Consider the following 57,521-nt stretch of genomic DNA (forward strand, 5'->3'; position numbering starts at 1 on the left):
GCTGAGACGGGGCGGCGACTTGATCCTGCGGCTGTTCATCCTGAATGGGTTCTGGCTCAACCGGCGCGACCTGACCCGGATCGTTAGACGGGGTCACAAGCTGCGTCTGCATCGGCTGTGCGTCAGGCTGCGGCCGCGTCTGCGACTGGATGTCCAGTTGGGCATTGCGGGTGACGGGCGCGGTATCGACATCATCGCCCCCGGAAGGAAGCAGGAAGCCCACGATCACCATTAGCGCGCCAATGATGATCCCTCTGCGATGCAGAGGAGGCAGCGGGTCCATGATGCGAAAATTGTCCGGCGCCTGCCAGATTTTCGCCAGGGTAGGTTTCAGTTCAAATCGCCCGGGCATGGCACTCCTCCTGCTCCGCGTATTTTTTATCCTGTGCCCCGAAGTATAGTTTGCTAACTGCCTGAACGGCGTAGTAAACCCGACATCCGTGACATCAGTTCGGGATTAATCCTGGTTATCTCTATTGTTTCTGTTTCGTCGCGGTTTGTCACCTTAACTTCAGACAAAGTTTTACCCATAAGGGCATGGCTGATATGCTGCCCGCTACTTTAAATGTGATGGAAGGAAAACCCATGACCACCCCGACTTTTGACACTATCGAAGCGCAGGCAAGTTACGGTATCGGCTTGCAGGTAGGACAGCAGCTGAGCGAATCCGGCCTGGAAGGTCTGTTACCAGAAGCGCTGGTGGCGGGTATCGCTGACGCGCTGGAAGGCAAACAGCCTGCCGTTCCGGTTGACGTCGTGCACCGTGCGCTGCGTGAAATCCACGAACGTGCTGACGCCGTGCGTCGCGCGCGCTTCGAAGAGATGGCGGCCGAAGGTGTGAAATATCTGGAAGAGAACCGCGAGCGTGAAGGCGTGAACAGCACCGAGTCTGGTCTGCAGTTCCGCGTGATCAATCAGGGCGACGGCGCAATCCCGGCACGTACCGACCACGTTCGCGTACACTACACCGGTAAGCTGATTGACGGTACCGTCTTCGACAGCTCCGTGGCGCGCGGCGAACCGGCTGAATTCCCGGTCAACGGCGTGATCGCAGGCTGGATCGAAGCGCTGACCCTGATGCCGGTCGGTTCCAAATGGGAACTGACTATCCCGCATAACCTGGCCTACGGCGAGCGCGGCGCTGGCGCGTCCATCCCGCCATTCAGCACCCTGGTCTTTGAAGTCGAGCTGCTGGAAATTCTGTAATCGAATTTTCTTATTTCCTCTCCCCGGTTGGGGAGAGGAAAATAGTGTAAAAACCTATAGTTACGGTGCTATCAACATTTTATCTTGCAAACGAAACTGTTGCGTGTATTTTTGTGAGCTGTTTCGCGCTGTATGAGTGATATGACACTCACTTTCAACATATTATTAACATAATATCTAAATCATAGTATTCATCCCGCCGATTCTTACCTAATATCGATTAGCCCTTACAAGGGAACGTCATCTTTTGACGTATTTAAAGGCCAGAAGAGCCTTAACAACACAGACAGGCATAAACAGGAAAATATCACATGGTAGATCAGGTCAAAGTCGTCGCCGACGAAGAGGCGTCGTCTGAACAGTCGCTACGGCGCAATCTCACAAACCGTCATATTCAGCTCATTGCGATTGGGGGTGCCATCGGTACCGGGCTGTTTATGGGATCGGGCAAAACCATCAGTCTCGCCGGACCGTCAATCATATTCGTTTATATGATCATCGGTTTTATGCTGTTCTTCGTGATGCGTGCAATGGGTGAATTGCTGCTCTCGAACCTCGAATACAAATCCTTTAGCGACTTCGCTTCTGACCTGCTCGGGCCGTGGGCGGGCTATTTCACCGGCTGGACCTACTGGTTCTGCTGGGTCGTCACCGGTATGGCGGACGTCGTGGCGATTACCGCCTACGCACAGTTCTGGTTCCCGGGGCTGTCTGACTGGGTCGCCTCGCTGGCGGTCATTGTCCTGCTGCTGAGCCTCAACCTCGCTACCGTTAAAATGTTCGGTGAGATGGAGTTCTGGTTCGCGATGATCAAGATCGTGGCGATTGTCGGGCTTATCGTCGTGGGTCTGGTGATGGTACTCACCCACTTCCAGTCGCCAACGGGCGTTCAGGCGTCGTTTACCCATCTGTGGAATGACGGCGGCTGGTTCCCGAAAGGCATCAGCGGCTTCTTTGCCGGCTTCCAGATCGCGGTATTTGCTTTCGTAGGGATTGAGCTGGTGGGCACCACGGCGGCGGAGACCAAAGATCCCGAGAAGTCTCTCCCGCGCGCCATTAACTCTATTCCAGTTCGTATCATCATGTTCTACGTCTTCGCGCTGGTCATCATTATGTCCGTGACGCCGTGGAGCTCCGTGGTGCCAACCAAGAGCCCGTTCGTTGAGCTGTTCGTGCTGGTAGGCCTGCCTGCTGCCGCGAGCCTGATTAACTTCGTGGTGCTGACCTCGGCTGCGTCTTCCGCGAACAGCGGCGTGTTCTCCACCAGCCGTATGCTGTTTGGCCTGGCGCAGGAGGGAGTGGCGCCGAGCGCGTTCGCCAAGCTGTCGAAGCGTGCGGTACCGGCAAAAGGGTTGACCTTCTCCTGCATGTGCCTGCTGGGCGGCGTGGTGATGCTCTACGTGAACCCTAGCGTGATTGGCGCATTCACCATGATTACCACGGTCTCTGCGATCCTGTTTATGTTCGTCTGGACCATTATCCTCTGTTCATATCTGGTGTACCGCAAGCAGCGCCCACACCTGCATGAAAAATCGATCTACAAGATGCCGCTGGGCAAGCTGATGTGCTGGGTGTGCATGGCGTTCTTCGTCTTCGTGCTGGTTCTGCTGACGCTGGAAGATGATACCCGTCAGGCGCTCATCGTCACGCCGCTGTGGTTTATCGCGCTGGGGCTGGGCTGGGTGTTTATCGGTAAGAAACGTATGGCAGGCATGCGCTAAACATGTTGCCGGGTGGCGCTGACGCTTACCCGGCCTACGTTCGAGGACGTTGTAGGCCCGGTAAGCGCTAGCGCCACCGGGCTTTTTTATTTATCAGCTAATGCCCGCGGGAACAAAACGTTGTTCTCAAGACTGATGTGTTCCATCAGGTCGTCAATCAACTCGTTAATGCCGTTGCACATCGCTTTCCACGTTGTGCACGCTTCTGGCGGCGGTGTGACGTTGTGGGTGGTGTGTTTGATCACTTCCAGCAGTTCACCCGCGTCATCGTGCTCGCTTTCCATCACGCTGATAGGCCCCATCGCCTGGTTTCCCATTCCCTGCTTAATCATCGGGAAGAGGATCTGCTCTTCTTTCATCATATGGCTGGAAAGCTCTTCATGCAGCAGGGTCAGATACTTCGCCAGACCGCGCGGTACGGAAGGTTTGTCGGCATGTACGCGCTCGACTTTGGTCGCCTGCAGGATCAGTTCCGGCAGCTGTTCACGGTGACGGTCATGGTAACGCACGATGATATGGTCGATGATTTCAGCGAGCGGGGCAGTTCGCCAGTCTTTGTCGACGGGCTGCTCGGCCAGCAGCGCCAGCTCTGCTTCAATCACCTCAACGTCCAGCTCTTTGCGCGAGGCCGCACGCGCCAGGGTTTGCTTACCGCCGCAGCAGTAATCCATATCGTATTTACGAAACAGCGCAGAAGCGCGAGGAATGGAGAGCGCCAGCTCGCCAAGGGGTTGGTCGCGAAAGGCCATAGCAGTTACCTCGTCATCAATAATATAAGGTGCATATTAAATGCAACTTTAAGGCGGCGCTATAACCCTTTAGAGGGAAGGGGGGAAATGAGATGCAGATCACAAAAAAATACCCCGTTTAACTCTCTGAATGGACTTAGGAAAGTGGTTTAGAAACTTTTTAAAGGTGTAGAAACAGTAAACAACCCGCCGCGCCTGCCGATATATCCACGTCAGACAAACCTGCATATAACAAAGGCAACGCATGTTTAAACGTATAAAAGTCATTACCCTTCTGATTTCGGTGCTGCTTGTGCTCGGCATCATGCAAGTGATTTCCGCCGGTATCTTTATCAACGCGCTGAACAACGATAAAGACAACTTCACCGTGTCGCAGCTCTCCAGCCAGAACGTGGCGGAGTTTACCGATGCGTGGATCAGTCTGAACCAGGCACGCGTCACCCTGAACCGCGGGATGTTGCGCCTGCAAAGCAGCATGGCCTCGCAAATTAACGGCGGTCAGCTGAATGAGCTGGTGACGACGGCGAAAAATCTGCTGACTGAAGCGCAGGTCCATTACGATAAATACTATGCCCTGCCGAATACGCCAGGTCTGGACGAGAACCTGGCTAACCGGCTCGAAGAGCAGTACCGCATTTACTCTGCCACGCTGACGCAAATGAACGTCTTGCTGAGCCAGGGCAATCTGGAAGATATGTTCAAGCAGAATGCAGAACAAAAGCAAAACGCGATGCAGACGGTTTACCGTGAATGGCGTGAAGCGCAGGCTGCGCTCACCGATAAAGGCATTCAGGATAATGAAAGTGATTACAAGCACATCCTGTGGATCTTCTCTGCGGTCATGCTGCTGGTGATTGTGGTGATTATTTCCAGCTGGGTAGCCATGCGCCGCGTGCTGCTGCTGCCTCTGGAAGAGGTGATTAACCATATTCGCGCCATTGCGGCAGGGGATTTAACCCAGCCGATTCAGGCTGACGGTAAAAATGAGATGGCTATCCTGGCGCGCAACGTTCAGGAGATGCAGACCTCGCTGGCGAACACCGTGGGCGTGGTGCGTGAAGGTGCGGATACCATCTACACCGGTGCAGGCGAAATCTCTGCCGGCAGTAACGATCTCTCTTCCCGTACCGAGCAGCAGGCCGCGTCTCTGGAAGAAACGGCAGCCAGCATGGAACAGCTGACGGCAACCGTGAAGCAGAACGCCGATAACGCGCGTCAGGCGTCCCGTCTGGCGCTGGACGCTTCCTCAACGGCGAAGAAGGGCGGTAACGTGGTGGAAGGCGTGGTGCGTACCATGGACGAAATCGCCACCAGCTCCAGTAAAATCGCGCAAATTACTAACGTGATCGACGGTATTGCCTTCCAGACTAACATCCTGGCGCTGAACGCGGCGGTGGAAGCGGCGCGCGCGGGCGAGCAGGGCCGTGGTTTTGCGGTGGTGGCAGGGGAAGTCCGTACTCTCGCCCAGCGCAGCGCCCAGGCGGCGAAAGAGATCAAAGCGCTGATCGATGATTCCGGCGAGCGCGTGAACGCGGGCTCCCAGCTGGTTAACGAAGCCGGGGAGACGATGGCAGAGATCGTCAATGCGGTCACCCGCGTCACCGACATCATGGGTGAAATTGCCTCGGCCTCTGACGAGCAGAGCCGCGGTATCGACCAGGTGGGTCAGGCAGTAGCCGAGATGGACCGCGTGACCCAGCAGAACGCCTCGCTGGTAGAGGAGTCTGCGGCCGCGGCGGCGGCGCTGGAAGATCAGGCTGCACGCCTGAACGAAGCGGTGGCGGTGTTCAAAATCACCCGCAACCAGGCGGTCAAAGCGGCGCCGGTGAAAACCTATGTGCCTAAGGCGCAGCCCGCAGCGGCGGCGTCTGAAGGGAACTGGGAAACTTTTTAACATCATGCCGGGTGGCGCTGGCGCTTACCCGGCCTACAAAACGGCCCCTTGTAGGCCGGGTAAGGCTGAGCCGCCACCCGGCAAAAATTACACCTCCGACGCCGGAACGACCCTCGGTTTTTCCGGCTTCGCCCTTACCGCCATCACCACCCCCACCACCAGCAGCGCGATCCCGCAGGCCGTAAATAGCGGCGGCACGCTCTGGCGCATCAGGAAGGTATAAAGCAGTCCGGCCAGGGTTTCGAAGACAATCAGCGGCCCTAAAATCACCGTCGGCAGCTTCTGGCTGGCAATGTTCCAGCACAGCGCGCCCACCCATGAGCACAGCACCGCAATCGCCACCATCAGGCCGATAAACACCCACGGTCTTGGCCCGAAGGGCTGGGCGAAGTCTGGCTGTTGATGGCCTAACCAGATGCACGCGCCGGCATAGCCCACCAGCGAGACGGGCAGCGTGACCAGCGCCTGCGCCGTCGCCCACATCATCGGGTGCTTGTCCGGGTTCTCCCGCAGCCAGCGCGCGTTGCGCAGGGCATACCATGCCCAGCACGCCACGGAAATGAACGCCAGCACAATGCCAGAGCCGTAACGCCACAGGTCAACTTCCGCCTGCCCGTGACGAAGCTCGGCAATATTGACGCATACCAGCCCCACGGCGGTGCATACCAGCGCCGGTGTCATTTTCGACCAGGCCAGTTTGCCATCGCGGTGGCTGTAGAGCAGGTTCGCAAAGACGGGAATGACGACCGGCAGCGTGCCGATAATCATGGTAGATACCGGCGCACCGGTGCGCTGAATGGCACTCGCGAGGCAAACGTAGTAGATAAGATTGCCCATCATGGTCAGCGCCAGCGCGGTGCCCCAGTCCTGACGGCTGAGCTGACGCAGGCGCGCGCGTCCCAGCCACGCCAGAGGCAGGGCAATCAGCCCGAGCGCCAGATAACGTCCGGTCGACTGCAGTATTGCCGGATACTCGGGCACGATCAGCGGGCCGACAAAAATCAGCCCCCACATCATCCCGGCCAGCAGGGCATACAACACTCCACTAATCATTTTTCCATCCACAGGTATTTACGCTGTATGCAGTGTAGGAGGGGAAAATGCGCGCGTATTGTATGAGGTTGCGCATTAGCGCCGGGTGACCTGCTTCTGGTAGCGCACGGGCGTAATGCCGTAGCGGTGGGTAAACGCGCGGGTTAAATGGGACTGGTCGGTCAGCCCGGTTGCGGCGGCGACCTCTGCCGCAGGCATGCCGTGAGTGAGGAACGCTTTGGCGCGCCAGAGGCGAATGGCCATAAGCATCTGGTGCGGCGTAACGTGAAAATGGGCTTTGAACTGGCGCTGGAAATGGTACGGGCTGAGCGAAACGACGCTGGCCAGCTCGTCCAGCGTCAGGGCGCGCATATAGTTGTCGTGCAGATACTCGCGCACGCGTTCGAAGCGGTGCGCGCCTTCCTGAATCACCGGCGCGTGATGGGCCAGCGGCCGGAAGGTCTCAATCAGGTCCAGCAGCAATCCTTTTTGCGCAAGCGGATCGTCAGTGTGCCACAGGCCGTAAATGAGCCTGCCGATTTGCTGCGAGCGCAGCGGGTCATGACGCGTGACATCGCTAAACCACCAGTGCCGGAGTCCGGTCACCTCTTCCAGCAGATTGGGTTCGATATAGACCATCCGGTAGCGCCAGCCGCCTTCGGTGGCGGATTCGCCGGTATGGATCTCGTCCGGGTTCATGGTGACGACGGACTTTTCCGCCGCGAGATGCTGGGTGCCGCGATAGCGAAAGCGTTCGGCGCCGGTTTCAATCGTGCCGATCCCGAAGGCTTCATGGGTGTGAGGCTCAAAGGCGTAGTCAGAAATATGCGCGTGATAAAGCTCCAGGCCCGGCAGCTGCGCCAGATGGCGAAAGCGCGCGCTGTCTCTTTCATCATTAAACTGTTCTGGTACGCCTTGCACGTTGAGCCTCCTCGTGGTCATCTTTTCATTATCAGAGATGACTGCAGTTTATGCACTAAACATCTTTGCCCGGACGGTCTTACGGTAATCCCCCGGTGAAACCGTTGTTTTATGCTTAAACTGGCGATTAAAGTGCGCAATATCCTGATATCCAACCGCATTTGCAATCTCCTGAATACACAGATTGGTGGATTGCAGCATTGTCATGGCGGATTCAATTCTGGCGGTTAATAAATACTGAAGTGGGGACATGTCGGTGGCATTTTTAAAGCGGCGATTAAAGTTGCGCAAACTCATGCCGGCCATATCTGCAAGACTTTGCATGGATATATCCGAAGCGCAGTTAGCTTTTATCCAGATTTGAATTTGAATAATATCTTCATCCGGATGGGGCTTGTTTTCTTCACTGTAACATTGACGTTCAAACTGGCTACGAATTTCATGGAAAAATGTCCGTTGAGTATGTGTGGCAACACGTTTCCCGTATATCGTTTCTATAAAATGGATCGTCAGATCTGACAGGGCCTTAACGCTTGCGGCGCAGTAAATATTATCGGCCTGAGTGAGGAAATGTTTTGTTTGTAATTTTACGCTGGGGTAGTCGCGCGAGAATTGTTTGAAGTAGTGCCAGTGGGTGGTGGCGGGTTTCTCGTCGAGCAGTCCCGACTCCGCGAGAAAGCAGCAGCCCGTTCCGACGGCGGCAATGCGGGTTCCTCGCGCGGCCTGCCCGGTCAGCCATTCCAGGAGTTCAGGCTGTTGTCTGACCACCGCGCGAGGATTGCGCCACAGGGCAGGAAGATAGATCACGTCATAGTGCCTGTCTGCGGCAAGGGTGGTATCGGCGGTAATGCTAAAGCCACTGTGCGTCAGGATGGGCTCGCTGTTTATGCCAATGGTATTCACCTTCAGAATATTCTCCGGGCGACAGAGCCTGAAGGGCGACTTCTCCGGTTTATGCGTGCCTGCGTGGGATGTTGTTTTTTGCTCAGCTAAATAGCTACTGGCTGCCGCTTTCCACATTTCAATCGGAAGACTGAGACCGGAACTTAGCATGCGTTCACATAACACAAATCCTATTTGTGTATTTGTCATTTTTGATTAATACCTGTTTTGGCTATTATTTTTGGTAGCTCATCGTTGCCGTGGCCAAAAAAGTCAGCATTTTGGCTGGATTTTCATATTAGCTATTGTTGGTGATTTGTAAACTAATATCTGAAATTATCGCACTTACTTAATAAAATAAATCCACGACCACGAGAGGATGAATTATGGTGAAATTACCCGTAATAACGGCTTTTGGCGGCTATGGTCCAGCTGGTCGTAGTTCTTCACATCATGCATTTCGTCGCACGATTATTGAGTCATTATCGGAAAAGGAAAGGCAGGAAACATTATTATCGTTAGCCATTCTGATGGGCGTGCTTAAATATGATGAAGGTGGATATTGCGATATTTCCGGTAAAAGATTTACGCCTGCTCAGGCCGCCGCGAGGATAAAAGACGAGGCGCTTGAGGGAACCCTTATCAGAAAAATTACGCGCGACTATTTTGATGTTGATGCTATTGTCAGCCATGCAAAATTGAATATGGCTTCAGGCGAAGAGGGATTCAGTTTTAATATATCTGCCAGACAATTACCTCAACCCTTACCGCCGGGATGGCACGTTGAGGAATTAGCGGAGCGGCGCGTCCGTATTACCGTTCAGGGAGAGATGGACTGTAGAATTGAGGCGTTGCTGCGCACGGAGGTTCAGGCTGCAGGGCTGTTGCCGCAGGGATTCCGCCCGGGCGACCACTACAATTCGCAGTTCCATCCGCGGGCGTTACAGATGGCGATTGTCGGGGCGTCAGACGCCATCAACGCCTTGGGGATCCCGTGGCGAGAGGTGCAGGCCAAAATCACGCCGGATCAGCTCGGCGTCTATTCGGGCAATATCATGGGGCAGCTCGACGATTATGGCTTTGGCGGAATGCTGCAGTCGCGCCTGAAAGGCCATCGCGTCAGCGCCAAACAGTGCCCGCTGGGCCTGAACAGCATGTGCGCCGATTTCCTCAATGCCTATGTGCTGGGTAGCGTCGGTCATACCAGCGCCACGCTGGGGGCGTGCGCCACGTTTCTGTATAACCTGAATGCGGCAGTCGAAGATATCAAAACGGGGCGCATTCGCGTGGCCGTCGTTGGCAGCGCCGAAGCGCCGGTTACCTCAGAAGTGATTGAAGGCTTCGATGCCATGGGCGCTCTGGCAACGGAGAGCAAGCTTAAGCACATTGATGAAACGGAAACGGCCGACTGGCGCAACAGCAGCCGCCCGTTTGGCAACAGCTGCGGTTTTGTTATCGCAGAATCCAGCCAGTATGTTGTGTTAATGGACGACGAGCTGGCGCTGCAGCTTGGCGCGGAGATCCACGGTTCGGTGGGGAATGTCTTCATCAACGCTGACGGCTTTAAACGTTCTATTGCGTCGCCGGGGCCGGGGAACTACATCACCATGGCGAAAGCCGTAGCCTCTGCGGTATCGATGGCCGGGATGGAGACGGTGCAGAAGGGATCGTTTATTCAGGCGCACGGATCAAGCACGCCGAAGAATTGCGTCTCCGAGGCGGATATTTTTGACCGCGTTGCGCAAGCCTTTTCGATTCGCGACTGGCCGGTGACGGCGGTGAAATCGTATCTCGGCCACTCCCTGGGCCCCGCCAGCGGCGACCAGCTGATAAGCTGCCTCGGCGTCTTCCGCTACGGTATTTTGCCGGGCATTAAAAGCGTGTCGCACATTTCGCCGCAGGTGAACAACGCACGCTTAACCATTCCTCTTCAGGACTGCAAATTAGAGGAGGGCCAGGGACAAATCGCCTTTATAAATTCAAAAGGCTTTGGCGGGAATAATGCTACGGGGGTGGTTTACTCGCCAAAGCTTACCCATCAATGGTTGCGCAAACGCTATGGCGACGCGGTGTTTGCGGAATATCAGCAGCGTAACCGCCAGGTGCGAAGTCAGGCTAACGCGTACGACGAGGCGGCGTCGCAGGGTGAACTCAATATCATTTATCTTTTCGGCCAGCAGAGGATAAATGAGGAAGATATTAAGATTGATATGAATGGCATCACCATTCCTGGATTTGAAAAACCGATAACGTACGCGACGGATAAAGAATATCCGGACTTTTAATCGTTATATCTGTTTTTATTATTAATCAATATGAGTGGGCCGGGTAAGGGAAATCACCCGGCCGCAGGAAAGAACGGTGACACCGTTAAAGAATGGCTTTAATGCTCTGCGCCAGCGGCGTAGTCGCACGCCCGATCAGTTTGCTCAGCGTATGGCTATCGTCAAAAAGTCCCCCCTTGGATGCACCCACATCAGAGTCCGCCAGCATATCAGCCAGCCCGGCAGGCAGGCCGACGCTTTTCAGCGCGGCGGCAAAATCCGCTTCACTGAGGTTCTGATAGGTTACCGGCTTCCCGCTCTGCTTGCTGAGTTCAGCCGCCAGTTCGCTCAGCGTCCAGCCGTGGTCGCCCGCCAGTTCATAGACCTTGCCAGCATGGCCTTCTTCAGCGATCACTTTGGCTGCCGCCGCGGCATAGTCAGCACGGGTCGCAGCGGCAATTTTGCCTTCGCCTGCCGCACCAATAAACACGCCGTGCTCCAGGGCAGGCGGCGCGCTCGCCAGGTAGTTTTCGGTATACCAGCCATTGCGCAGCAGGGCATAAGGAATGCCGGACGCCGCCAGCGCTTTTTCAGTGGCAACGTGTTCAACGTGCAGACCCAGCGGTGATTTGTCCGCATGCAGCAGGCTGGTGTAGGCGATAAATTTCACGCCTGCCGTTTTGGCGGCGTTAATCACGTTCTGGTGCTGGGCTGCGCGCTGGCCGACTTCGCTGGAAGAGATCAGCAGCAGCTTATCAACGCCGCTCAGCGCGGCGGTGAATGCGGCTTCATCCGTGTAGTCCGCCTGACGAACCACAATTCCCTGCTGGCTTAAGGCCTGCGCTTTCGCCGGGTTACGTACGATGGCCACAATCTGGCTGGCCGGTACGGTTTTCAGCAGCTGTTCGATAACGAGATGGCCAAGCTGGCCGGTAGCGCCGGTAATCGCGATCATGATGAATCTCCTTCGTGTTTGTCTGGTGTTGTGGCACACTAGCACCATAGCTAACTTTTAGTAAGTACATACAAAAAGGTAAGTATGAAAACAACGATACCGACGCTCAGCGAACAAATGCGCGATGGCAATCTTTTCGCGGAACAGTGTCCTTCACGCGAGGTGCTCAAACACGTGACCAGCCGCTGGGGTGTTCTGATTCTGCTGGCCCTGCGCCAGGGAACGCATCGCTTTAGCGATCTGCGCCGTAAAATGGGCGGGGTGAGCGAAAAGATGCTGTCCCAGTCACTCCAGGCGCTGGAGCTGGACGGGTTTGTCGATCGCGTGTCGTATCCGGTGGTGCCGCCGCACGTAGAGTATAGCCTGACGCCGCTGGGCGTTGAGGTGAGCGAGAAGGTTGCCGCGCTGGCGGACTGGATTGAGGTGAATACGCCGAAGGTGATGGCGAACAGGGACGATCGTGCGGCGTAAAAGCCGGGTATGTGCGGCCTGATGCCCTCACCCTGACCCTCTCCCACAGGGAGAGGGAACAAACACTAAAAACGGCAACGTGCGTTGCCGTTTTGCTTTTACCTGCTCAAATCCACCTGATAAATCGCGAACCCGATATCATCCGTTGCGACCTGTTTCATCGGATACTGCGCCTTGTCCTTAATGAACGCGGCTGCCTTATCGGACGGCGACGTTTCAAAGCGGATATCCAGTTTCGTATCGCTGTGGATCGGCGCGAGACGCCAGTTGTTGTCCACCGCCGGATGAATTTCGCCCGCCTTCTTCGACTCCGCGCTGATCCACGCCGCCAGCACCGAGCGGTTCTCGTCCGGCGAGGCAAAGGCGATGTGGCTATCCCCCGTACCGGCAAACTTGCCGCCGTAGGCACGGTAGTTATTGGTCACGACCAGGAAGGTGGCATTCGGGTCGATCGCCTTGCCGTTGAAGGTCAGGTTTTTGATGCGCTCCGCCTGCGGGTTAATCGCCTGACACTCGCCGTCATATTTCGCCGGCTGGGTGACGTCAATCTGATAGTTCACGCCGTCGATCACGTCGAAGTTATAGGTACGGAAGCCGTCCCAGTTAATCAGCGGCTGCGGCTTACTGCTGTGCGGGTCAATCTGATTAAACTGTCCGGCAGAGCACTCCAGCCACTCTTTCACCTCCTGGCCCGTCGCTTTTACCACCACCAGCGTGTTCGGGTAGAGGTAGAGATCGGCAGCGTTACGGAAGGTCAGCTGGCCCTTTTCGACTTCAACATAGCTTGCCGGGTCATTCTTACGCCCGCCCACCTTGAATGGCGCAGCGGCTGACAGAACCGGCAGTTTTGCCAGATCCGGATCGCCCTGCACAAAGTGTTCGGCATAGGCTTTCTGCGCCATGTTGACGACCTGAACGGTCGGGTCATCCTGCACCAGCGCCAGGAAGCTGTACATGTTGTCGGCGGATTTGCCGATCGGCTTGCTGACGAATTCGCGCGTGGCGTCGTGATCGTGCTTCAGCACGTCGACCAGTTTTTTATCTTCCGCCGCCAGAGATTTTTTAGCCGCAGCGTCGTAAATCGGGCGCGCTTCGGCTTTTGACTGCGTCACCTTCCAGCTGCCGCCGTCGTTGTTCAGCACCAGATCCACCACGCCAAGATGGTCGCCCCACATGCCCGGCATCACCGACGGCACGCCGTTGAGCGTCCCTTTCTCAATGTCCGCGCCTTTGATGCTGGCGAAATCTTTGCCCGGAAAGACCGCATGGGCGTGGCCGAACAGGATCGCGTCGACGCCCGGGACTTCACTCAGATAGTAAACGGAGTTTTCTGCCATGGCCTGATAAGGATCGGCTGAGAGGCCCGAGTGGGCGACAACGACCACCAGATCGGCGCCTTTTTCGCGCATTTCCGGCACGTATTTGCGCGCGGTTTCGGTGATGTCGTTAACGGTCACTTTAACGTCGAGGTTGGCTTTATCCCACGTCATGATCTGAGGCGGCACAAAGCCGATATAGCCGATTTTCAGCGTCTGTTTTTTACCGTCCTGGTCGACGACGCTTGTCTCTTTAATGAGGTAAGGGGTAAAGAGCGGCTTTTGCGTTTTAACGTCGATGATATTGGCGTTAACGTACGGGAATTTCGCACCGGCGAGCGCATCGTGCAGGTATGTCAGACCGTAGTTAAATTCGTGGTTACCGAGGTTGCCGACGGTGTAATCCAGGGTGTTCATCGCTTTATAAACAGGATGGATCTCGCCTTTTTTCAGTCCCCTGGTCGCCATGTAGTCCCCGAGCGGGCTGCCCTGAATGAGATCGCCATTGTCGACCAGCACGCTATTTTTCACTTCGCCACGCGCCGCATCGATCAGGCTTGCCGTGCGTACCAGGCCGAATTTTTCCGTTGGGGTATCTTTGTAGTAGTCGAAGTCCATCATGTTGCTGTGCAGATCGGTCGTTTCCAGAATACGCAGATCTACCGTCGCCGCCTGTACGCTTGCTGCAATCAGCGTCGCCAGAAGCGTTGCACTAAACTTAATCATCAGAGGAGTCCTTTTTTCGATGAAGACCACAAAAGAGTATGTATCTATAGCTTGTTGCTTACAGAAATGTGAATCCTGACAGAAAAAAGTAACCTGAAACCGGAATTGCTTCACAGATAGCGGAATTGTTCACATTACGATATAACTAAAACAAAGAGTTAACCTCACTGCGTTAACAAAGAGGTGGAAAATGCTAGATAAAATTTGTCAGCTCGCACGGGATGCGGGAGATGCCATCATGCAGGTGTATGACGGCAGTAAACCTATGGAGGTGGTCAGCAAGGCCGACGACTCTCCGGTCACGGCGGCGGATATCGCGGCGCATAAGGTGATCCTGGAAGGGTTACAGGCCTTAACGCCGGACATCCCCGTTCTGTCAGAAGAAGCGCCGCAAAGCTGGGACGAGCGCCAGCACTGGCAGCGCTACTGGCTGGTCGATCCGCTGGACGGGACAAAAGAGTTCATCAAGCGCAACGGTGAATTCACCGTCAATATCGCCCTGATTGAGAAGGGCAAAGCGGTGCTGGGCGTGGTCTACGCGCCGGTAATGAAGGTGATGTACAGCGCTGCAGAAGGGAAGGCGTGGAAGGAAGAGTGCGGCGTGCGCAAGCAGATCCAGGTGCGCGATGCGCGTCCACCGCTGGTGGTGATTAGCCGCTCGCACAGCGACAGCGAACTGCAGGAGTACCTGCAGCAGCTGGGTGAACACCAGACCACCTCGATTGGCTCATCGCTGAAATTCTGCCTGGTGGCGGAAGGCCACGCGCAGCTCTACCCTCGCTTTGGGCCAACCAACGTCTGGGATACCGCGGCAGGTCATGCCGTTGCTGCGGCCGCCGGGGCGCACGTTCATGACTGGCAGGGCAAGCCGCTGGACTATACCCCGCGCGAATCCTTCCTCAACCCCGGCTTCCGCGTCTCTATTTACTGAGCCAGCAGCTTATGCAGCAGGTCGACAACCTGCTGCACCTCTTCCTGGGTTAACGCGCCGTCTTTCGCCCACTGTACGCGACCTTCCTTATCCAGCACGATAATCGCGGAGCTCTCTTCCTCCAGCTGCCAGGCCTTACGGGTTACGCCATTGCTGTCGACGATAAACTGCGACCACGGATAGAGCTTTTTATTACTCTCAAGGCTGGAGCGCACAAACATTCCGGAGCCCGGAATGGCGTCATCGGTGTTAACAATGGTGGTCGTCTGGTAGCGGTCGTGAGGGAATTTTGCGGCCTTGATCGCTTCCACCAGGTTGGCATTTTTCTCTTTTGCGGATGTACGACCGGCAATATGTTGTACAACTCTCACTTTGCCCGCGAGCTGCGCGCTATTCCAGGGTTTGTAGCTAAACTTATCATTGTCGAGAATCAATTCTCCCCGGTCAGCAATGCCGACTGGCGGTACACGTTGTCCTTTTTCAATGTTGTGAGCGGAAGCCCACAGGGGCAGCAGCAGGCAGGCTGCTGCAAGGATATTACGTAGGGTCATGGCGTTTCCTTATTGTTTGCAGGTGATCCGACCACTTGGTCTTGCGCTTTTAATCATAAGTGCGATCAATGTGGTTTTCCCGCAATCCCGATGCCAGTTTGCGGGCGAACGCACATATCCATGAAAAAACGACGGCTTATACTGCGCCCGGTCACGCTTTGCAAAGATTATTCTGAATAATTGTAATCAAACGGTAAATAAACTTATGCACACTGGGTAACACCGTAGTTCTGGTCTATAGTCATTGGGCATTAAAATTTGCGCTCAGGACAGTCGGGCCGATTGTGGCACCGCAAGAGCGTATGATTCGCAGGAGATACAAGAATGAAAATTTTCCAACGCTACAACCCGCTTCAGGTGGCGAAGTACGTGAAGATCCTGTTCCGTGGACGGTTGTACATCAAGGATGTTGGCGCTTTTGAGTTTGATAAGGGCAAGATCCTTGTCCCAAAAGTGAAGGACAAACAGCACCTGTCTGTGATGTCCGAAGTCAACCGTCAGGTTATGCGTCTGCAGACTGAGATGGCTTAACCAACGTGCTATGCAGTAGTTAAAAAAAACGGCTCCCAATGGGAGCCGTTGATGTATGTGGGGCAGGGAGTTTACGCCGACACCTTCTCTTCCGCGTCCGGCAGCTTCGGTACCAGTACGGTTGGTTTGTTGTCGATGCGCGTCACCAGCAGCTGGTCGATGCGGTAGTTATCAATATCCACCACCTCAAACTTGTAGCCGGAGAACTTCACCGAGTCGGTACGTTTCGGGATCTTACGCAGCATAAACATCATAAAGCCGCCGATGGTCTCGTAGTTACCGGACTGCGGGAACTCGTCGATATCCAGCACGCGCATCACGTCTTCAATCGGTGTGCCGCCATCAATCAGCCATGAATTATCGTCACGCTGAACAATCTGCTCTTCCAGCCCCTGGCCAACCAGGTCGCCCATCAGCGTGGTCATCACGTCGTTCAGGGTGATAATACCCACCACCAGCGCGTATTCGTTCATGATAACCGCGAAGTCTTCCCCGGCGGTTTTGAAACTTTCCAGCGCTTCTGAGAGCGTCAGGGTGTCCGGCACAATCAGGGTATTGCGGATCTGCACGCCGCTGTTGAGCGCCAGGCTCTGGTTTGCCAGCACGCGGTTCAGCAGGTCTTTGGAGTCGACGTAACCGATGATGTGGTCAATATCTTCATTACAGACCAGGAACTTAGAGTGCGGATGCTGCGCCACTTTGTTCTTCAGGCTCTGCTCATCTTCATGTAAATCGAACCAGATAATGTTCTCACGGCCGGTCATGGAAGACGGCACGGTACGGGATTCCAGTTCGAATACGTTCTCAATCAGCTCGTGCTCCTGCTTGCGCAGCACCCCGGCCAGCGCGCCGGCTTCCACGACCGCATAAATGTCGTCAGAGGTGATGTCGTCTTTACGCACCATTGGCAGCTTAAAGATGCGGAAAATCACGTTCGCCAGACCGTTGAAGAACCATACCAGCGGACGAAACACGTAAAGACAGAAGCGCATCGGGTTGATGATACGCAAAGCCACAGCTTCTGGCGCAATCATACCGATGCGTTTCGGGGTCAGGTCTGCAAAGAGGATGAACAGGCCGGTTACCAGCGAGAAGGAGAGGATAAAGCTCAGCTGTTCGGCCAGTTCAACGGACATGTACTTCACAAACAGACTATAAAACGCCGGGGAAAACGCCGCATCGCCCACGATACCGCCAAGAATGGCGACCGCGTTGAGGCCAATCTGCACCACGGTGAAGAACATGCCGGGGTTTTCCTGCATTTTCAGGATGCGGGTAGCATTGATGTTGCCTTCATCGGCAAGCAGCTTCAGTTTGATTTTACGGGACGCGGCCAGCGAGATCTCGGATATCGAGAAAAATGCGCTGACGGCAATCAGACAAAGTATTACTAAAATACTGTTTAACATAGTTTATCCGGCTTCTCGCCAGATCCTCAGAAGGGGAGTTGATACCATTTGTGTGAAAACACATTGAAAATCAGCTCGTAGCGTTGAGCCGATTATTTCAGCGGGTAGTATAGCGTAAAGAGATGTAAATCTGCCAGAGGTCACAATTTGGCATAAAAAAGACCGGACAGCGTGGCGCTGTCCGGTACGGGCGACGATTTAACGGCTGATAATCAGGCCAGCTGTGGCGGCAGGCAGACGCCGATGCCCCCGATACCGCAGTAGCCGTACGGGTTTTTATGCAGATACTGCTGGTGATCGTCCTCGGCATAGTAGAACGGTTTCGCGGTGGTGATTTCCGTCGTCACCTCGCGCGTATCGCCCGCTTCACGCATGGCCTGCTGGAAACGCTCAAGGCTGGCGCGCGCGGCGGCGTCCTGCTCAGGCGTGAGCGGATAAATGGCCGAACGGTACTGTGTGCCGTGGTCGTTGCCCTGACGCATGCCCTGCGCCGGGTCGTGGTTTTCCCAGAAGACCTGCAGGAGCTGCTCGTAGCTAATGACTGCAGGGTCATAGACCACGCGTACCGCTTCCGCATGCCCGGTTTCGCCGGAGCAGACTTCGCGATAGGTCGGATTCGGCGTGTAGCCGCCCGTGTAGCCCGCCGCCGTGCTGTAAACGCCGGGCAGCTGCCAGAAGAGGCGCTCAACGCCCCAGAAGCAGCCCATGGCGAACAGGGCGATTTCCATTCCCTCCGGCACGTTGGTCATGGAATGGTTATTGACGGCGTGTAAGGTCGCCACAGGCATAGGGGTGTTGCGTCCCGGTAATGCATCGGTTTGTGAAACCAGATGCTTTTTGTCGAATAAACTCACGATGGGGCCTCCCGGGGTGCGATGTTTCAGTTAAGGTTGTCACGAAGCGTTTAATTGAACACAATAAATGCGCTGAATGAGTCTAGATTTAATCATAAGAAATATTTGGGTGTTACACCCATTTTCAACCCGCGATTCGGGTTTTTGGCCAACAGGCCGTGTTTTGCCGCGGAGCGGCACTTCATTTGCTTCCAGGGTGGAAACAGGGATATTCAGGAGAAAACGTGACAAAAATCCGCCAGTTATGTTTAGTCAGTGTGTTGCTGACAAGCGGGATTGCCAGCGCGGCGAATGTCCGTTTGCAGGTTGAGGGGTTATCCGGGGCGCTGGAAAAAAACGTACGTGCGCAGCTATCGACCATCCAGAGTGATGAGGTGACGCCGGACCGGCGTTTTCGCGCGCGCGTGGATGACGCCATCCGTGAAGGGCTGAAAGCGCTAGGGTATTACGAACCCACCATTGATTTCGATCTCCGTCCGCCGCCAAAGAAGGGGCGCCAGGTCCTTATTGCCCGCGTTTCGCCGGGTGAGCCGGTACTGATTGGCGGCACGAACGTCATCCTGCGCGGCGGGGCGCGTACCGACCGGGATTACCTGGACCTGCTCAGCACGCGGCCGAAAGTCGGTACAGTGCTTAACCACGGCGACTACGACCATTTCAAAAAAGAGCTGACGAGCGTTTCCCTGCGTAAGGGCTACTTCGACAGCCAGTTCAATAAAAGCCAGCTGGGGATTGCGCTGGATCGGCGTCAGGCCTTCTGGGATATCGACTACGACAGCGGGGAACGCTACCGCTTTGGCGATGTGACGTTTGAGGGTTCGCAGATTCGTGAAGAGTACCTGCAAAACCTCGTGCCGTTCAAAAAAGGGGATTACTACCAGTCGAGGGACCTGGCGGAACTGAACCGTCGTCTTTCCGCTACCGGCTGGTTTAACTCCGTGGTTGTCGCACCGGAATTTGATAAGTCTCGCAAAACGAAGGTGTTGCCGCTGCACGGCGTTGTCTCGCCGCGCACCGAGAACACCATTGAGACCGGTGTTGGCTACTCGACGGATGTTGGACCACGCGTGAGAACCTCGTGGAAAAAACCGTGGATGAACTCGTACGGTCACAGCCTGACCACCAGCCTGAGCCTCTCTGCGCCCGAGCAGCAGCTGGATTTCAGCTACAAAATGCCGCTGCTGAAAAACCCGCTTGAGCAATATTACCTTGTGCAGGGCGGTTTTAAGCGCACCGACTTGAACGACACCAAGCAGGACTCTACGACCCTTGCGGTCTCCCGCTTCTGGGATCTCTCCAGCGGCTGGCAGCGCGCCATTAACCTGCGCTGGAGCCTGGACCACTTTACCCAGGCCAACGTCACCAATACCACCATGCTGCTTTATCCGGGCGTGATGATCAGCCGTACCCGCTCGCGCGGGGGCCTGATGCCGACCTGGGGCGACTCGCAGCGCTACTCCATTGATTATTCCAACTCCGCCTGGGGCTCCGACGTGGACTTCTCCGTCATGCAGGCGCAAAACGTCTGGATCCGCACGCTGTACGACAAACACCGCTTTGTGATGCGCGGCAATCTCGGCTGGATTGAAACGGGAGACTTCGAGCGTGTTCCGCCGGATCTGCGCTTCTTCGCCGGGGGCGACCGCAGCATTCGTGGATATAAGTACAAATCGATCTCACCTGAGAACGAAAAGGGCCAGCTGACCGGTGCGTCAAAACTGGCAACCGGATCGCTGGAGTATCAGTACAACGTCAGCGGAAAGTGGTGGGGCGCCATGTTTGTTGACGGCGGTGAGGCGGTGAACGATATCCGCCGCAGCGACTTCAAAACCGGCGCGGGCGTGGGGGTACGCTGGCAGTCACCCGTCGGGCCCATCAAGCTCGACTTCGCCGTGCCTGTCGGCGACAAAGAAGAGCACGGATTACAGTTTTACATCGGTCTGGGGCCTGAATTATGAGTTTATGGAAGAAAATAAGCCTCGGGGTGCTGATTTTTATCGTGCTGCTGCTCGGTACGGTGGCGTTTCTGGTGGGAACGACGACCGGGCTGCATCTGCTGTTTAACGCCGCGAACCGCTGGGTGCCGGGGCTGGAGATTGGCCAGGTAACGGGCGGCTGGCGCGATCTGCGTCTGAAGAACATCCGCTACGAGCAGCCGGGCGTGGCGGTGAACGCCGGGGAGTTCCATCTCGCGGTGAAGCTGGGCTGCCTGCGCGACAGCAAGCTCTGCGTCAACGATCTGTCCCTTAAAGACGTCAACGTGGCGATAGATTCGAAAAAAATGCCGAAGTCTGCGCCGGTCGAGGAAGAGGACAGCGGCCCGCTGAATCTCTCCACGCCGTACCCGATCGCGCTCTATCGGGTCGCGCTCGATAACGTCAATATCAAAATCGACGACACTACCGTGTCCGTGATGGATTTCACCTCCGGCCTGCGCTGGCAGGAGAAAAACCTCACCCTGACGCCGACGTCCCTGCAGGGCTTGCTGATCGCGCTGCCGAAGGTGGCCGACGTGGCGCAGGAAGAGATCGTCGAGCCGAAGATCCAGAATCCGCAGCCGGAAGAAAAACCGCTGGGCGAAACGCTGAAAGACCTCTTCTCGAAGCCTGTGCTGCCGGAAATGACCGACGTTCATTTGCCGCTGAACCTCAACATCGAGGAGTTCAAAGGCGAGCAGCTGCGCCTGACCGGCGATACCGATCTGACGGTCTATAACATGCTGCTGAAAGTCAGCAGCATTGACGGCAACATGAAGCTCGACGCGTTGGATATCGACACCAACCAGGGCTCGGTGAATGCGTCAGGGAATGCCCTGCTGCGCGACAACTGGCCGGTGGACATCACGCTTAACAGCGCTCTCAACATCGATCCGCTGAAAGGCGAAAAGGTGAAGGTCAAAGTGGGCGGGGCGCTGCGCGACAAGCTGGATGTCGGGGTGAATCTCTCCGGCCCGGTGGACATGGTCCTGCGCGCGCAAACGCAGCTGGCGGAAGCCGGGCTGCCGCTCAATCTTGAGGTTGTCAGCAAGCAGCTTTCCTGGCCGTTCACCGGCGAAAAACAGTTCCAGGCCGATGACCTGAAGCTGAAGCTGAGCGGCAAGATGACCGACTACACGCTCTCATTCCGCACCGCGGTGAAGGGGCAGGGCGTGCCGCCCGCGAACATCACGCTGGATGCGAAGGGCAACGAACAGCAGGTCAACCTCGACAAGCTGACCGTCGCGGCGCTGGAAGGCAAAACCGAGCTGACCGCGCTGCTCGACTGGCAGCAGGCGATCAGCTGGCGCGGCGAGCTGAAGCTGACGGGCATTAACACCGCCAAAGAGGTGCCGGACTGGCCGTCGAAACTGGATGGCCTGATCAAAACGCGCGGCAGCCTGTACGGCGGTACGTGGCAGATGGACGTGCCGGAGATCAAGCTCACCGGGAACGTGAAGCAGAACAAGGTTAACGTTGAAGGCTCGGTGAAAGGCAACAGCTATCTGCAGTGGGTTATCCCGGGGCTTCACGTGGCGCTGGGCCGCAACACGGCGGTTATCAAAGGCGAGCTGGGGGTGAAGGATCTCAATCTGGATGCCACCATCGATGCGCCGAATCTCGACAACGCCCTGCCGGGTCTGGGCGGCACGGCGAAGGGTCTCGTGAAAGTGCGCGGTACGGTGGAGGCGCCGCAGCTGCTGGCGGACATTACCGCCAATAACCTGCGCTGGCAGGAGCTGAGCGTTGCCCGCGTCCGCGTGGAAGGGGATGTGAAATCCACCGATCAGATCGGCGGTAACCTCAACCTGCGCGTGGAGCGCATTTCTCAGCCGGACGTGAACATTAACCTGGTCACCCTGGACGCCAAAGGGAACGAGAAGCAGCACGACCTTCAGCTGCGCGTGCAGGGCGAGCCGGTCTCCGGCCAGCTTCACCTCACCGGCAGCTTCGACCGCAAGGAAGAACGCTGGAAAGGGACGCTGGATAACACGCGTTTCAATACACCGGTCGGGCCGCTGGCGCTCTCGCGATCCATTGCCCTCGACTACCGCAACGCCGAGCAGAAGATCAGCATTGGGCCGCACTGCTGGACCAACCCGAATGCGGAGCTGTGCGTGCCGCAGACCATCGATGCGGGAGCGGAAGGGCGCGCGCAGATCAACCTCAACCGCTTCGATCTGGCGATGCTGAAGCCGTTTATGCCGGACACAACCCAGGCCAGCGGCGTCTTCAGCGGGAAGGCCGATGTGGCCTGGGACACCACCAAAGAGGGGCTGCCGCAGGGCAGCGTCACGCTGTCCGGGCGTAACGTGAAGGTGACGCAGGAGGTCAACGACGCGCCGCTGCCGGTGGCGTTCGACACCCTGAACCTGAGTGCCGATCTGCATAACAATCGCGCACAGCTGGGGTGGACGATCCGCCTGACAAATAACGGTCAGCTGGACGGGCAGGTCCAGATTACCGATCCGCAGGGACGGCGTAATCTGGGCGGCAACGTCAACGTCCGTAACTTCAACCTGGCGATGGTGAACCCGATTTTCGCGCGCGGGGAAAAAGCGGAGGGCATGCTGAACGCTAACCTGCGCCTGGCCGGTAACGTGCAAAGCCCGCAGCTGTTCGGCCAGCTGCGGCTCAGCGGCGTGGATATCGACGGTAACTTCATGCCGTTCGACATGCAGCCCAGCCAGATCGCGATGAACTTCAACGGCATGAGCTCGACGCTGAGCGGCTCGGTGCTCACCCAGCAGGGGCAAATCAACCTGAGCGGCGACGCGGACTGGAGCCAGATCGATAACTGGCGCGCCCGCATCGCGGCGAAGGGGAGCCGGGTACGCATCACCGTACCGCCGATGGTGCGCCTGGACGTTTCGCCTGATGTGGTCTTTGAAGCCACGCCAAGCCTCTTTACGCTTGACGGGCGCGTCGACGTGCCGTGGGCGCGCATCGTTGTTCACGACGTGCCGGAAAGCGCGGTCGGCGTCTCAAGTGATGAAGTTATGCTCAATGAAAATCTGAAACCTATAGAACAGAAGAGCGCGGGCATACCGATTAATAGTAACCTTATCGTGCACGTGGGGAATAACGTGCGGTTGGATGCGTTTGGGCTGAAGGCGAGGCTCACGGGCGACCTGAAGGTGGCGCAGGATAAACAAGGGCTTGGCCTGAACGGGCAGATCACTATTCCTGAAGGGCGTTTCCACGCCTATGGTCAGGATCTGATTGTGCGCAAAGGCGAGCTGCTGTTCTCCGGTCCACCGGATCAGCCCCTGTTGAACATCGAAGCGATTCGTAACCCGGAAGCGACGGAAGACGACGTCATTGCTGGCGTTCGCGTCACCGGTTCCGCCGACGAACCGAAGGCGGAGATCTTCTCTGACCCGGCGATGTCGCAGCAGGAAGCTCTCTCTTATCTGCTGCGTGGACAAGGTCTGAACAGTGGACAAAGCGACAGTGCGGCGATGACCTCGATGTTAGTGGGTCTGGGGGTTGCACAAAGTGGGCAGGTTGTGGGTAAAATCGGCGAGACGTTCGGCGTAAGCAATCTGGCGCTGGACACCCAGGGCGTGGGTGACTCCTCGCAGGTGGTGGTCAGCGGCTATGTACTGCCGGGTCTGCAGGTAAAATATGGTGTGGGGATCTTTGACTCACTGGCAACTCTCACGTTACGCTATCGCCTGATGCCCAAGCTATATCTGGAAGCAGTGTCCGGCGTAGACCAGGCACTTGATCTGCTCTATCAGTTTGAGTTTTAGCAATGCGAATATTTGTCTACGGCAGTTTACGAACCAAGCAAGGCAACAGTCACTGGATGACCAATGCCCTGCTGCTGGGGAATTACAATATCGAGAACTACCAGTTGTACAGCCTGGGCCACTATCCAGGCGCGGTTCCGGGCGAAGGAACAGTACAGGGTGAAGTCTATCGTATTGATAACGCGACGCTTGCCGAACTTGATGCCTTGCGCACCAGGGGCGGTGAATACGCACGCCAGTTGATCCAGACGCCGTACGGAAGTGCGTGGATGTACGTCTACCAGCGTCCGGTCGAAGGGTTAACGCGGATTGTAAGCGGTAACTGGTTAGACAGAGACCAGTACTGAAAAAAAACAACGCCACCGTGAGGTGGCGTTGTTTTTTTTATTCCTTCAACTCTCTTCTGTATCCCGGCGTCGGGTTAAAAACAGAGGAACGAACAGCATGATGTACGGGGCAATAAGCCATAAAAAACACAAGGCGCGTGAACGGCCATAGTAGTTTATGCACCGCGTATTGCTTGAAATGACGGGCAGGAAAAACAGTAAAAACAGCAGAATCACATAATCGCTTCGATAAGGGATCCATAAGTAAAACAAAAACCAGGCAAGCTGGAATGTCATGATGCAGAGATACTGCCATTTACTGTCTTTACCGTAACAGTCAAACGCCTTTATGTAGCCCATCTTTATGCTTTGAAGAAAGAAACTTAGCATGTATAACGCTCACGATCGCGACGGTCAGGAGTGTGCTCATCAGCAACGCCCCTAAAAAATAGCTGTGGGTGATATCAGTAGCACCCGAGCCTAAAGTATGCAATTTACTATAACCTCTATCTACTGCAACAAAAAGCGTATATAGCCCTATGTTAATAAAGAATTGCAGAAGACAAGAAAAGAAGATATTTCTGGGAATTGTTTTTAATAGAGTGAGTAACGCATAAATAATGCTTGATGATAGCGCGAAGTAAAGTCCGTTAAGTAACCCAGATAGTAATGCGCTATTTATTTGACTGAATATTAAATGATCGCTTCCATAGTACCATGACAGATATTCAACATAAGTACTTCTGCCAAAGACAAAGGAGGCAATAATAAGGACGAATAGGCTTATGACATGGCTTTTCTTACTCATAATTTTGCTCCCTTAGATAGCAGCTCCTTCATCGTTTTACTGGCTTCTAGCTGATCTTTGATTATGGCAAGGTCACGAGTATTGTGGTTATATTTTGCAATAGCGGTTGGTGTACCCTTACCACCATTATCCATAAAGAAGACTATATCCTTACGACCATAAAGAAGGACTTGTGGGATGGGATCACGCCCATAACTCACCGCCTGTGGAAGGGAGTGGATAGACTCTGTCGTGAGGAAGCGAGGAATATTTTCATGCTCAATATTACCTAAAGGCGTGGTGGCAACAAGGGAGCCGATAAAATCGGTCGTATACACTAACGCATCTGTATCCTTGGTCGTTACTTTTGAACCCGTAATATATTTTATTTGTTGCCAAAGGGTAATATCTTTAGGGGTAACCTTAACACCATCCATAAACATATCCTGCTTGCGTTTTAGCTGAATGACAGTACGGTGCACCTGTGTCAAAGAGGGGCTGATTTCCCCAATAGAAGGCATATAACCATCGCGGGAATACAACCGTTCAATGATAAAATAAATTCCAGTTGGGCGGGCAACATCAATGTTAATGGATGACATATGAATCCTGTAATGAATGGGGATTAATGATCATCATGACAGTATGTTGTGAACAGCCAGGCTATTCAACCACTCCCACTATAAATGATAGGGAGTCTTTTTTTGTTTTTAATATCCAAAACAAAAGGAATGGGATTATTCTTAAAAGTTAAGTTTGTACTACTATCAACCAGGGAAATAAAAAAGCCCCGACTCGCGGGGCCTTCATTAACAGCAGTAAGAATTACTTCTTAGCAGCGCGTTCGAAAGAGGCGATGATTTCTGCTTTCGCCGCTTCTGCGTTGTCCCAGCCGTCAACTTTAACCCACTTGCCTTTTTCGAGGTCTTTGTAGTGCTCGAAGAAGTGAGTGATCTGCGCTTTCAGCAGCTCTGGCAGGTCGTTCACATCTTTGATGTGATCGTATTCTTTGCTCAGCTTGGTGTGCGGTACCGCAACCAGCTTCGCATCTTCACCGGATTCGTCGGTCATTTTCAGCACGCCAACTGGACGGCAGCGAATGACGGAGCCTGGCTCCAGTGGGTATGGCGTTGGGACCAGCACGTCAACCGGGTCACCGTCCAGAGACAGGGTGTGGTTGATGTAACCGTAGTTGCACGGATAGAACATCGCGGTAGACATGAAACGGTCTACGAACAGGGCGCCGCTCTCTTTGTCCACTTCGTATTTGATCGGATCTGCGTTAGCCGGGATTTCGATAACTACGTAGATGTCTTCTGGCAGTTCTTTACCCGCTGGGACGTTGAGTAAGCTCATGTCGGTGTCCTTTAAAATGGATGGTAAACAAGTGGCAGGTATTATAGCCAACTCGCGCTGAATGTCTCCGCCTGTTTTCGCTTTCTCTCCCCGCTTTCTCCACTTTTCAGACCCTTTCCATGACAGAAAAATCCATAAACTCAGCCGCATTTTTCATGGTGAAATGAAAGCGATTACAAACTTGTGATTAACGTTTTATTCACTTTTCTGAAGTGTGATGCAACGCAATTCGTTACATATTTCATGGGCTATAGTCATTTCGCAGAACATCTTTTAACCAACAATAAACACCCCTACGAGGACGCTCATATGTGGAAGCGCTTACTTCTTGTCACAGCAGTTTCGGCAGCCATGTCGTCTATGGCGATGGCCGCTCCCTTAACCGTAGGTTTTTCGCAGGTCGGCTCTGAATCTGGCTGGCGAGCGGCTGAAACCAACGTTGCGAAAAGCGAGGCTCAGAAACGCGGCATTACCCTGAAAATCGCCGATGGTCAGCAAAAACAAGAGAATCAGATCAAAGCCGTGCGCTCCTTTATCGCCCAGGGCGTGGATGCCATCTTTATCGCACCCGTCGTGGCGACCGGCTGGGAACCCGTCCTGAAGGAAGCGAAAGACGCTGAGATCCCGGTCTTCCTGCTCGACCGTTCCATCGACGTCAAAGACAAATCCCTCTATATGACCACCGTCACCGCCAACAACGTGCTTGAAGGGCAATTGATTGGCGACTGGCTGGTGAAGCAGGTCGACGGCAAGCCGTGTAACGTCGTTGAGCTGCAGGGCACCGTCGGCGCGAGCGTGGCCATCGACCGTAAAAAAGGCTTTGCTGAAGCCATCGCTAAAGCGCCAAACATCAAGATTATCCGCTCTCAGTCCGGCGACTTTACGCGCAGTAAAGGTAAAGAGGTCATGGAGAGCTTTATTAAGGCTGAAAACAACGGCAAGAACATCTGCATGGTTTACGCCCACAACGATGACATGGTGATCGGTGCGATTCAGGCGATTAAAGAAGCGGGCCTGAAGCCGGGCAAAGATATTCTCACCGGCTCTATCGACGGCGTGCCGGACATCTATAAAGCGATGATCGACGGCGAAGCCAACGCCAGCGTGGAGCTGACGCCAAACATGGCGGGCCCGGCATTCGACGCGCTGGAGAAATTCAAGAAAGACGGCACGATGCCTGAGAAGGTGACGGTCACCAAGTCCACGCTCTACCTGCCTGACACGGCGAAAGAAGAGTTAGAGAAGAAGAAAAATATGGGCTACTGATCCAGTGAAACTGCCGGGTGGCGCTGCGCTTACCTGGCCTACGATACGCTCTTTTGTAGGCCGGATAAGCGTAGCGCCATCCGGCTTGATGCAGGGGGAAAACCATGACCACTGAACAACACCAGGAAATCCTCCGCACAGAGGGCTTGAGTAAATTCTTCCCCGGCGTAAAGGCGCTGGATAACGTTGATTTCAGCCTGCGGCGCGGTGAGATCATGGCGCTGCTGGGCGAGAACGGCGCGGGAAAATCGACGCTGATTAAATCCCTGACCGGCGTTTATCATGCCGATCGCGGCACCATCTGGCTGGAAGGCAACGCCATTTCGCCAAAAAATACCGCCCATGCCCAGCAGCTGGGGATCGGGACGGTGTACCAGGAAGTGAACCTGCTGCCGAATATGTCGGTGGCGGATAACCTGTTTATTGGCCGTGAGCCGCGACGTTTTGGCCTGCTGCGCCGCAAAGAGATGGAGGCGAGGGCGACAAAGCTGATGGAATCGTACGGCTTCTCCCTCGACGTCCGCGAGCCGCTGAACCGCTTTTCCGTGGCGATGCAGCAGATCGTCGCCATCTGTCGCGCGATCGATCTCTCGGCAAAGGTGCTGATCCTCGACGAACCCACCGCCAGCCTCGATACCCAGGAAGTGGAGATGCTCTTTACCCTGATGCGCCAGCTGCGCGATCAGGGCGTCAGCCTGATCTTCGTTACCCACTTCCTCGATCAGGTGTATGAGGTAAGCGATCGTATCACGGTGCTGCGCAACGGCAGCTTTGTCGGCTGTCGCGAAACCCGCGAGCTGCCGCAGATCGAACTGGTGAAAATGATGCTGGGTCGCGAGCTGGAAACTAACGCCCTTCAGCGCGCCGGGCGCACGCTGCTGAGCGAGAAACCGGTCGCCGCGTTCAGCGATTACGGCAGGAAAGGCGTGATATCGCCGTTTAATCTGGAAGTCCGCCCGGGCGAAATTGTCGGGCTGGCGGGCCTGCTAGGCTCTGGCCGGACCGAAACCGCCGAGGTGATCTTCGGGATCAAGCCGGCGGACAGCGGCACCGCGCTGATCAAGGGTAAACCGCAAACCTTACGATCGCCGCATCAGGCCTCCTGCCTGGGCGTCGGCTTCTGCCCGGAAGACCGAAAAACGGACGGCATTATTGCCGCGGCCTCGGTGCGGGAAAATATCATTCTGGCGCTGCAGGCCCAGCGCGGCTGGCTGCGCCCGATCCCCCGTAAAGAGCAAAACGCCATCGCCGAGCGCTTTATCCGTCAACTGGGTATTCGTACCCCGAGCGCGGAACAGCCTATTGAGTTTCTCTCCGGCGGTAACCAGCAGAAGGTGCTGCTGTCACGCTGGCTGCTGACCAAACCCCAGTTCCTGATCCTCGACGAGCCAACCCGCGGCATTGACGTGGGTGCGCACGCTGAAATTATCCGGCTTATCGAAACCCTGTGCGCGGACGGTCTGGCGCTGCTGGTTATTTCGTCCGAGCTGGAGGAGCTGGTGGGCTATGCCGATCGCGTCATCATCATGCGCGATCGCAAACAGGTGGCAGAGATCCCGCTGGATAAGCTGTCCGTTCCGGCGATCATGAATGCCATCGCGGCATAAGGAGTAAATCGTGATGCCCCGTTCGCTTTCGCAAACCGGCGAGTCAAAGCGCCGCTTCAGCTGGCCAACCGGCACGCCGCAAATCGCGGCGCTGCTGGTGGTTCTGCTGGTTGATAGCCTGGTCGCGCCGCATTTCTTCCAGATTATCGTGCAGGATGGCCGCCTGTTTGGCAGCCCAATAGACATTCTGAACCGTGCCGCGCCGGTGGCGCTGCTGGCCATCGGGATGACGCTGGTCATCGCCACCGGCGGGATTGACCTCTCCGTCGGCGCGGTGATGGCTATCGCCGGGGCCACGGCCGCCTCCATGACCGTGTCCGGACACAGCCTGCCGATGGTACTGCTGGCGGCCTTAGGCACCGGCGTGCTGGCCGGATTATGGAACGGTATTCTGGTGGCGGTGCTGAAAATTCAGCCCTTTGTCGCCACCCTTATCTTAATGGTGGCCGGGCGCGGCGTGGCGCAGCTGATTACCTCCGGACAGATTGTCACCTTTAACTCGCCGAGCCTGGCGTGGCTCGGGAGCGGCAACCTTCTGTTCTTCCCGACGCCGGTGATTATTGCCCTGGCCACGCTCGTTGTCTTTTGGCTCTTCACCCGCAAAACGGCGCTGGGCATGTTCATTGAGGCCGTCGGGATCAACATCCGCGCCGCGCGCAACGCCGGGGTCAACACCCGGCTGATGGTGATGCTGACCTACGTGCTGAGCGGCGTCTGCGCCGCCATCGCCGGGGTCATCGTCGCGGCGGATATTCGCGGGGCGGATGCCAACAACGCGGGGCTCTGGCTGGAGCTGGACGCGATCCTCGCGGTGGTGATCGGCGGCGGGTCGCTGATGGGCGGGCGCTTTAACCTGCTGCTCTCGGTGATTGGCGCGCTGATCATTCAGGGAATGAACACCGGGATCCTGCTTTCGGGGTTTCAGCCGGAACTCAACCAGGTGGTGAAAGCGGTGGTCGTGCTCTGCGTGCTGATCGTCCAGTCGCCGCGCTTTGTCAGCATCATTAAGGGGATCCGTGGCCATGATAAAACGTAATTTACCGTTGATGATCACGCTGGGCGTGTTTGTGCTGGGTTATCTCTACTGCCTCACCCAATTCCCGGGTTTTGCGTCGACGCGCGTGATTTGCAATATCCTGACCGATAACGCCTTTTTAGGCATCATCGCCGTCGGGATGACCTTTGTGATCCTCTCCGGCGGGATCGATCTCTCCGTTGGCTCGGTGATCGCGTTTACGGGCGTGTTCCTCGCGAAGGCGATCGGCTTCTGGGGGATCTCTCCGCTGGTGGCGTTTCCGCTGGTGCTGGCGATGGGCTGCGCGTTTGGCGCCTTTATGGGGCTGCTGATCGACGCGTTAAAAATCCCGGCGTTTATCATTACCCTCGCCGGGATGTTCTTCCTGCGCGGAGTGAGCTATCTGGTCTCGGAAGAGTCGATTCCGATTAACCATCCGGTGTATGACACGCTCTCCAGCCTGGCGTGGAAAATTCCCGGCGGCGGCCGCCTGAGCGCGATGGGGCTGCTGATGCTGGGCGTGGTGGTGATTGGCATCTTCCTCGCCCACCGTACCCGGTTTGGCAATCAGGTTTACGCCATCGGCGGTAGCGCCACGTCGGCAAACCTGATGGGGATCTCAACCCGCAGCACCACTATCCGCATCTATATGCTCTCGACCGGCCTGGCGACGCTGGCGGGTATCGTCTTCTCGGTGTATACCCAGGCGGGCTATGCCCTTGCAGGCGTGGGCGTTGAGCTGGATGCGATTGCTTCTGTGGTCATCGGCGGCACGCTGCTCAGCGGCGGGGTGGGGACGGTGCTGGGTACGCTGTTCGGCGTGGCTATCCAGGGGCTGATACAAACCTATATCAACTTTGACGGCACGCTCAGCTCATGGTGGACGAAAATCGCCATCGGCATTCTGCTGTTTATTTTTATTGCCCTGCAGCGTGGCCTGACGGTGCTCTGGGAGAACCGTCAGAGCTCGCCTGTTACCCGCGTAAACACATCGGTAACAGAGCGATAACACGCTGAATTTGCTTAAAGTCTAAACATTTTCCGGTAGCGGCCGATACTCTTTTTTTATGCCCAGAAATATCTCGCTACCGGAAATAATATCATGCTTAAAACGCTATCGATTCGTACCGGCTTGCTCTCTTTACTGGCCGTTATGACCCTTCTGCTGCTGATTGTCAGCGGCATCGGCATTTATGCCCTCACACAGAGTTCTTCTTCACTGCAGCGTATTAATCACCTTCAGGGTGAGCAGATGGTGCAGCTTAATTCAGGCTATACGCTGATCCTGCGCGCGCGCAATGAGGCGGGCCAGGCCGTCCGCATGATGGAAATCGGCATGCTGGACGATGCGGCCAAAGCGGTAAAAAACATCAATCAGGAAGTTGCCCTGGCCCAGAAAACGCTGAAAGGCGTGATCGACGGCGGCGTGGCTGACGAGCAGGGGCAACAGCTGCTCGATAAAGTGGCGGCCAGCCTGGCGACGTATAGCCAGCAGGGGATCAACCCGATGCTGAAAACCCTGAATGACCAGAGCGCGGACGGGTATTACGATCTTCTGGAGAAGACGCTGATACCGGTGGCGAAGCAGTTTGATAACGATATGCAGGCGTTTCAGAAATGGAGCGAAGCGCGTGGTCAGGCGGAAGTGAGTGCCGTGCAGGCGAGTAAAACCCGCGTACTGATCCTGATTATCGTCGCCGCGCTGCTGACGGCGGGCATTATCGTGCTCGCCTGGCTGGTGCTGCGCCATATGCTGCTCAAGCCGCTCTCGGCCTCCATTGCGCAGCTGGAAAACGTGGCGGCGGGTGATTTAACCCATACGCTGAATGCCCCCGCGAGCCAGGAGTTTAACCGCCTCAACGCGGTGATAGAGGAGATGCGCCAGTCGCTGATGAACTCGGTTATGCGGGTACGCGATGCCAGCGCGCAAATTGACACCGGCAGCCGCGAGCTGACGCTGGGAAACCGCGACCTTGCCGAGCGTACGGAATCCACCGCCACGTCGCTTGAGCAGACGGCGGCCAGCATGGAACAGATCACCGCGACGGTGAAGCTCAACGCCGATAATGCCGAGCAGGCGCACCAGCTGGCGAAGTCGGTGTCCGACACGGCCGATCACGGCAGCGAGATGGTCTGCTACGTGATTGAAAAAATGCGCGATATCTCGGGCAGCTCGGCGCGCATCGCCGACATCCTGAGCGTGATCGACGGTATTGCCTTCCAGACCAATATCCTGGCGCTTAACGCCTCCGTGGAAGCGGCGCGCGCGGGCGAGCAGGGGCGCGGGTTTGCCGTCGTCGCGGGCGAAGTGCGAAACCTCGCCAGCCGCAGCGCCGACGCGGCGAAAGAGATCCGATCGCTTATCAGCGATTCGCAGACCCACGTTAACGAGGGCAGCGAGCTGGCCCAGCAGGCCGGCGAAACGATGGACGAAATCGCAACAGAAGTGCTGCGCATGACCAAACTGATGCGTGAGATTGCGACCGCGTCTCAGGAGCAGAGCCGCGGTATTGAGCAGGTGAATATTGCGGTGAATCAGATGGACGAAACCGCGCAGCAGAATGCGGCGCTGGTGCAGCAATCCTCCGCCGCGACCCGCTCTCTTGAAGAGCAGTCGCGTCAGCTGATGGAAGCCATGTCATCATTCAAAGTGACGACTCAGGCCGCTGCATAATATTACCCAGCCCCGGTACGTTCTGTGCCGGGGTTTTATTTTTCCCGGAATTAACTGCCGCAATATTATCGTGAATATCACCCATTAATATTTCCAGCGAGCTGGTTAAGGCTAATGCTTTTTCCGTCGGTTCAAGATATAAACCTTTGCGGAAAAATAACGGTTCATCAAAGAGTTGATTAAAACGCTTTAAGGCCAGACTCACCGCCGGACGTGACATCTCCAGACGCAAAGAGGCTTTTGCCATGCTGCCGCAGCGGACGATTTCAATAAATACAGGGATAAGATTTAAATCAATGCCGGTATTAGCACGGGAATAATTTTTCATTGCGATTCTGCTCCACGAAATATCAGTCAAACTGTTATGGAAATAATGCAGGAGCAGTGGTGAATATTAAAGCATGTTTTTTATAAACACTTATACGGTAAAATATATAAATGACCAGGGGAGCCAGAACGGCTCCCCTGAAGAGAGGTATTACGCGTCCGGGTACTCACGGATAAAACGTTCAACGTCTTCAACCATATGGTTGTTGCCGACGAAGAATGAACGGCGCTGGTGAAGGCTTTCCGGCACGATATCCAGAATACGCTCTTTACCGTCGCTCGCCTTGCCGCCCGCCTGTTCGGCGAGGAACGCCATCGGGTTGCACTCGTACAGCAGGCGCAGCTTCCCGTCCGGGTGGCTGGCGGTGCTTGGGTAGAGGTAAATGCCGCCTTTCAGCAGGTTACGGTGGAAATCCGCGACCAGAGAGCCAATATAGCGGGACGTGTACGGGCGCTGGGTCGCTTTATCTTCTTCCTGGCAGAATTTAATGTACTTCTTCACGCCGTTCGGGAAGCGGATGTAGTTGCCTTCGTTGATGGAGTAGGTGTTGCCCTTCTCCGGGAAGCGCATGCGTTCCTGGCTCAGGCAGAAAACGCCGAGTGAAGGATCGTACGTAAAGGCGTGAACCCCGCAACCGGTGGTGTACACCAGCATGGTGGAGGAGCCATAAACGACGTAACCGGCAGCAACCTGGTTAATGCCCGGCTGCAGGAAATCTTCTTCGGTTACCGGCGTGCCAACAGGCGTGACGCGGCGGTAGATGGAGAAAATGGTACCGACAGAAACGTTAACGTCGATGTTTGAGGAACCGTCGAGCGGATCCATCAGAACAACGTATTTAGCGTGTTCACACCCTTCGAAAACAACAATTTCATCTTCTTCTTCAGAGGCGATACCCGCAACGATGTCGCGCGCGCGCAGTGCTGCTTTCAATTTTTCATTTGCGAACAGATCGAGCTTCTGTTGAACCTCGCCCTGAACGTTCTCGGCACCGCTGGCACCCAGGATATCGACCAGACCGGCCTTGTTGATATCACGGTGGATGATCTTAGCGCCCAGCTTTATTGCCGACAGCAAAGCAGTGAGTTCACCGGTAGCATGAGAGAACTCGTGCTGCTTTTCGACAATAAATTCACCTAACGTTTTCATAACACTTTCCCTGCATCTTTGTGAGTAGAGCGATTGTATGTTCACTAAAACGACTAAAGCCCAACAATCTTAACAAACATTCAAATATTAGCGCAGAGGTGAATCGCGCCAGCAACATACGGATTTACCTGAAATGCGTTTCACAGCCGCTAACATGTGAGTAAAATGTGCGCCACATTGAAGAAGGATAGTGACGTATGCGCATTCATATATTGGGGATTTGTGGCACTTTCATGGGCGGACTGGCAATGCTGGCGCGCTCGCTGGGCCATGAAGTGACAGGTTCGGACGCCAATGTGTATCCGCCAATGAGCACACTTCTGGAGAAACAGGGCATCTCGTTAATTCAGGGCTACGATGCCAGCCAGCTGGATCCCGAGCCGGACCTGGTGATCATCGGCAACGCCATGACCCGCGGCAATCCGTGCGTCGAGGCGGTACTGGAACGCAATATTCCGTTCATGTCCGGCCCGCAGTGGCTGCATGACTTCGTCCTGCGCGACCGCTGGGTGGTTGCCGTTGCTGGTACCCACGGCAAAACCACGACCGCGGGCATGGCGACCTGGATCCTCGAAGCCTGCGGCTACAAGCCGGGCTTCGTGATCGGCGGCGTACCGGGTAATTTCGACGTTTCTGCGCGTCTGGGTGACAGCCCGTTCTTCGTGATCGAAGCCGACGAATACGACTGCGCGTTCTTCGACAAGCGCTCCAAGTTCGTGCATTACTGCCCGCGCACGCTGATCCTCAACAACCTTGAGTTCGACCACGCGGATATTTTTGACGACCTGAAAGCGATCCAGAAACAGTTCCACCACCTGGTGCGCATTGTTCCGGGCCAGGGGCGCATCATCCTGCCGGAAAACGACATCAACCTGAAGCAAACCATGGCCATGGGCTGCTGGAGCGAGCAGGAGCTGGTGGGCGAGCAGGGCCACTGGCAGGCGAAGAAGCTCAACGCCGATGCCTCCGAGTGGGAAGTGCTGCTCGACGGTGAGAAAGTGGGTGAGGTGAAGTGGGGCTTGGTGGGCGAGCACAACATGCACAACGGCCTGATGGCCATTGCTGCGGCGCGTCACGTGGGCGTTCTGCCTGCGGATGCGGCCAATGCGCTGGGCTCGTTTATAAACGCCCGTCGCCGTCTGGAACTGCGCGGTGAAGCCCACGGCGTTACCGTGTATGACGATTTCGCGCACCACCCAACGGCCATTCTGGCGACGCTTGCCGCCCTGCGTGGCAAGGTCGGCGGCACTGCCCGCATTCTGGCGGTGCTGGAACCGCGCTCGAACACCATGAAGATGGGCATCTGCAAAGATGACCTCGCGCCGTCGTTAGGACGTGCCGACGAGGTCTTCCTGCTGCAGCCGCAGCATATTCCGTGGCAGGTGGCCGAAGTGGCCGACGCCTGCATTCAGCCTGCGCACTGGAGCGCGGATGTGGATACGCTTGCGGATATGGTGGTGAAAGCCGCACAGCCTGGCGACCACATTCTGGTGATGAGCAACGGCGGTTTTGGTGGGATCCATCAGAAGCTGCTGGACGGTCTGGCGAAGAAAGCGGAAGCGGCAGCCGCAGAGTAAAAAAAAGCCCGGTGGCGCTTGCGCTTACCGGGCCTACTTTCCCGTGTTTTCTCCCTCGCCCCTCCGGGGAGAGGGCCGGGGTGAGGGGAAGATATTACTCTTCGTTCTCAGACAGCTCGCGCAGATACTGGAAAATCAGGCGCGCAGACTTCGGCGGCTTATTCCCTTCTTTCTCTTTCTGCGCGTTGCGGATCAAGGAACGCAGCTGCTGGCGGTCGGCATCCGGCCACAGGTTCAGCACTTCCGGTACGGCATCATCACCCTGTTCAATCAGGCGATCGCGGATCTGCTCAAGCTTATGGAAAAACGCAACCTGCTGGTTGTGGCGGTTTTTCAGCTTGTCCAGCGCCTGGCGGATCGGATCGACGTCGCGCTGACGCAGCATTTTCCCGATAAGCTGAAGCTGGCGACGACGGCCTTCTTTCTTGATTTTCTGTGCCAGTTCAATGGCATCACGCAGATCCTGGTCGAGCGGGATCTTGTCCAGCGCGTTTTTACCCAGTTCTACCATTTCTGCGCCAAGCTGTTTTAACTCTTCGGCGTCACGTTTAATTTCACTTTTACTGACCCAGATGATCTCATCATCTTCGTCTTCGATGTCATCACCGGGAACGTCGTCGAGCCAGTCTTCGGGCTGCTTAGTCATGTCAGGCTCCTTAAAAAAAGAGGCTAATGTTACCAGTTAAGACGCGCACTGAAAAACGGTTCTCTGTTAGACTTCAGATAACTCTCTCTTACAGTATGGCATTTGCGATGAAAGTAACCTCACAAGTTGAAGCGCAGCGTAAGATTCTTGAAGAAGCCGTCTCCACCGCGCTGATGCTTGCTTCAGAAAAATCAGATGGCGCCGAAGTGGCGGTCAGCAAAACCACCGGCATCAGCGTGAGTACCCGCTATGGTGAAGTGGAGAACGTAGAATTCAACAGCGATGGCGCGCTTGGGATCACGGTGTATCACCAGAATCGCAAAGGCAGCGCGTCATCCACCGATCTCAGCCCGGATGCCATTGCCCGTACGGTGCAGGCGGCGCTGGATATCGCCCGCTATACCTCCCCGGATCCTTACGCAGGCGTGGCGGATAAAGACCTGCTGGCGTTTGACGCGCCGGATCTCGATCTTTTCCACCCGGCAGAAGTGACCCCGGACGAAGCGATCGAGCTGGCCGCGCGCGCCGAGCAGGCTTCCCTGCAGGCCGATAAGCGCATCACCAATACCGAAGGCGGCAGCTTCAACAGCCATTACGGCATCAAAGTCTTCGGCAACAGCCACGGTATGCTGCAGGGCTACTGCTCTACCCGTCATTCGCTCTCCAGCTGCGTGATCGCCGAAGAGAACGGTGACATGGAGCGTGACTACGCCTACACCATTGGCCGCGCGCTGGGGGACTTGCAGTCTCCTGAGTGGGTGGGTAAAGAGTGTGCCGAACGCACGCTGTCACGCCTGTCGCCGCGCAAACTCTCCACCATGAAGGCCCCGGTCATTTTTGCTAACGAAGTGGCGACCGGTCTGTTTGGCCATCTGGTGGGCGCTATCGCGGGCGGCTCCGTTTACCGTAAGTCGACCTTCCTCCTCGACTCGCTGGGCAAGCAGATCCTGCCGGAATGGCTCACCATTGAAGAACATCCGCACCTGCTGAAAGGGCTGGCCTCCACGCCGTTCGACAGCGAAGGCGTGCGCACCGAACGTCGCGATATCATCAAAGACGGTATTCTGACCCAGTGGCTGCTGACCAACTACTCCGCGCGCAAGCTGGGGCTGAAAAGCACCGGACACGCTGGCGGCATTCACAACTGGCGCATTGCCGGACAGGGCCTGAACTTTGAGCAGATGCTGAAAGAGATGGGCACCGGTCTGGTGGTCACCGAGCTGATGGGCCAGGGCGTAAGCGGCATCACCGGAGACTACTCGCGCGGCGCGGCGGGCTTCTGGGTGGAAAACGGCGAAATTCAGTATCCGGTGAGCGAAATTACCATTGCCGGCAACCTGAAGGACATGTGGCGCAATATCGTTACGGTCGGTAACGATATTGAAACACGTAGCAATATACAGTGTGGTTCTGTACTTCTGCCGGAAATGAAAATCGCCGGTCAGTAATATCCGTAAAGGCGTTTTAATAATAAAAAAGGAAGTGAGCAATGCGTAAACATCTGTTAGCGATCGTCGCAGCTTCAACGCTGGTTCTTGGCTCTTCTGCGTTTGCTGCCGATCTTGAAGACGACATGGGCATCCTCGGTCAAAACCTGAAGGTGGTGCAGAAAACGGACAATGCGGCTGAAATGAAAGACGCGCTGACCAAAATGCGTGAAGCGGCGCTGGACGCACAAAAAGCGACGCCTCCGAAGCTGGAAAGCAAAGCGGCAGACAGCGCAGAGATGAAAGACTACCGCCACGGCTTTGACGTGCTGGTCGGCCAGATCGACGGCGCGCTGAAGCTGGCTAACGAAGGCAAAGTGAAGGAAGCCCAGGCGGCGGCCGAGCAGTTTGTGACGACCCGTAACACGTATCACCAGAAATACCGTTAACCGATCGCGCATCTGACAAACAACCAGCGGGGGCCAGCGGCTCCCGTTTTTTTTTACGCGGTAATAAGTAAACCCTATCGCCATCACATTTTTGCGTCACCACGCCTGAACGTTTCGTTTCCCCGGCGCGCGTTTTGCCGCTGGAATATGTGATATTCATCACGCAAATACCGGGATTAATTCAGATTCACCGCATTTATGTGGCACAGATCACTGCTGCGGCTCGCCTTTCCACTTCGAAGTGGAAAACAACTCGCTACAAACAATTCCCCCCCAACGTTAGTTTTATTCCAGAGCCATTAACGGGGTAAGACCAGTGATTAACGGAGCGGTAATGAACGACGTTGGGGAACAGGCGGAGCAAACAGAACAGCTCGCGAACACCATGCTGCAGCAGGTTTATGCCCTGCTGGCCCGGAACAACATCATCCCCAATGCGGTACAGGAGCAGATGCTTACCTCCCACGTGCGCGCAATGGCGCACCGGTCCGTGACCGGCGAGCCGCTGCCGGAGGTTGAAGCAGAGCTGTTTGACGAAATTTCACCGGATTCAATGCGGCTCGCCCGTGAAGTGGTCGCGCAGTTTGGCAATCTTCCTGATGAAGAAGCCTGGCTGCTCTCCGTTCACTTCGAAGTCGCGAAAGACAACCTTTAAGGAGCAACACATGGAACAGATTACAGTCGTGATTGGCGATCGCCTGGGTAAAGGTCAGAAAGTGGCTGCCGGTGTGGAAAAAGCAGGTGGACGCGCGGTGGTTGTGCCGGGCATGGCGGCGGATATGAAGCTGGGCGACATGATGAAGGCGGAAAACGCCACCTTCGGCATCTCCTTCTGCGGCAGCGGCGGCGCGGGTGCCATCACGGCCCAAACCAAATATGGCTACAAGGCCAAATACGGCATGCGTTCCGTGGAAGAGGGCGTGACCGCCATCAACGAAGGCTGCAACGTGCTGGGCTTTGGCTTTATGGATAAAGAAGAGCTGGGTGAGCGTCTGGTACAGGCGTGGCAGAAGAAATACGGCGCATAAGCATGAAAGAACAGTTCACAACCACGGTGAGAGTGAAGGGTAAAGGCGACGCCAAAGCGCGCGCCTTTGCCGACGCGCTCAACCACGTTCAGGCCGCGGTGATGAAAGCCTCACCGCATATCTTACTGCGTATTGAGCCACAGGATGTGCAGGTCGTTCAGGCGCAAGAAGCGGTGCGAAAAGAAGCGTTTCTGTTCTTCTTTCTGCGCCGGGAAAGACGCACCTACAGCGTGGAGCTGGATGTGACCGTCAACGTGACCGCTATCAATCTTGACCAGGTGGATTTCGTCACGCAACGCTGATTATTCATAAAAGGGCAGACTGATGTTCTTAATTATATTAATAAAATCGCTCATCATTGGCGGCCTGGTTGGCGTCGGTGTCGGAGCCGGGGCTGCACGCATGTTTCATGCGCCTACCACTCAGGGTATGGGCGCGTTTCGTACGTTGGGGGAACTGAACTCCTGTGAAGGGGATCCGGCGTCCCACTTCTCCTTTGGGTTAGGTTTCTTCTTTAACGCCTGGGCCTCTTCCGTGGCCGCAGGTGCCTTCACACAGGACGTTGACCACCGCATCATCCCGAACTGGGGTGCTGCTGCACTGATGATCAAAAACCGTAACGTCGGCGAAACGCTGCACGACCCGCGCAAAATGGCGATTGCCTGCGGCGTGATTGGCATGCTCGTCGTCACCTTCCTGAACCTGACCGCCTCCTCCGTTCCGGCAGCGCTTCAGGTCACCGCCGTTAAGGTGCTGGTGCCTGCGGCAAACCTGCTGGTGAACACCGTCATGCCGGTGATCTTCTGGCTGGCGGCCATCGACGCGGGTAAAAAATCGGGCTTCTGGGCCACCATCTTTGGCGGCGCAGCTCAGCTGATCATGGGCAACGCCGTACCGGGCCTGGTGCTGGGGATCCTGATCGGTAAAGGCGTCGAAGAGAGCGGCTGGAACCACGTCACCAAAGTGATGATGGCGGCGATCGTCCTGCTCTTCGTGCTGAGCGGCTTCTTCCGCGGCTTCGACATGAAGATGATCGAATCCTTCCATCTGACCGTGCCGAACTGGCTCGACATGATCCACAACTCGCTCAGCGGTAAATAACAGGAGCCTCTAAATGGAACAGAATAAAGGTTTTTGGTATGCCGACTGGTCGTTCCCGATCTTCGTTGGCCTGCTCTCCTCCGGCGTCTTCGCCGGGACGCACATGTACTACCTCTACGGCATCGGCGCGTTTAACGAAGTGGCCTTCGTGGCGATGCTGAAAGCGGGGATCGATACCGGGGTTTACGGCGCGGTGGCGGCGTTCGGCGCGAGCTTCCTGTTCGCCCGCATTATCGAAGGGTCGCTGGTGGGTATTCTCGACATCGGCGGCGCCATCCAAACCGGCGTGGGCCTCGGCGTTCCGGCGCTGCTGCTGGGCGCGGGCATTATGTTCCCGGTGACCAACTTCATTGCCGCGCTGATTACCGGCCTGGTGATTGGTCTGGCGATTGGCTACGTCATTATCCTGGCGCGTAAGTTCACCATCAACCAGAGCAACTCCACCTACGGTGCAGACGTGATGATGGGCGCGGGTAACGCCTCCGGCCGCTTCCTCGGGCCTTTGATTATCCTCAGCGCCATGACCGCCTCCATTCCTATCGGCGTCGGTTCCCTGCTGGGTGCGCTGGTGTTCTACATCTGGCAGAAGCCGATTACCGGTGGCGCCATTCTCGGCGCAATGCTGTTGGGCTGGCTGTTCCCGGTTGCCCTTTAATACCCGCGGGCGCTCAGGCGCCCGCCTTATCAGGAGATCCTCATGTTTGATTTACTCCTGCGCCGTGCGCGCCTTGCCGACGATACCCTGACCGATATCGCCATTCATGACGGGAAGATCGCGGCGCTGGGCGAGATTGACGCTCCCGCGCATAAAACGGTTGAGCTGAACGGCGACGTGTTCGTCAGCGCAGGCTGGATTGACTCCCACGTTCACTGCTACCCGAACTCCCCGATTTACCACGACGAGCCGGACAGCGTGGGCATTGCCACCGGCGTCACCTCCGTGGTGGACGCGGGCAGCACCGGCGCCGACGACGTGGACGATTTCTATGACATCACCCGCAGGGCCTCTACCGAGGTGTTTGCCCTGCTGAACATCTCCCGCGTGGGGCTGATTGCCCAGAACGAGCTGGCCAACATGGCGAATATTGACGCCGATGCGGTGAAGCAGGCGGTGAAGCGCCACCCTGATTTTATCGTCGGCCTGAAGGCGCGCATGAGCAGCAGCGTGGTCGGTGAAAACGGCATCACGCCGCTGGAGCGGGCGAAAGCCATTCAGAAAGAGAACGGCGACCTGCCGCTGATGGTGCACATTGGCAACAATCCGCCGAACCTCGACGAAATCGCCGAGCTGCTGAGCTCCGGGGACATTATCACCCACTGCTACAACGGCAAACCCAACCGCATTCTGACGCCCTCCGGCGAGCTGCGCGCCTCCATCACCTCCGCCCTGAAGCGCGGCGTGCGCCTGGACGTCGGGCACGGTACGGCGAGCTTCAGCTTCGAAGTGGCGAAACGCGCCATCGCGATGGGCATTCTGCCGCACACCATCAGCTCGGATATCTACTGCCGCAACCGCATCAACGGCCCGGTCGGCTCGCTGGCAAGCGTGATGTCGAAGTTTCTCGCCATCGGCATGTCGCTGCCGCAGGTGATTGACTGCGTGACCGCGAACGCCGCCGACGGCCTGCGCCTGGCGCGTAAGGGCCGCATTCAGCCGGGTCTCGACGCCGACCTGACGCTGTTTACGCTTAAGCGCCAGCCGACGGTGCTGACGGATGCCGAAAACGACAGCCTGCAGGCTGAACACATTCTGGTGCCGCTTGCCGCGATCCGCGCGGGCAAGGGCTATATGACCGAACAAGGGAGCACGGAACATGCCTTCGATTTATGAGAAGTACAACTTAAAGCAGGTGATCAACACCTCTGGCCGCATGACGGCGCTGGGCGTCTCCACGCCGCGTCCGGAAGTGGTGCAGGCGGCGATGGACGGCATGAATCACTATTTCGAGATGAAGGATCTGGTCAACAAAACCGGGGAATACATCGCGAAGCTGCTGGATGTGGAAGGCGCGACGGTGGTCTCCTGCGCGTCGGCGGGCATTGCCCAGTCCGTGGCGGCGGTGCTGGTAAAAGACAGCGACTGGCTGCTGGAAAATCTGCACGTGACCCCGATTGAGAACAACGAAATCGTCCTGCCGAAAGGCCACAACGTGAACTTTGGCGCGCCGGTGGGCACCATGGTGGCGCTGGGCGGCGGCAGGCTGGTGGAGGCGGGCTACGCCAACGAATGCTCCGCCGATCAGCTGGCGGCGGCGATCACTCCGCGCACCGCGGCGATCCTCTACATCAAATCGCACCACTGCGTGCAGAAAAGCATGCTCAGCGTAGAGCAGGCGGCGGTTGTGGCGCGCAAGCACGATCTCCCGCTGATCGTCGATGCGGCGGCGGAAGAAGATCTGCACGCGTACTACCGTTCCGGTGCCGATCTGGTGATCTACAGCGGCGCGAAGGCGATCGAAGGCCCAACCAGCGGTCTGGTGATCGGCAAAACCCAGTACGTTGAGTGGGTGAAGCGTCAGACCGCGGGCATTGGCCGCGCGATGAAGGTGGGTAAAGAGGGGATCCTCGGCCTGACCTGCGCCATCGAACACTACCTGACGGCGACCAAAGAGAGCGGGGCCGAGATGGTGGCGAAGATGACGCCGTTTATCGAGGCGCTCAACACCCTGAACGGCGTGACCGCACGCGTGGTCTGGGACAGCGCCGGTCGCGATATCGCTCGCACCGAGATTAAGTTCGACGAAGCCGCAACGGGCGTCGGCACGGGCGATCTGGTGGCGAAGCTCAAGCAGGGGGAGTACGCCATTTACTTCCGTGGCTACAAGGCCAACGAAGGGATTATCGAAGCGGACGTGCGCAGCGTGAATGCTGACCAGCTGAACATCGTGTACCGCCGCATTAGCGAAGTGTTAGGACAGGAGAATAAAGCATGAAACTGACCCCCAACTTTTACCGTGACCGCGTCTGCCTGAACGTGCTGGCAGGCTCAAAGGCCAACGCCAGCGCCATTTACGAGGCGGCGGAAGGTCACGTGCTGGTGGGCGTGCTCTCAAAAAATTACCCGGACGTGGCGAGCGCCGTTGCCGATATGCGTGAATACGCCGCGCTGATTGATAACGCGCTCTCCGTCGGCCTCGGCGCCGGGGATCCGAACCAGTCGGCGATGGTGAGCGAGATTTCCCGTCAGGTGCAGCCGCAGCACGTTAACCAGGTGTTTACCGGCGTGGCCACCAGCCGCGCGCTGCTGGGGCAGAATGAGTCCGTGGTCAACGGCCTGGTCTCCCCGACCGGCACCGTCGGGATGGTCAAAATCTCCACCGGCCCGCTGAGCAGCAACGCGCCTGACGGCATCGTACCGGTTGAAACCGCGATTGCCCTGCTAAAGGATTTCGGCGGCAGCTCCATCAAATACTTCCCGATGGGCGGCCTGAAGTGCCGCGACGAGTACAAAGCGGTGGCGGAAGCCTGCGCCCGTCACGACTTCTGGCTGGAGCCGACCGGAGGTATCGATCTGGAAAACTATGAGGAGATCCTGCAGATCGCCCTCGACGCGGGCGTGAGCAAAATCATCCCGCATATCTACAGCTCGATTATCGACAAAGCCAGCGGCGACACGCGCCCGGAAGACGTGCGTACGCTGCTTGCTATGACGAAGAAGCTGGTGAAGTAGTATCTGCCCTCACCCTAACCCTCTCCCTTTGGGAGAGGGAAACTTTACCCCCTCTCCCTTTGGGAGAGGGCCGGGGTGAGGGAAAACAAACCGCACACACCTGAAGGAGCCACCATGCACACCCGTACCCTGCTTGTTGCTTCACTCTCAATGTTCGCCACCGCCGCTATCGCCCAGACGCAGTACGCCTGGGTGGGCACCTACAACCCCAACGGCGAAGGGCTGTACCGCTTTACCGTTGACCCGCAAAGCGGCGCGCTGGCGAATAAAACGCTGGTGAGCAAGCTGCCGAACGCCGCGCAGCTGGCCGTCTCACGCGACGGCAAAACGCTCTATCTGGCAAGCGAAGTGGAGCAGGGCGTGGTGCAGGCGCTGCGGGTGGGGGATAACGGCGCGCTGAGCGAGCTGAATCAGGTGGCCTCCGGCGGTGCGGGGCCGGTGTATCTTTCCCTGACGCCGAACGGCAAGCATCTGCTGGTGGCGAACTACGTCAGCGGATCGATCGCAGTGCTGCCCGTCAACGCAGACGGCAGCCTGGGTGAGGCCACGGACACCCATCAGGATCAAGGCGAACCGGGCGCGGCGAAGCCGGAAGCGGCAGCGGAAGGCAGCTTTGCCATCAGCGATCATAACGGCCCCCACGCGCACATGATCGCCGCCGATCCCAGCGGGAAATACGTATTTTCCACCGATCTTGGGCTGGATCGCCTCTACCAGTACCGTTTTGACGATCGAACAGGGAAGCTGACGCCGAACGATCCGCCGTTTATCAGCGCCTCCTCAAAAGGCGCCGGGCCGCGCCACTTTGTCTTTACGCCAAAAGGCGATGCCCTGTGGCTGATTAACGAAGAGGCGTCTACGCTCACCCATTATACCGTGAGCGCCAACGGCACCTTAAAAGAGGGCAAAACGCTTTCCGCACTGCCGGAAGGTTACAAAGGCACCAGCTTTGCTGCCGGGCTCGCATTAAGCGCCGACGGTAAACAGCTGTATGTGGCTAACCGTTTGCATAACAGCATCGGGCACTTTACCGTAACAGCGGAGGGCACGCTGACGCATCAGGACGACGTGTGGACGCGCGGCGACTACCCGCGCACCCTGACGCTTGATAAGCAGGGACGCTGGCTGTACGTCATGAACCAGCGCAGCGACAACATTACCCGTTTCCGCGTCGGTCAGGACGGCAAGCTCAGCTTCGAACCGGACTACACACCGGTCGGCAGCCCATCCCAGATGGTCATTTCACCTTAAGCCGTAAGAGGACAAACCCGTGCGATTTCCGAACCAACGTTTAGCGCAACTGTTCGATCTGTTGCAAAACGAGACGCTGCCGCAGGACGAGCTGGCGCAGCGGCTGTCGGTCTCCACGCGAACCGTCCGTGCCGATATCACCGCCCTGAACGCGCTGCTGGCAGGCCACGGCGCGCAGTTTATATTGAGCCGGGGCAACGGCTATCAGCTCAAAATTGATGATGCCCAGCGCTACCAGCAGCTGCAGGCATCCCACCCGCGCGCGCTGCGTATTCCCCGGACCGGGCCGGAGCGCGTGCATTATCTGGTAGTGCGTTTTCTCACCTCGGCATTTTCTCTTAAGCTCGAGGATCTGGCGGACGAGTGGTTCGTCAGCCGCGCCACGCTGCAAAGCGACATGGCGGAAGTCCGCGAGTGGTTCCACCGCTATAACCTGACGCTGGAAACGCGTCCGCGCCACGGCATGAAGCTGTTTGGCAGCGAGATGTCGACCCGCGCCTGCCTGACCGATCTGCTCTGGGAGCTGGCGCAGCAGGACAGCCTGAACCCGCTGGTGACCGACGTGGCGCTGAATGCAGGCGTGGCGGAGCAGATGGTGCCCGTGCTGCACGAGGCGCTGACGCGTCATCACATCCGTCTGACCGACGAAGGCGAGCTGTTCCTGCGCCTGTACTGCGCGGTGTCGGTGCGGCGCATCAGCGAGGGCTATCCGCTGCCGGAATTCCACGCCGAAGACGTGGAAGAGAACGTGCGCGAGGCGGCGAAGGATATCGCCGTCACTATCCAGCAGCTGGCGGGCAAAGCGCTTTCACCTTCGGAGGAAAGCTGGCTGTGCGTGCACATTGCGGCGCGGCAGATCCAGGAGATTGCCCCGAGCGCCATTAACGCGGATGACGACGAAGCGCTGGTCAACTACATCCTGCGCTACATCAACACCCACTATAACTACAACCTGCTCAGTGACGCGCAGCTGCACGCGGACCTGCTCACGCATATCAAAACCATGATCACCCGCGTGCGGTATCAAATCATGATCCCCAATCCGCTGCTGGATAACATCAAGCAGCACTACCCGATGGCGTGGGATATGACCCTCGCGGCGGTGTCGAGCTGGGGCAAATACACGCCGTATGTGATCAGCGAAAACGAGATTGGTTTCCTGGTGCTGCATATCGGCGTCGGGCTGGAGCGCCACTACAACATCGGCTACCAGCGCCAGCCGCGCGTGCTGCTGGTGTGCGACGCCGGGAATGCCATGGTCCGCATGATTGAAGCGGTGCTGCAGCGCAAGTACCCGCAAATTGAGGTCACGCGCACGCTCACCCTGCGCGAATACGAGCTGGCGGAAACGATTGGCGAAGACTTTGTGATCGCCACCGCCCGCGTCAGCGAAAAGTCGAAACCGGTGGTGACGATCGCCCCGTTCCCGACCGACTATCAGTTAGAGCAGATCGGCAAGCTGGTGCTGGTGGACCGCACCCGCCCGTGGATGCTGGATAAATACTTCGACGCGGCCCATTTCCGCATTCTCGACAAGCCCGTTGACCAGCAAACGCTGTTCCGGGAACTGTGCGCGCAGCTTGAAGGCGAGGGGTTTGTCGGCGCGGAGTTCCTGGATTCCGTCGTCGAGCGTGAAGCCATCGTCAGCACCATGCTCGGCGACGGTATTGCGCTCCCGCACTCCCTCGGCCTGCTGGCGCAGAAAACGGTAGTCTATACCGTGCTCGCCCCGCACGGCGTCCAGTGGGGCGACGAAACCGCGCACGTCATCTTCCTGCTCGCCATCAGCAAAAGCGAATACGAAGAGGCGATGGCGATTTACGATATCTTCGTCACTTTCCTGCGTGAACGGGCGATGTCGCGGCTCTGTAGCTGCGGAGATTTTGCCGAGTTTAAGGCGGTGGCGATGGAGAGTTTGAGTCGGTTTTGAGAGGCGTTATCCAGAATTCGATGTAATGCGAATGTAATGCTAAACTGCATTACACATTCGATTTTACCGGAGGCATAATGGCCACGCTGAACGTCCGTCTGGATGACAAACTCAAAAACGAGGCTTATGCCGTGCTGGAAAAACTTAATATCACCCCAACGGAAGCCGTGCGATTACTGTTTCAGTACGTCGCGGAGACGGGACGCATGCCCGTGAAAACGGTCACCATTAGCGACAGCGAAGATGCGCTGATACAGACGGTCCGGGAGCGACTGGCTAATCCGCAAAAGGGAATTAAGGTTAGTCTGGATGACTTATGAACTGGCATTTGATCCGAGGGCGTTAAAGGAGTGGAGCAAGCTGGGGGAGCCTGTAAAAGACCAGTTTAAGAAGAAACTTGCGGACGTGTTGGTGAACCCAAGGGTCGAATCGGCCCGCCTGCATGGTCTGCCGGATTGCTACAAAATCAAACTCAGATCGCAGGGTTATCGTTTGGTCTATCAGGTTCAGGACAACGTTGTAACGGTATTTGTTATCGCTATCGGTAAGCGAGAGAAAGCAGCCGTTTATCATGATGCAAACAAACGGCTCTAACGCTCACCGCAGATGATGCACAACCTGGTTGCTGCTGCCGCGCCAGATCAGCGCCGGGTCTTTTAAATCCTGCACGAACTTGCCGTCGACCAGGACGTTAATCAGATCCACCACTTCCATTTGCTGCGCGTTCAGCTCTTCCAGCCTGTAGCCCGTCCAGACCCAGATATCTTTTCCCGAACACTCGGCCCGAATGCGTTTCACCAGCTTCAGGATATCCGGCACGTTTTGCGGGTGCAGCGGATCGCCGCCGGAGAGCGAAATCCCCTGGCGTTTGATGCGCGTGTCGTTCAGGTCGTTGACGATCCGGTCTTCCATTTCGGCGGTGAACGGCATGCCGGAGTTCAGACGCCATGTGCTTTTGTTGTAGCAGCCGGGGCATTCGTGGACGCAGCCTGAAACAAACAGGGTGCAGCGGGTGCCGGGGCCGTTGACGATGTCGACGGGGTAGTATTGATGATATCGCATAGAAAATGTCCAGAGAATTTGTGCGCGCTGATGCCCTCACCCCGACCCTCTCCCACGGGGAGAGGGAGAAAACCGGCGACCGACATAACAATGTGCTCGATCGGTTCCCTCTGCCTTGGGGAGAGGGCAAAAACCGGTGGCCGGAATAACAATGTGCTCGATCGGTTCCTTCTCCCTTAGGGAGAGGGCGAAAACCGGCGGCCGGAATAACAATATGCTCGATTGGTTCCTTCTCCCTTAGGGAGAGGGCGAAAACAGACGGCCGGAATAACAATGTGCTCGATCGGTTCCCTCTCCCTTGAGGGAGAGGGGTAGGGTGAGGGGGAGAACCCTGAGCAGAACTTACCCGATCTGCCCATTCCCCAAATGCTTCACGCGGCGCTTCACCTCTTCCTGTTTGCCGGCGTTAAACGGACGCGCGTCCGGGCTGCCGAGATAGCCGCACACGCGACGGGTCACGGAGACGCGGGCCGCGTCGTGGTTGCCGCATTTCGGGCAGGTGAAGCCTTTGCTCGTACACTCGAACTCACCGGTAAAGCCGCACTCGTAGCACTCGTCGATTGGCGTGTTGGTCCCGTAATACGGCACGTGCTGATAGCTGTAATCCCACACGTCTTCCAGCGCCTTCAGGTTGTGCTGAATGTTCGGGTACTCGCCGTAGCAGATGAATCCGCCGCTGGCGATCGGCGGATAGGCCGCTTCGAAGTCGATCTTGTCGTACGGGTTCACCTTTTTCTCCACGTCGAGGTGGAAGCTGTTGGTGTAATACCCTTTGTCGGTCACGCCTTCCACAATCCCGAACTCGGCGGTGTCCAGACGGCAGAAGCGGTCGCACAGGTTCTCGCTCGGCGTGCTGTAGAGGCTAAACCCGTAGCCGGTTTCCTCTTTCCACTGGTCAACCGCGTCGCGCAGGCGCTGAACGATGGCAATGCCTTTTTCGCGCAGGGCCTCGCTGTCGTACATATGCGTATCGCCCGCCAGGGCGTTGATGGTCTCGTGAATACCGATATAGCCCAGCGAAATGGACGCGCGACCGTTTTTGAAGATCTCCGACACGTCATCGTCCGCCTTCAGGCGCACGCCGCAGGCCCCTTCCATATAGAGGATCGGCGCGACGCGGGCTTTGACCCCTTCAAGGCGCGCGATGCGGGTCATCAGCGCCTTACGCGCCAGCTGCAGGCGCTCGTCCAGCAGCGTCCAGAATTCAGCTTCATTGCCTTTCGCCTCCAGAGCGATGCGCGGCAGGTTCAGGCTGATGACGCCCAGGTTGTTACGCCCGTCGTGGATCTGCTCGCCGTTTTCATCTTCGTAAACACCGAGGAAGCTGCGGCAGCCCATAGGCGTTTTAAACGAACCGGTCACTTTGACGACCTGATCGTAGTTCAGGATGTCCGGATACATGCGCTTGCTCGCACACTCCAGCGCCAGCTGTTTGATGTCGTAGTTCGGATCGCCAAACTTGTGGTTCAGGCCGTCGCGAATGGCAAACACCAGTTTCGGGAACACCGCCGTTTTGCGGTTCTTGCCGAGGCCGGAAATGCGGTTGCGCAGGATGGACTGCTGAATCAGGCGTGATTCCCAGCTGGTGCCCAGACCAAACCCGAAGGTTACAAACGGCGTTTGGCCGTTGGCGGTGTGCAGCGTGTTCACTTCATATTCCAGCGACTGGAAGGCGTCGTAGCACTCTTTCTCGGTGCGGGAGTGCGCGTAGCCGTCAGCGTCCGGGATCTGCCACTCTTCTGCCGTTTTACGATGCTTGTTGAAACTTGCCGTCACGAATGGGGCCAGCACTTCATCAATGCGGTTAATGGTGGTGCCGCCATAAATGTGGCTGGCAACCTGAGCGATAATCTGCGCGGTGACGGCGGTGGCCGTGGAGATGGATTTTGGCGGTTCGATCTCGGCGTTACCCATTTTAAAACCGTGGGTCAGCATGCCTTTCAGGTCGATCAGCATGCAGTTGAACATCGGGAAGAACGGCGAATAGTCGAGGTCGTGGTAGTGGATCTCTCCGCGCTCGTGCGCCGACACCACGTCGCGTGGCAGCAGATGCTGACGGGCATAGTGTTTGGCGACGATACCGGCCAGCAGGTCGCGCTGGGTCGGGATCACTTTGCTGTCTTTATTGGCGTTTTCATTGAGCAGGGCGGAGTTGGTCTGCTCCACCAGGCCACGGATTTCCTGGTTCAGACGACCGCGCTTCTCACGCTGCACGTCACGATCGTGACGGTACTCAATGTAGGCGCGCGCCAGCTGCTTGTAAGGTCCCGCCATCAGCTGGTTCTCAACCGCGGTCTGGATCTCACTGATATCGACCTGGCTGCGTTCGTTCATCTGGCTGCTAACGACTTCTGCGACGGTGGCGCAGTAATCTGCGTCATCGACTCCCGCTGCTTTAGCTGCACGCAGAATGGCTTCCTGGATGCGCTCTGATTTAAACGGCACTTTACAGCCATCACGTTTCATCACATGCGGTGTCATGATCACTCCATTTTTTTGAAAACAGGTTATCCACAGAGGTGGAGAAGTCGTCGCCGGGCGTATTCCCCGCCGGGCCAAAGACTTCCCGCGTTCCCAGCTCGTGTTATCCACAATTCCGGCCAGCGTAAGCGCCGTCTTGTTGTTGGAATAGTAGACGATAAATACAAGATGTTGGGTCGGCGTGCATTTTAAGTGCTACATATAGTGATTTGCATCAAACATGTTTGCGATTTATTTGATGCAGAACAAAGTAAAAAGACGAGAGTACAAACGGCGGGCGCTTCAGCGATTGTAAAGGCGTGCGAGAAAAATCTGATTAATTATTCAACAAAAACAGTAAAATAAGCCGGGTGCTGGGCGGCACCCGGCAGGGAACGTTACTGCTGCAACCACCAGACGGCTTCAAACGGACGCAGCGACGTCGTTTGCGGTGTCGGATAGTTACTCATCAGGACCTGCGGCTGACCGCTGAGAGCGTCTGTCTGCCATTCCTGAGGCGTAGGACTCAGGTTTGCCGCCACTATCAGCGTCTGCCCCTGCCACTGACGACGGTAGCACCAAAGAGAAGGATGCTCCGGCAGGAGATCCTCATAATCCCCCCACGTCAGCACCGGCAGGGTTTTACGCAGGCTAATCAGCGACCGGTAGGTGTAGAACACCGAATCCGGGTCGTCGAGCGCCGCGCGGGCGTTCACCGTCTCGTAGTTATCGCAGACGCCAATCCACGGCTCGCCCTCTGTAAAGCCCGCATGGTGCGACGCGTCCCACTGCATTGGGGTTCGCCCGTTATCGCGGGACTTACTCGCCAGAATCGCCAGCAATTCCTCGGGCTCGCGGCCGTTGGCGCGCAGTTCGGCGAACATGTTCAGGCTCTCCACGTCGCGATAGTCGGTAATGCGGCTGAAGTGCGGGTTGGTCATCCCCAGCTCTTCGCCCTGGTAGATATACGGCGTGCCCTGCATGCCGTGCAGCACCATGCCGAGCATCTTCGCGGCCTGTACGCGGTATTCTCCTTCGTCACCAAAGCGCGACACGATGCGCGGCTGATCGTGGTTACACCAGAACAGCGCGTTCCAGGCCCTGTTGTGCATCCCCTGCTGCCAGTGGCGGAAGAGGGTTTTTAGCGCCACGAAGTCCGGCTTCGCCTTCGTCCACTTTTCGCCGCCGGGGTAGTCCACCTTCAGATGATGGAAGTTAAAGGTCATCGACAGCTCGCTTCCGTCGAGCGACGCGTACTGCTGGCAGTTCTCCAGCGAGGTCGAGGACATCTCGCCCACCGTCATCAGGTTGCGCGGGGTGAAGACGTCGCGGCTCATCTCCTGCAAATATTCGTGAACGCGCGGCCCGTCGGTGTAGAAGCGGCGGCCGTCGCCGATATTGTCGTCCGGGAAATCCTGATCTTTTGAAATCAGATTAATCACGTCCAGACGCAGGCCGTCCACGCCGCGATCGGCCCAGAACTCGCACACCTTTTTCAGCTCGGCGCGCACCGCCGGGTTTTCCCAGTTGAGATCCGCCTGCTCCGGGGCGAACAGGTGCAGATAGTACTGCTCGCTCTCGGCGTGCCAGCGCCAGGCGTTGCCGCCAAACTTGGAGCGCCAGTTGTTGGGCAGCTGCTCCGGCGTGCCGTCGCGCCAGATGTAGAACTGGCGGTACGGGCTGGCTTTGTTCAGCGACTCGCGGAACCAGGCGTGCTGCGTGGAGGTGTGGTTAAACACCATATCCAGCACGATGCGGATGCCGCGCTCGTGCGCCCGGGCAACCAGCTCGTCGAAATCATCCAGCGTGCCGTAAGCCGGGTCGATGGCGGTGTAATTCGCGACGTCGTAGCCGTTATCCACCTGCGGGGAGATATAAAACGGCGTCAGCCAGATGGCGTCGATGCCGAGGGTTTTCAGGTAGTCCAGACGCTGCGTCACGCCGCGCAGATCGCCGGTGCCGCTGCCGGTGGTGTCCTGGAAACTCTTTGGGTAAATCTGATAGATGACGCCGTTCTGCCACCATTGAGGGAGAGTATTCATAGTGCGTTCCTGCAAATGCGAAGGGGCGCAACTGCGCCCCGAAAGAGAGAATTAAACAATCTGCAGCGAGCCCTGACGGAACTTGCGCTGGTAAACCACGGTGGTGAGCGCCATTGGGACGATTATCGCGATGGCCATCGCCAGCGCAAACACCTGCCAGTAAGCGGGCTGGATGGAGAGGATGCCCGGCAGGCCGCCGACGCCAATCCCGTTCGCCATCACGCCGTTCAGACCGCACACCAGGCCCGCCAGACCGGAACCGATCATCGCGCAGAGCATCGGGAAGCGGTATTTCAGGTTGATACCGTACATCGCCGGTTCGGTGACGCCGAGGTAGGCAGAGATGGCCGCCGGAACGGAGATCTCACGCTCGTTGTGCTTGCGGCTGACGATGATGATGCCGGTGACCGCCGACGCCTGCGCAATGTTAGACAGAGCGATAATCGGCCAGACCGGCGTGCCGCCGAGGCTTTGAATCATCTGCATGTCGATAGCCAGCGTGGTCTGGTGCACGCCGGTGATCACCAGCGGGGCGTACAGGAAGCCAAATAGCGCGGCCCCAATCGGCGCGAAGCTGCCGGTCATCAGGTGACGGACCGCGAAGGCCACGCCGTCGCCGATCATGCGGCCAAACGGACCGATAAAGGCGTGCGCCAGGAACACCGCCAGGATCAGCGAGCAGACCGGCACCACCACCAGATAGAGGTAATCCGGCACGATGCGTTTCAGGCGCGTTTCAATAAAGCCCAGTGCCAGACCGGCCAGTAATGCCGGAATAACCTGCGCCTGATAGCCCACTTTAGCGATGGTAAACAGGCCGAAGTTCCACACCTCAGGCACCTGCTGACCAAGTAAGTAAGCGTTCATTAACTGTGGAGAGACCAGCGTGACGCCCAGCACGATACCGAGAATCGGGGTGCCGCCCATTTTGCGCACCGCGGACCAGCAAATCCCTACCGGCAGATAGAAGAAGATGGCTTCGCCAATCAGCCACAGAAAATCGTAAACGGTTTTCAGCGCCGGATACATCTGCGCCAGGGTTTTGCCGTCGCTCATTGGCACATCGCCGATGACGTTACGGAAGCCTAAGATTAAGCCCCCGCTGATCAGCGCGGGCAGCAGCGGGAAGAAAATTTCCGCGAAGTGGGAAATCAGCTGCTCGTGCCACTTCATGTTCTGGCGCGCGGCCTTCTTCGCCTGCTCTTTATCGGCGGAGGAGTGCCCGGTTGTCGCCAGCAGAGCCTGATAGTAATCGCCCACTTCGGTACCAATAACGACCTGGAACTGCCCGGCGTTGGTGAAGCAGCCTTTAACCATGGAAAGTTCTTCAATGGCCTTCGGGTTGGCTTTGGCCGGATCGTTCAGCACGAAGCGCAGGCGGGTGATGCAATGGCTGACGGTGGCGATGTTCTCGCGGCCGCCGACCAGGACAATCAACTGATCAATATCTGCTTGTTTAACTTTACTCATCATGAAACCTCATGACAGATGGTGAGGGGGTGTAATGACCTGAGCGCAAGCCTACTCCTTCAGCGTGACGGCGAAAATGGGAACGTTCCCGAAATCGGGCGAAGATCACAATAATCTGTTTTAGAGGGGTTACGAAAGGTGAGCGGGAATGACGATCTGACGCGGGTCAGCGCGCCCGTTGATCTGCTCGATCAGCTGCGCGGCGGCCTGTCTGCCGGACTCGGCGTAGCCCGGATCGACGGTGATGATCTCCGGGTGCAGGAACTTCATCAGCGGCGTGCTGCCGACGCTCGCCACCTGCAGGTTATCGATGCGCTGCTCCTGCAGATATTTGCTCGCACCCAGCGCCAGGGTATCCGTGGCGCACACCAGCGCCGTGGTCTGCGGCGTCAGGACGCTGGCGACCTGCTCGTAGCCCTGCTTCATGCCCAGCCCCGGCAGGGAGGCCACGGCGGAGAGGTTGTGCTTTTTGCAAAAGCCCAGGTAGGCCTCATGACGGCGCTTGCCGGTGGTGACGTCCGCGTGCGGGACGCCGAGGAAGCTGATGTGGCGATGGCCTTCGTCAAACAGGCGCTGCATCAGGGTGATAATCGCGCCCTCGTCGTCGTAGCAGACGGAGGCAAAACCGTGGGCATCGCGCGCCAGCAGAACCAGCGAAGGCTGCCAGGGTTTCAGCATCTCGTCCTTAATGCCGGTAAAACCGAACAGCACCACGCCATCAATGTTGCGCCGCTGGAGCATACCCAGATGCTCTTCAACCAGCTGCACAGAGAACTGGCTCTCCATCATGATCGGATCATACCCCTGCTCGTAGAAGGCGGGCAGCATGGTCTGCACGGCGAGATTTTCAGACAGAGAGTCCAGACGCGAGACAATAATGGCGACGACTTTGTCACTCTGCCCGCGCATGGCGCGCGCCGAGCGGGAAGGGGAAAAACCGTGCTGATTCATGACCGCCTCAACGCGCTCGCGGGTGCGTTCGCTGACGCCGCTTTCGTTGTTCAGCACGCGTGAGACGGTCGATTTCCCCACGCCGCTTAAACGCGCGATGTCTTTAATCGTAAGGCGGTTCTGCATGCTGTATTCCCTGTAACAACGACGATGTAGTGAATTGAGCCTAATGCTATAGCGCGATTTCGCTATGGGCAAAGTCTGGTTTACGTTCGGTTTATTTGCAGGGGGGTATAATACCGCCCGAATCGTCATAAAGGGTATGCCTAAATCCCTGTACTGCGCGGCGACACCCTGTTTTTTACTTACCGGAGGCTTCATGGATCCCGATCCCACACCTCTCCTGAACGGGAGAATGCGTTCTTTCCGGTAAGCCAGCTTTTGCTGTCTCACCGGCGTGAGGCAGCAACGTCTTAAACGTTCCTGCTTGAAAAATTAAGTGCCTCTCAGGTACGGCCTTGCCACGCCTGAAGGAATTGCTGCGTCCGCATTCGCGGATGCGGAGGAATGACTATGTTTAAAAATATCACCCGGCAGCTGCAGGTCCTGCTGAGCCGCCACCTGCCACACCGTCTTGTTCAGCGCGACCCGCTGCCAAACGCCAAAAACATGGCGGGGGCGGCGATCCCCGCATCCCTGACCGAACGCTGCCTGAACGTGGCGGCGATGGATGAAAACGAAGTCTGGCGCGCGTTCGGCGGACACCCGGAAGGGCTAAACGCGGCCGAAGTGGAAAAAATCCGCGCCGTGCACGGCGATAACCAGATCCCGGCGCAAAAGCCGTCTCCGTGGTGGGTGCACCTGTGGCTCTGCTACCGCAACCCTTTCAACCTGTTGCTGACCGTGCTCGGCCTTATCTCTTACGCGACGGAAGATCTGTTTGCCGCAGGGGTGATCGCTCTGATGGTGGGTATCTCCACGCTGCTGAACTTTATTCAGGAGGCCCGCTCCACCAAAGCGGCGGACGCCCTGAAGGCGATGGTCAGCAACACCGCGACCGTCTCGCGCGTGATTAACGATCTCGGCGAAAACGCCTGGGTGGAGCTGCCTATCGACCAGCTGGTGCCGGGCGATCTGGTGAAGCTGGCTGCGGGGGACATGATCCCGGCGGATTTACGCATCATCCAGGCGCGCGATCTGTTCGTCGCCCAGGCTTCCCTGACCGGGGAATCCCTGCCCGTTGAAAAGGTGGCGCGCAGCCGCGACCCGCAGCAGATGAACCCGCTCGAGTGCGATACCCTATGCTTTATGGGCACCACGGTGGTCAGCGGCACCGCGCAGGCGATTGTCACCGCCACCGGGGGCAACACCTGGTTTGGACAGCTTGCCGGGCGCGTCAGCGAGCAGGAGAGCGAGCCGAACGCCTTCCAGAAAGGGATTGGCCGCGTCAGCATGCTGCTGATCCGCTTTATGATGGTGATGACGCCGATCGTGCTGCTGATCAACGGCTACACCAAAGGCGACTGGTGGGAAGCGGCGCTGTTCGCGCTCTCCGTAGCCGTAGGCCTGACGCCGGAAATGCTGCCGATGATCGTCACCTCCACGCTGGCGCGCGGGGCGGTGAAGCTCTCTAAACAGAAAGTGATCGTCAAACACCTCGACGCCATCCAGAACTTTGGCGCGATGGACATCCTCTGCACCGATAAAACCGGCACCCTGACGCAGGACAAAATCGTGCTGGAGAACCACACCGATATCTCCGGCAAAACCAGCGAGCGCGTCCTGCACAGCGCGTGGCTGAACAGCCATTACCAGACCGGGCTGAAAAACCTGCTCGACGTCGCGGTGCTGGAAGGGGTGGATGA

The 57,521-nt window shown here is 56.9% G+C and carries 52 protein-coding genes (2 of these 52 running past the window's edge); 31 read left to right on the top strand and 21 right to left on the bottom strand.

From position 1 onward, the window contains the following. Nucleotides 1-352, bottom strand: the 5' portion of a protein-coding gene (locus P346_RS02355; protein ID WP_032662433.1) for an OapA family protein. Its footprint begins 293 nt before the window's first position; 352 of the gene's 645 nt are visible here — the first part of the coding sequence; it begins with the start codon at nt 350-352; the stop codon falls past the left edge of the window. Between the two features lie 233 nt (nt 353-585). On the opposite strand from P346_RS02355, the gene fklB reads away from it, so the two are divergent. Next, on the top strand, nt 586-1,206 hold the full coding sequence (gene fklB, locus P346_RS02350; RefSeq protein WP_008502892.1) for an FKBP-type peptidyl-prolyl cis-trans isomerase: 621 nt from the start codon (nt 586-588) through the stop codon (nt 1,204-1,206). A 311-nt stretch (nt 1,207-1,517) separates the two neighbouring features. Further along, on the top strand, nt 1,518-2,927 hold the full coding sequence (gene cycA, locus P346_RS02345; protein ID WP_032662435.1) for a D-serine/D-alanine/glycine transporter: 1,410 nt from the start codon (nt 1,518-1,520) through the stop codon (nt 2,925-2,927). Between the two features lie 86 nt (nt 2,928-3,013). Here the strand turns inward: cycA and ytfE are convergent, their stop codons facing one another. Further along, nucleotides 3,014-3,676, bottom strand: a complete 663-nt coding sequence (gene ytfE / locus P346_RS02340) for an iron-sulfur cluster repair protein YtfE (protein ID WP_032662437.1) — start codon at nt 3,674-3,676, stop codon at nt 3,014-3,016. Between the two features lie 244 nt (nt 3,677-3,920). Between ytfE and P346_RS02335 the strand changes: the two genes are divergently transcribed. Further along, complete coding sequence (locus tag P346_RS02335) at nt 3,921-5,570, top strand: methyl-accepting chemotaxis protein (protein WP_032662439.1); 1,650 nt, start codon at nt 3,921-3,923, stop codon at nt 5,568-5,570. An 87-nt stretch (nt 5,571-5,657) separates the two neighbouring features. Here P346_RS02335 and P346_RS02330 read toward each other — a convergent pair whose 3' ends face one another. The 3 genes from P346_RS02330 to P346_RS02320 form a co-directional block, all read right to left on the bottom strand. After that, a complete protein-coding gene (locus P346_RS02330; protein WP_032662441.1) occupies nt 5,658-6,623 on the bottom strand; it encodes a DMT family transporter in 966 nt (321 codons plus the stop codon). A gap of 75 nt (nt 6,624-6,698) precedes the next feature. Continuing rightward, nucleotides 6,699-7,523: an AraC family transcriptional regulator gene (locus P346_RS02325; RefSeq protein ID WP_032662444.1), complete on the bottom strand. Its 825-nt coding sequence runs from the start codon at nt 7,521-7,523 to the stop codon at nt 6,699-6,701. Between the two features lie 48 nt (nt 7,524-7,571). Continuing rightward, nucleotides 7,572-8,615 carry a GlxA family transcriptional regulator gene (locus tag P346_RS02320; protein ID WP_032662447.1) on the bottom strand — a complete coding sequence of 348 codons (1,044 nt, stop codon included), beginning with the start codon at nt 8,613-8,615 and terminating at the stop codon, nt 7,572-7,574. A gap of 620 nt (nt 8,616-9,235) precedes the next feature. Here P346_RS02320 and P346_RS02315 point away from each other — a divergent pair. Further along, nucleotides 9,236-10,690 carry a beta-ketoacyl synthase gene (locus P346_RS02315; protein WP_233456567.1) on the top strand — a complete coding sequence of 485 codons (1,455 nt, stop codon included), beginning with the start codon at nt 9,236-9,238 and terminating at the stop codon, nt 10,688-10,690. A gap of 85 nt (nt 10,691-10,775) precedes the next feature. On the opposite strand, the gene P346_RS02310 is transcribed toward P346_RS02315, so the two are convergent. Continuing rightward, nucleotides 10,776-11,624, bottom strand: a complete 849-nt coding sequence (locus P346_RS02310) for an SDR family oxidoreductase (protein ID WP_032662451.1) — start codon at nt 11,622-11,624, stop codon at nt 10,776-10,778. An 84-nt stretch (nt 11,625-11,708) separates the two neighbouring features. On the opposite strand from P346_RS02310, the gene P346_RS02305 reads away from it, so the two are divergent. Continuing rightward, nucleotides 11,709-12,095, top strand: a complete 387-nt coding sequence (locus P346_RS02305; protein ID WP_023334278.1) for a winged helix-turn-helix transcriptional regulator — start codon at nt 11,709-11,711, stop codon at nt 12,093-12,095. 98 nt (nt 12,096-12,193) lie between these two features. Here the strand turns inward: P346_RS02305 and P346_RS02300 are convergent, their stop codons facing one another. Next, nucleotides 12,194-14,137 (bottom strand): bifunctional 2',3'-cyclic-nucleotide 2'-phosphodiesterase/3'-nucleotidase, encoded by a 1,944-nt coding sequence (locus P346_RS02300; protein ID WP_032662453.1) that lies wholly within the window; start codon nt 14,135-14,137, stop codon nt 12,194-12,196. A gap of 190 nt (nt 14,138-14,327) precedes the next feature. Between P346_RS02300 and cysQ the strand changes: the two genes are divergently transcribed. Then, complete coding sequence (cysQ, locus tag P346_RS02295; protein ID WP_032662456.1) at nt 14,328-15,068, top strand: 3'(2'),5'-bisphosphate nucleotidase CysQ; 741 nt, start codon at nt 14,328-14,330, stop codon at nt 15,066-15,068. Here the strand turns inward: cysQ and P346_RS02290 are convergent. Next, entirely contained in the window at nt 15,062-15,619 is a 558-nt protein-coding gene (locus P346_RS02290) for a YtfJ family protein (RefSeq protein ID WP_023310161.1), read from the bottom strand. The two genes, cysQ and P346_RS02290, sit on opposite strands and share 7 nt — an antisense overlap. A gap of 324 nt (nt 15,620-15,943) precedes the next feature. On the opposite strand from P346_RS02290, the gene P346_RS02285 reads away from it, so the two are divergent. After that, nucleotides 15,944-16,150 carry a DUF1107 domain-containing protein gene (locus tag P346_RS02285; RefSeq protein ID WP_008501430.1) on the top strand — a complete coding sequence of 69 codons (207 nt, stop codon included), beginning with the start codon at nt 15,944-15,946 and terminating at the stop codon, nt 16,148-16,150. A 71-nt stretch (nt 16,151-16,221) separates the two neighbouring features. On the opposite strand, the gene P346_RS02280 is transcribed toward P346_RS02285, so the two are convergent. Further along, nucleotides 16,222-17,559: a hemolysin family protein gene (locus P346_RS02280; protein WP_032662457.1), complete on the bottom strand. Its 1,338-nt coding sequence runs from the start codon at nt 17,557-17,559 to the stop codon at nt 16,222-16,224. 212 nt (nt 17,560-17,771) lie between these two features. Then, entirely contained in the window at nt 17,772-18,413 is a 642-nt protein-coding gene (msrA, locus tag P346_RS02275) for a peptide-methionine (S)-S-oxide reductase MsrA (protein WP_029741954.1), read from the bottom strand. 224 nt (nt 18,414-18,637) lie between these two features. Between msrA and tamA the strand changes: the two genes are divergently transcribed. Genes tamA through P346_RS02260 form a run of 3 tightly spaced genes read left to right on the top strand, consistent with a single transcriptional unit; the run spans nt 18,638 to nt 24,491 of the window. After that, on the top strand, nt 18,638-20,371 hold the full coding sequence (gene tamA / locus P346_RS02270; RefSeq protein WP_032662458.1) for an autotransporter assembly complex protein TamA: 1,734 nt from the start codon (nt 18,638-18,640) through the stop codon (nt 20,369-20,371). After that, on the top strand, nt 20,368-24,144 hold the full coding sequence (tamB, locus tag P346_RS02265) for an autotransporter assembly complex protein TamB (protein WP_032662459.1): 3,777 nt from the start codon (nt 20,368-20,370) through the stop codon (nt 24,142-24,144). The genes tamA and tamB overlap by 4 nt, the downstream gene beginning before the upstream one ends. Before the next feature lie 2 nt (nt 24,145-24,146). Beyond that, a complete protein-coding gene (locus tag P346_RS02260) occupies nt 24,147-24,491 on the top strand; it encodes a gamma-glutamylcyclotransferase family protein (RefSeq protein WP_014830431.1) in 345 nt (114 codons plus the stop codon). A 316-nt stretch (nt 24,492-24,807) separates the two neighbouring features. Here P346_RS02260 and P346_RS02250 read toward each other — a convergent pair whose 3' ends face one another. From P346_RS02250 to ppa, 3 genes are all read right to left on the bottom strand, one after another. Next, nucleotides 24,808-25,278 carry a hypothetical protein gene (locus P346_RS02250; protein ID WP_032662462.1) on the bottom strand — a complete coding sequence of 157 codons (471 nt, stop codon included), beginning with the start codon at nt 25,276-25,278 and terminating at the stop codon, nt 24,808-24,810. Continuing rightward, complete coding sequence (locus P346_RS02245; RefSeq protein ID WP_032662463.1) at nt 25,275-25,859, bottom strand: hypothetical protein; 585 nt, start codon at nt 25,857-25,859, stop codon at nt 25,275-25,277. Before P346_RS02245 ends, P346_RS02250 begins: the two co-directional genes overlap by 4 nt. Nucleotides 25,860-26,082: 223 nt before the next feature. Further along, complete coding sequence (gene ppa, locus P346_RS02240) at nt 26,083-26,613, bottom strand: inorganic diphosphatase (RefSeq protein WP_010427397.1); 531 nt, start codon at nt 26,611-26,613, stop codon at nt 26,083-26,085. Between the two features lie 309 nt (nt 26,614-26,922). On the opposite strand from ppa, the gene ytfQ reads away from it, so the two are divergent. The 5 genes from ytfQ (at nt 26,923) to P346_RS02215 (ending at nt 33,175) form a co-directional block, all read left to right on the top strand. Further along, complete coding sequence (gene ytfQ / locus P346_RS02235) at nt 26,923-27,879, top strand: galactofuranose ABC transporter substrate-binding protein YtfQ (protein WP_014882271.1); 957 nt, start codon at nt 26,923-26,925, stop codon at nt 27,877-27,879. Between the two features lie 104 nt (nt 27,880-27,983). Beyond that, nucleotides 27,984-29,486: a galactofuranose ABC transporter, ATP-binding protein YtfR gene (gene ytfR / locus P346_RS02230; RefSeq protein WP_032662464.1), complete on the top strand. Its 1,503-nt coding sequence runs from the start codon at nt 27,984-27,986 to the stop codon at nt 29,484-29,486. 10 nt (nt 29,487-29,496) lie between these two features. After that, nucleotides 29,497-30,522 carry a galactofuranose ABC transporter, ATP-binding protein YtfT gene (ytfT, locus tag P346_RS02225; RefSeq protein WP_166770714.1) on the top strand — a complete coding sequence of 342 codons (1,026 nt, stop codon included), beginning with the start codon at nt 29,497-29,499 and terminating at the stop codon, nt 30,520-30,522. Next, nucleotides 30,509-31,510: a galactofuranose ABC transporter, permease protein YjfF gene (yjfF, locus tag P346_RS02220; protein WP_023310175.1), complete on the top strand. Its 1,002-nt coding sequence runs from the start codon at nt 30,509-30,511 to the stop codon at nt 31,508-31,510. The genes ytfT and yjfF overlap by 14 nt, the downstream gene beginning before the upstream one ends. Nucleotides 31,511-31,603: 93 nt before the next feature. Then, nucleotides 31,604-33,175 (top strand): methyl-accepting chemotaxis protein, encoded by a 1,572-nt coding sequence (locus tag P346_RS02215; RefSeq protein WP_032662466.1) that lies wholly within the window; start codon nt 31,604-31,606, stop codon nt 33,173-33,175. Here the strand turns inward: P346_RS02215 and P346_RS02210 are convergent. Both P346_RS02210 and fbp read right to left on the bottom strand, forming a co-directional pair. After that, the gene (locus tag P346_RS02210; protein ID WP_032662468.1) at nt 33,147-33,503 is read right to left on the bottom strand and encodes a helix-turn-helix domain-containing protein; all 357 of its coding nucleotides are present in this window, start codon (nt 33,501-33,503) and stop codon (nt 33,147-33,149) included. The two genes, P346_RS02215 and P346_RS02210, sit on opposite strands and share 29 nt — an antisense overlap. Nucleotides 33,504-33,653: 150 nt before the next feature. Further along, nucleotides 33,654-34,652: a class 1 fructose-bisphosphatase gene (gene fbp, locus P346_RS02205; protein WP_023310178.1), complete on the bottom strand. Its 999-nt coding sequence runs from the start codon at nt 34,650-34,652 to the stop codon at nt 33,654-33,656. 197 nt (nt 34,653-34,849) lie between these two features. Here fbp and mpl point away from each other — a divergent pair, with 197 nt between their 5' ends. Continuing rightward, nucleotides 34,850-36,229 carry a UDP-N-acetylmuramate:L-alanyl-gamma-D-glutamyl-meso-diaminopimelate ligase gene (mpl, locus tag P346_RS02200; RefSeq protein WP_032662469.1) on the top strand — a complete coding sequence of 460 codons (1,380 nt, stop codon included), beginning with the start codon at nt 34,850-34,852 and terminating at the stop codon, nt 36,227-36,229. Nucleotides 36,230-36,323: 94 nt separating this feature from the next. Here mpl and yjgA read toward each other — a convergent pair whose 3' ends face one another. Next, the gene (yjgA, locus tag P346_RS02195; protein ID WP_029739257.1) at nt 36,324-36,875 is read right to left on the bottom strand and encodes a ribosome biogenesis factor YjgA; all 552 of its coding nucleotides are present in this window, start codon (nt 36,873-36,875) and stop codon (nt 36,324-36,326) included. A 95-nt stretch (nt 36,876-36,970) separates the two neighbouring features. Between yjgA and pmbA the strand changes: the two genes are divergently transcribed. The 14 genes from pmbA (at nt 36,971) to P346_RS02125 (ending at nt 48,325) form a co-directional block, all read left to right on the top strand. Beyond that, entirely contained in the window at nt 36,971-38,323 is a 1,353-nt protein-coding gene (gene pmbA / locus P346_RS02190) for a metalloprotease PmbA (RefSeq protein WP_023310180.1), read from the top strand. Between the two features lie 41 nt (nt 38,324-38,364). After that, entirely contained in the window at nt 38,365-38,751 is a 387-nt protein-coding gene (gene cybC, locus P346_RS02185) for a cytochrome b562 (RefSeq protein WP_023334302.1), read from the top strand. 316 nt (nt 38,752-39,067) lie between these two features. Continuing rightward, nucleotides 39,068-39,406 (top strand): glycine dehydrogenase, encoded by a 339-nt coding sequence (locus P346_RS02180; RefSeq protein WP_025911967.1) that lies wholly within the window; start codon nt 39,068-39,070, stop codon nt 39,404-39,406. Nucleotides 39,407-39,416: 10 nt separating this feature from the next. Beyond that, on the top strand, nt 39,417-39,779 hold the full coding sequence (locus tag P346_RS02175) for an SFCGS family glycine-rich protein (protein ID WP_010427372.1): 363 nt from the start codon (nt 39,417-39,419) through the stop codon (nt 39,777-39,779). A gap of 2 nt (nt 39,780-39,781) precedes the next feature. Then, complete coding sequence (locus P346_RS02170; protein ID WP_006810338.1) at nt 39,782-40,081, top strand: DUF4312 family protein; 300 nt, start codon at nt 39,782-39,784, stop codon at nt 40,079-40,081. Between the two features lie 22 nt (nt 40,082-40,103). Next, nucleotides 40,104-40,880 carry a DUF4311 domain-containing protein gene (locus P346_RS02165; protein ID WP_023310182.1) on the top strand — a complete coding sequence of 259 codons (777 nt, stop codon included), beginning with the start codon at nt 40,104-40,106 and terminating at the stop codon, nt 40,878-40,880. Nucleotides 40,881-40,893: 13 nt separating this feature from the next. Next, the gene (locus tag P346_RS02160) at nt 40,894-41,535 is read left to right on the top strand and encodes a DUF4310 family protein (protein WP_023310183.1); all 642 of its coding nucleotides are present in this window, start codon (nt 40,894-40,896) and stop codon (nt 41,533-41,535) included. A gap of 42 nt (nt 41,536-41,577) precedes the next feature. After that, nucleotides 41,578-42,711 (top strand): amidohydrolase/deacetylase family metallohydrolase, encoded by a 1,134-nt coding sequence (locus tag P346_RS02155; RefSeq protein ID WP_032662470.1) that lies wholly within the window; start codon nt 41,578-41,580, stop codon nt 42,709-42,711. After that, nucleotides 42,695-43,813: a DgaE family pyridoxal phosphate-dependent ammonia lyase gene (locus tag P346_RS02150; RefSeq protein WP_032662471.1), complete on the top strand. Its 1,119-nt coding sequence runs from the start codon at nt 42,695-42,697 to the stop codon at nt 43,811-43,813. Before P346_RS02155 ends, P346_RS02150 begins: the two co-directional genes overlap by 17 nt. Further along, nucleotides 43,810-44,550: a 2-dehydro-3-deoxy-phosphogluconate aldolase gene (dagF, locus tag P346_RS02145; RefSeq protein WP_029739262.1), complete on the top strand. Its 741-nt coding sequence runs from the start codon at nt 43,810-43,812 to the stop codon at nt 44,548-44,550. The genes P346_RS02150 and dagF overlap by 4 nt, the downstream gene beginning before the upstream one ends. 114 nt (nt 44,551-44,664) lie before the next feature. Beyond that, nucleotides 44,665-45,801: a lactonase family protein gene (locus tag P346_RS02140; RefSeq protein ID WP_032662472.1), complete on the top strand. Its 1,137-nt coding sequence runs from the start codon at nt 44,665-44,667 to the stop codon at nt 45,799-45,801. 19 nt (nt 45,802-45,820) lie between these two features. Beyond that, a complete protein-coding gene (locus P346_RS02135; protein ID WP_032662473.1) occupies nt 45,821-47,731 on the top strand; it encodes a BglG family transcription antiterminator in 1,911 nt (636 codons plus the stop codon). A 77-nt stretch (nt 47,732-47,808) separates the two neighbouring features. After that, on the top strand, nt 47,809-48,051 hold the full coding sequence (locus tag P346_RS02130) for a type II toxin-antitoxin system RelB/DinJ family antitoxin (RefSeq protein WP_008501400.1): 243 nt from the start codon (nt 47,809-47,811) through the stop codon (nt 48,049-48,051). Beyond that, complete coding sequence (locus tag P346_RS02125; protein ID WP_032662475.1) at nt 48,041-48,325, top strand: type II toxin-antitoxin system RelE family toxin; 285 nt, start codon at nt 48,041-48,043, stop codon at nt 48,323-48,325. The genes P346_RS02130 and P346_RS02125 overlap by 11 nt, the downstream gene beginning before the upstream one ends. Nucleotides 48,326-48,328: 3 nt before the next feature. Here the strand turns inward: P346_RS02125 and nrdG are convergent, their stop codons facing one another. The 5 genes from nrdG to treR all read right to left on the bottom strand — a co-directional run bounded on the left by nrdG (nt 48,329) and on the right by treR (nt 55,842). Further along, nucleotides 48,329-48,793 carry an anaerobic ribonucleoside-triphosphate reductase-activating protein gene (gene nrdG / locus P346_RS02120; protein WP_032662476.1) on the bottom strand — a complete coding sequence of 155 codons (465 nt, stop codon included), beginning with the start codon at nt 48,791-48,793 and terminating at the stop codon, nt 48,329-48,331. 342 nt (nt 48,794-49,135) lie between these two features. Further along, nucleotides 49,136-51,274 (bottom strand): anaerobic ribonucleoside-triphosphate reductase, encoded by a 2,139-nt coding sequence (gene nrdD / locus P346_RS02115; RefSeq protein WP_032662478.1) that lies wholly within the window; start codon nt 51,272-51,274, stop codon nt 49,136-49,138. Between the two features lie 377 nt (nt 51,275-51,651). Beyond that, the gene (gene treC, locus P346_RS02110) at nt 51,652-53,295 is read right to left on the bottom strand and encodes an alpha,alpha-phosphotrehalase (protein ID WP_032662479.1); all 1,644 of its coding nucleotides are present in this window, start codon (nt 53,293-53,295) and stop codon (nt 51,652-51,654) included. 51 nt (nt 53,296-53,346) lie between these two features. Then, entirely contained in the window at nt 53,347-54,765 is a 1,419-nt protein-coding gene (gene treB, locus P346_RS02105; protein WP_023310193.1) for a PTS trehalose transporter subunit IIBC, read from the bottom strand. A gap of 129 nt (nt 54,766-54,894) precedes the next feature. After that, on the bottom strand, nt 54,895-55,842 hold the full coding sequence (treR, locus tag P346_RS02100) for a trehalose operon repressor TreR (protein ID WP_032662480.1): 948 nt from the start codon (nt 55,840-55,842) through the stop codon (nt 54,895-54,897). Between the two features lie 387 nt (nt 55,843-56,229). On the opposite strand from treR, the gene mgtA reads away from it, so the two are divergent. After that, nucleotides 56,230-57,521: the 5' end (the start) of a magnesium-translocating P-type ATPase gene (mgtA, locus tag P346_RS02095; protein WP_032662482.1), read on the top strand. It continues 1,417 nt past the right edge of the window; the window shows 1,292 of its 2,709 coding nt (coding positions 1-1,292); the start codon lies at nt 56,230-56,232; its stop codon lies off the right edge, out of view.

The organism is Enterobacter sp. DC1 (genome assembly GCF_000568075.1).
Taxonomy (GTDB): domain Bacteria; phylum Pseudomonadota; class Gammaproteobacteria; order Enterobacterales; family Enterobacteriaceae; genus Enterobacter; species Enterobacter asburiae.

What these genes read in the sequence shown, in the direction of transcription:
- P346_RS02175 (WP_010427372.1), top strand. Translation starts at nt 39,417, where the DNA reads ATGGAACAGATTACAGTCGTGATTGGCGATCGCCTGGGTAAAGGTCAG.
- P346_RS02165 (WP_023310182.1), top strand. Translation starts at nt 40,104, where the DNA reads ATGTTCTTAATTATATTAATAAAATCGCTCATCATTGGCGGCCTGGTT.
- ytfQ (WP_014882271.1), top strand. Translation starts at nt 26,923, where the DNA reads ATGTGGAAGCGCTTACTTCTTGTCACAGCAGTTTCGGCAGCCATGTCG.
- fbp (WP_023310178.1), bottom strand. Translation starts at nt 34,652, where the DNA reads ATGAAAACGTTAGGTGAATTTATTGTCGAAAAGCAGCACGAGTTCTCT.
- P346_RS02130 (WP_008501400.1), top strand. Translation starts at nt 47,809, where the DNA reads ATGGCCACGCTGAACGTCCGTCTGGATGACAAACTCAAAAACGAGGCT.
- P346_RS02290 (WP_023310161.1), bottom strand. Translation starts at nt 15,619, where the DNA reads ATGACCCTACGTAATATCCTTGCAGCAGCCTGCCTGCTGCTGCCCCTG.
- P346_RS02150 (WP_032662471.1), top strand. Translation starts at nt 42,695, where the DNA reads ATGCCTTCGATTTATGAGAAGTACAACTTAAAGCAGGTGATCAACACC.
- P346_RS02320 (WP_032662447.1), bottom strand. Translation starts at nt 8,615, where the DNA reads ATGACAAATACACAAATAGGATTTGTGTTATGTGAACGCATGCTAAGT.
- P346_RS02305 (WP_023334278.1), top strand. Translation starts at nt 11,709, where the DNA reads ATGAAAACAACGATACCGACGCTCAGCGAACAAATGCGCGATGGCAAT.
- dagF (WP_029739262.1), top strand. Translation starts at nt 43,810, where the DNA reads ATGAAACTGACCCCCAACTTTTACCGTGACCGCGTCTGCCTGAACGTG.
- cycA (WP_032662435.1), top strand. Translation starts at nt 1,518, where the DNA reads ATGGTAGATCAGGTCAAAGTCGTCGCCGACGAAGAGGCGTCGTCTGAA.
- yjfF (WP_023310175.1), top strand. Translation starts at nt 30,509, where the DNA reads ATGATAAAACGTAATTTACCGTTGATGATCACGCTGGGCGTGTTTGTG.
- tamB (WP_032662459.1), top strand. Translation starts at nt 20,368, where the DNA reads ATGAGTTTATGGAAGAAAATAAGCCTCGGGGTGCTGATTTTTATCGTG.
- P346_RS02245 (WP_032662463.1), bottom strand. Translation starts at nt 25,859, where the DNA reads ATGTCATCCATTAACATTGATGTTGCCCGCCCAACTGGAATTTATTTT.
- P346_RS02260 (WP_014830431.1), top strand. Translation starts at nt 24,147, where the DNA reads ATGCGAATATTTGTCTACGGCAGTTTACGAACCAAGCAAGGCAACAGT.
- nrdG (WP_032662476.1), bottom strand. Translation starts at nt 48,793, where the DNA reads ATGCGATATCATCAATACTACCCCGTCGACATCGTCAACGGCCCCGGC.
- mpl (WP_032662469.1), top strand. Translation starts at nt 34,850, where the DNA reads ATGCGCATTCATATATTGGGGATTTGTGGCACTTTCATGGGCGGACTG.
- cybC (WP_023334302.1), top strand. Translation starts at nt 38,365, where the DNA reads ATGCGTAAACATCTGTTAGCGATCGTCGCAGCTTCAACGCTGGTTCTT.
- ytfR (WP_032662464.1), top strand. Translation starts at nt 27,984, where the DNA reads ATGACCACTGAACAACACCAGGAAATCCTCCGCACAGAGGGCTTGAGT.
- treB (WP_023310193.1), bottom strand. Translation starts at nt 54,765, where the DNA reads ATGAGTAAAGTTAAACAAGCAGATATTGATCAGTTGATTGTCCTGGTC.
- P346_RS02300 (WP_032662453.1), bottom strand. Translation starts at nt 14,137, where the DNA reads ATGATTAAGTTTAGTGCAACGCTTCTGGCGACGCTGATTGCAGCAAGC.
- P346_RS02155 (WP_032662470.1), top strand. Translation starts at nt 41,578, where the DNA reads ATGTTTGATTTACTCCTGCGCCGTGCGCGCCTTGCCGACGATACCCTG.
- P346_RS02330 (WP_032662441.1), bottom strand. Translation starts at nt 6,623, where the DNA reads ATGATTAGTGGAGTGTTGTATGCCCTGCTGGCCGGGATGATGTGGGGG.
- nrdD (WP_032662478.1), bottom strand. Translation starts at nt 51,274, where the DNA reads ATGACACCGCATGTGATGAAACGTGATGGCTGTAAAGTGCCGTTTAAA.
- P346_RS02250 (WP_032662462.1), bottom strand. Translation starts at nt 25,278, where the DNA reads ATGAGTAAGAAAAGCCATGTCATAAGCCTATTCGTCCTTATTATTGCC.
- P346_RS02315 (WP_233456567.1), top strand. Translation starts at nt 9,236, where the DNA reads ATGGACTGTAGAATTGAGGCGTTGCTGCGCACGGAGGTTCAGGCTGCA.
- P346_RS02140 (WP_032662472.1), top strand. Translation starts at nt 44,665, where the DNA reads ATGCACACCCGTACCCTGCTTGTTGCTTCACTCTCAATGTTCGCCACC.
- cysQ (WP_032662456.1), top strand. Translation starts at nt 14,328, where the DNA reads ATGCTAGATAAAATTTGTCAGCTCGCACGGGATGCGGGAGATGCCATC.
- fklB (WP_008502892.1), top strand. Translation starts at nt 586, where the DNA reads ATGACCACCCCGACTTTTGACACTATCGAAGCGCAGGCAAGTTACGGT.
- ytfE (WP_032662437.1), bottom strand. Translation starts at nt 3,676, where the DNA reads ATGGCCTTTCGCGACCAACCCCTTGGCGAGCTGGCGCTCTCCATTCCT.
- P346_RS02215 (WP_032662466.1), top strand. Translation starts at nt 31,604, where the DNA reads ATGCTTAAAACGCTATCGATTCGTACCGGCTTGCTCTCTTTACTGGCC.
- P346_RS02210 (WP_032662468.1), bottom strand. Translation starts at nt 33,503, where the DNA reads ATGAAAAATTATTCCCGTGCTAATACCGGCATTGATTTAAATCTTATC.
- P346_RS02335 (WP_032662439.1), top strand. Translation starts at nt 3,921, where the DNA reads ATGTTTAAACGTATAAAAGTCATTACCCTTCTGATTTCGGTGCTGCTT.
- P346_RS02285 (WP_008501430.1), top strand. Translation starts at nt 15,944, where the DNA reads ATGAAAATTTTCCAACGCTACAACCCGCTTCAGGTGGCGAAGTACGTG.
- P346_RS02310 (WP_032662451.1), bottom strand. Translation starts at nt 11,624, where the DNA reads ATGATCGCGATTACCGGCGCTACCGGCCAGCTTGGCCATCTCGTTATC.
- P346_RS02160 (WP_023310183.1), top strand. Translation starts at nt 40,894, where the DNA reads ATGGAACAGAATAAAGGTTTTTGGTATGCCGACTGGTCGTTCCCGATC.
- P346_RS02280 (WP_032662457.1), bottom strand. Translation starts at nt 17,559, where the DNA reads ATGTTAAACAGTATTTTAGTAATACTTTGTCTGATTGCCGTCAGCGCA.
- ppa (WP_010427397.1), bottom strand. Translation starts at nt 26,613, where the DNA reads ATGAGCTTACTCAACGTCCCAGCGGGTAAAGAACTGCCAGAAGACATC.
- pmbA (WP_023310180.1), top strand. Translation starts at nt 36,971, where the DNA reads ATGGCATTTGCGATGAAAGTAACCTCACAAGTTGAAGCGCAGCGTAAG.
- P346_RS02170 (WP_006810338.1), top strand. Translation starts at nt 39,782, where the DNA reads ATGAAAGAACAGTTCACAACCACGGTGAGAGTGAAGGGTAAAGGCGAC.
- treC (WP_032662479.1), bottom strand. Translation starts at nt 53,295, where the DNA reads ATGAATACTCTCCCTCAATGGTGGCAGAACGGCGTCATCTATCAGATT.
- yjgA (WP_029739257.1), bottom strand. Translation starts at nt 36,875, where the DNA reads ATGACTAAGCAGCCCGAAGACTGGCTCGACGACGTTCCCGGTGATGAC.
- treR (WP_032662480.1), bottom strand. Translation starts at nt 55,842, where the DNA reads ATGCAGAACCGCCTTACGATTAAAGACATCGCGCGTTTAAGCGGCGTG.
- P346_RS02125 (WP_032662475.1), top strand. Translation starts at nt 48,041, where the DNA reads ATGACTTATGAACTGGCATTTGATCCGAGGGCGTTAAAGGAGTGGAGC.